This window comes from Streptomyces sp. MH60 (assembly GCF_002939385.1).
GTDB lineage: Bacteria > Actinomycetota > Actinomycetes > Streptomycetales > Streptomycetaceae > Streptomyces.
Genome location: NZ_MULI01000032.1, coordinates 1 through 55,438 on the forward strand (window position 1 = coordinate 1; position 55,438 = coordinate 55,438).

General features: G+C 71.1%; 56 protein-coding genes and 1 riboswitch (1 of these 57 cut by a window edge). Of the genes, 26 read left to right on the forward strand and 30 right to left on the reverse strand.

Annotated elements, in window-relative coordinates; genetic code table 11:
- Positions 1 to 628 (reverse strand): hypothetical protein (locus BZZ08_RS20380; protein ID WP_104633755.1); only part of this gene is annotated, 628 nt, incomplete at its 3' end.
- Between the two features lie 137 nt (positions 629 to 765).
- Here BZZ08_RS20380 and BZZ08_RS20385 point away from each other — a divergent pair.
- Complete coding sequence (locus tag BZZ08_RS20385; RefSeq protein WP_157953352.1) at positions 766 to 1,716, forward strand: DUF4097 family beta strand repeat-containing protein; 951 nt, start codon at positions 766 to 768, stop codon at positions 1,714 to 1,716.
- A 1-nt stretch (position 1,717) separates the two neighbouring features.
- On the forward strand, positions 1,718 to 2,782 hold the full coding sequence (locus BZZ08_RS20390) for a PadR family transcriptional regulator (RefSeq protein ID WP_104633697.1): 1,065 nt from the start codon (positions 1,718 to 1,720) through the stop codon (positions 2,780 to 2,782).
- A gap of 68 nt (positions 2,783 to 2,850) precedes the next feature.
- On the opposite strand, the gene BZZ08_RS20395 is transcribed toward BZZ08_RS20390, so the two are convergent.
- The 4 genes from BZZ08_RS20395 to BZZ08_RS20410 all read right to left on the reverse strand — a co-directional run bounded on the left by BZZ08_RS20395 (position 2,851) and on the right by BZZ08_RS20410 (position 6,287).
- Positions 2,851 to 3,417: a Clp protease N-terminal domain-containing protein gene (locus tag BZZ08_RS20395; RefSeq protein WP_104633698.1), complete on the reverse strand. Its 567-nt coding sequence runs from the start codon at positions 3,415 to 3,417 to the stop codon at positions 2,851 to 2,853.
- Positions 3,417 to 3,626 carry a helix-turn-helix domain-containing protein gene (locus tag BZZ08_RS20400; protein WP_059300758.1) on the reverse strand — a complete coding sequence of 70 codons (210 nt, stop codon included), beginning with the start codon at positions 3,624 to 3,626 and terminating at the stop codon, positions 3,417 to 3,419. The genes BZZ08_RS20395 and BZZ08_RS20400 overlap by 1 nt, the downstream gene beginning before the upstream one ends.
- A 116-nt stretch (positions 3,627 to 3,742) precedes the next feature.
- Entirely contained in the window at positions 3,743 to 4,708 is a 966-nt protein-coding gene (locus BZZ08_RS20405) for a zinc-binding dehydrogenase (RefSeq protein WP_104633756.1), read from the reverse strand.
- 349 nt (positions 4,709 to 5,057) lie between these two features.
- Positions 5,058 to 6,287, reverse strand: a complete 1,230-nt coding sequence (locus BZZ08_RS20410; RefSeq protein ID WP_104633699.1) for an NAD(P)-dependent malic enzyme — start codon at positions 6,285 to 6,287, stop codon at positions 5,058 to 5,060.
- 620 nt (positions 6,288 to 6,907) lie between these two features.
- Between BZZ08_RS20410 and BZZ08_RS20420 the strand changes: the two genes are divergently transcribed.
- The 3 genes from BZZ08_RS20420 to BZZ08_RS20430 are packed head-to-tail and all read left to right on the forward strand — an operon-like array spanning position 6,908 to position 9,606.
- On the forward strand, positions 6,908 to 7,867 hold the full coding sequence (locus tag BZZ08_RS20420) for an ABC transporter substrate-binding protein (RefSeq protein WP_104633701.1): 960 nt from the start codon (positions 6,908 to 6,910) through the stop codon (positions 7,865 to 7,867).
- A gap of 30 nt (positions 7,868 to 7,897) precedes the next feature.
- Positions 7,898 to 8,848: an amino acid ABC transporter permease gene (locus tag BZZ08_RS20425; RefSeq protein ID WP_104633702.1), complete on the forward strand. Its 951-nt coding sequence runs from the start codon at positions 7,898 to 7,900 to the stop codon at positions 8,846 to 8,848.
- On the forward strand, positions 8,845 to 9,606 hold the full coding sequence (locus BZZ08_RS20430) for an amino acid ABC transporter ATP-binding protein (RefSeq protein ID WP_104633703.1): 762 nt from the start codon (positions 8,845 to 8,847) through the stop codon (positions 9,604 to 9,606). Before BZZ08_RS20425 ends, BZZ08_RS20430 begins: the two co-directional genes overlap by 4 nt.
- A 63-nt stretch (positions 9,607 to 9,669) precedes the next feature.
- Here BZZ08_RS20430 and BZZ08_RS20435 read toward each other — a convergent pair whose 3' ends face one another.
- The gene (locus BZZ08_RS20435; RefSeq protein ID WP_104633704.1) at positions 9,670 to 10,467 is read right to left on the reverse strand and encodes a class I SAM-dependent methyltransferase; all 798 of its coding nucleotides are present in this window, start codon (positions 10,465 to 10,467) and stop codon (positions 9,670 to 9,672) included.
- 98 nt (positions 10,468 to 10,565) lie between these two features.
- On the opposite strand from BZZ08_RS20435, the gene BZZ08_RS20440 reads away from it, so the two are divergent.
- Entirely contained in the window at positions 10,566 to 11,195 is a 630-nt protein-coding gene (locus BZZ08_RS20440; RefSeq protein WP_052840746.1) for a CGNR zinc finger domain-containing protein, read from the forward strand.
- Here BZZ08_RS20440 and sodX read toward each other — a convergent pair.
- Entirely contained in the window at positions 11,099 to 11,536 is a 438-nt protein-coding gene (gene sodX, locus BZZ08_RS20445; RefSeq protein WP_052840747.1) for a nickel-type superoxide dismutase maturation protease, read from the reverse strand. The genes BZZ08_RS20440 and sodX overlap by 97 nt on opposite strands.
- A gap of 145 nt (positions 11,537 to 11,681) precedes the next feature.
- Between sodX and sodN the strand changes: the two genes are divergently transcribed.
- On the forward strand, positions 11,682 to 12,077 hold the full coding sequence (gene sodN / locus BZZ08_RS20450; protein WP_019326937.1) for a superoxide dismutase, Ni: 396 nt from the start codon (positions 11,682 to 11,684) through the stop codon (positions 12,075 to 12,077).
- A 120-nt stretch (positions 12,078 to 12,197) separates the two neighbouring features.
- Here the strand turns inward: sodN and BZZ08_RS20455 are convergent, their stop codons facing one another.
- The 4 genes from BZZ08_RS20455 to BZZ08_RS20470 all read right to left on the reverse strand — a co-directional run bounded on the left by BZZ08_RS20455 (position 12,198) and on the right by BZZ08_RS20470 (position 16,322).
- Positions 12,198 to 12,782 carry a dihydrofolate reductase family protein gene (locus BZZ08_RS20455; protein WP_104633706.1) on the reverse strand — a complete coding sequence of 195 codons (585 nt, stop codon included), beginning with the start codon at positions 12,780 to 12,782 and terminating at the stop codon, positions 12,198 to 12,200.
- A gap of 80 nt (positions 12,783 to 12,862) precedes the next feature.
- A complete protein-coding gene (locus BZZ08_RS20460) occupies positions 12,863 to 13,459 on the reverse strand; it encodes a GNAT family N-acetyltransferase (RefSeq protein ID WP_104633707.1) in 597 nt (198 codons plus the stop codon).
- Positions 13,460 to 13,669: 210 nt separating this feature from the next.
- Complete coding sequence (locus tag BZZ08_RS20465; protein ID WP_104633708.1) at positions 13,670 to 14,830, reverse strand: family 2 encapsulin nanocompartment cargo protein polyprenyl transferase; 1,161 nt, start codon at positions 14,828 to 14,830, stop codon at positions 13,670 to 13,672.
- Between the two features lie 85 nt (positions 14,831 to 14,915).
- Positions 14,916 to 16,322, reverse strand: a complete 1,407-nt coding sequence (locus BZZ08_RS20470; protein ID WP_104633709.1) for a family 2B encapsulin nanocompartment shell protein — start codon at positions 16,320 to 16,322, stop codon at positions 14,916 to 14,918.
- A gap of 339 nt (positions 16,323 to 16,661) precedes the next feature.
- Here BZZ08_RS20470 and BZZ08_RS20475 point away from each other — a divergent pair, with 339 nt between their 5' ends.
- Both BZZ08_RS20475 and BZZ08_RS20480 read left to right on the forward strand, forming a co-directional pair.
- Positions 16,662 to 17,240, forward strand: a complete 579-nt coding sequence (locus BZZ08_RS20475) for a peptidoglycan recognition protein family protein (RefSeq protein ID WP_104633710.1) — start codon at positions 16,662 to 16,664, stop codon at positions 17,238 to 17,240.
- Between the two features lie 94 nt (positions 17,241 to 17,334).
- Complete coding sequence (locus BZZ08_RS20480) at positions 17,335 to 18,243, forward strand: 1-aminocyclopropane-1-carboxylate deaminase/D-cysteine desulfhydrase (RefSeq protein ID WP_104633757.1); 909 nt, start codon at positions 17,335 to 17,337, stop codon at positions 18,241 to 18,243.
- A gap of 28 nt (positions 18,244 to 18,271) precedes the next feature.
- Here the strand turns inward: BZZ08_RS20480 and BZZ08_RS20485 are convergent, their stop codons facing one another.
- Complete coding sequence (locus BZZ08_RS20485; RefSeq protein ID WP_104633711.1) at positions 18,272 to 19,864, reverse strand: Na+/H+ antiporter; 1,593 nt, start codon at positions 19,862 to 19,864, stop codon at positions 18,272 to 18,274.
- Positions 19,865 to 19,925: 61 nt separating this feature from the next.
- On the opposite strand from BZZ08_RS20485, the gene BZZ08_RS20490 reads away from it, so the two are divergent.
- From BZZ08_RS20490 to BZZ08_RS20500, 3 genes are all read left to right on the forward strand, one after another.
- On the forward strand, positions 19,926 to 20,186 hold the full coding sequence (locus tag BZZ08_RS20490; RefSeq protein ID WP_104633712.1) for a UBP-type zinc finger domain-containing protein: 261 nt from the start codon (positions 19,926 to 19,928) through the stop codon (positions 20,184 to 20,186).
- Between the two features lie 250 nt (positions 20,187 to 20,436).
- Complete coding sequence (locus tag BZZ08_RS20495) at positions 20,437 to 20,850, forward strand: anti-sigma regulatory factor (RefSeq protein WP_003973726.1); 414 nt, start codon at positions 20,437 to 20,439, stop codon at positions 20,848 to 20,850.
- 17 nt (positions 20,851 to 20,867) lie between these two features.
- On the forward strand, positions 20,868 to 21,932 hold the full coding sequence (locus BZZ08_RS20500; RefSeq protein WP_198601594.1) for an RNA polymerase sigma factor SigF: 1,065 nt from the start codon (positions 20,868 to 20,870) through the stop codon (positions 21,930 to 21,932).
- A 45-nt stretch (positions 21,933 to 21,977) separates the two neighbouring features.
- Here BZZ08_RS20500 and BZZ08_RS20505 read toward each other — a convergent pair whose 3' ends face one another.
- The gene (locus tag BZZ08_RS20505; RefSeq protein ID WP_104633714.1) at positions 21,978 to 22,430 is read right to left on the reverse strand and encodes a hypothetical protein; all 453 of its coding nucleotides are present in this window, start codon (positions 22,428 to 22,430) and stop codon (positions 21,978 to 21,980) included.
- 127 nt (positions 22,431 to 22,557) lie between these two features.
- Between BZZ08_RS20505 and BZZ08_RS20510 the strand changes: the two genes are divergently transcribed.
- On the forward strand, positions 22,558 to 23,526 hold the full coding sequence (locus BZZ08_RS20510) for a diacylglycerol/lipid kinase family protein (protein ID WP_104633758.1): 969 nt from the start codon (positions 22,558 to 22,560) through the stop codon (positions 23,524 to 23,526).
- Positions 23,527 to 23,846: 320 nt separating this feature from the next.
- Entirely contained in the window at positions 23,847 to 24,104 is a 258-nt protein-coding gene (locus BZZ08_RS20515) for a WhiB family transcriptional regulator (protein ID WP_003973730.1), read from the forward strand.
- A 218-nt stretch (positions 24,105 to 24,322) separates the two neighbouring features.
- On the opposite strand, the gene BZZ08_RS20520 is transcribed toward BZZ08_RS20515, so the two are convergent.
- Both BZZ08_RS20520 and BZZ08_RS20525 read right to left on the reverse strand, forming a co-directional pair.
- Positions 24,323 to 25,798, reverse strand: a complete 1,476-nt coding sequence (locus BZZ08_RS20520; RefSeq protein WP_104633715.1) for a sensor histidine kinase — start codon at positions 25,796 to 25,798, stop codon at positions 24,323 to 24,325.
- Between the two features lie 429 nt (positions 25,799 to 26,227).
- A complete protein-coding gene (locus BZZ08_RS20525) occupies positions 26,228 to 26,872 on the reverse strand; it encodes a TetR/AcrR family transcriptional regulator (protein WP_104633759.1) in 645 nt (214 codons plus the stop codon).
- 96 nt (positions 26,873 to 26,968) lie between these two features.
- On the opposite strand from BZZ08_RS20525, the gene BZZ08_RS20530 reads away from it, so the two are divergent.
- Positions 26,969 to 27,721, forward strand: coding sequence for an SDR family oxidoreductase (locus tag BZZ08_RS20530; protein WP_104633716.1), 753 nt, complete (start codon positions 26,969 to 26,971; stop codon positions 27,719 to 27,721).
- Between the two features lie 147 nt (positions 27,722 to 27,868).
- Positions 27,869 to 28,654, forward strand: coding sequence for a glucosamine-6-phosphate deaminase (gene nagB, locus BZZ08_RS20535; protein WP_104633717.1), 786 nt, complete (start codon positions 27,869 to 27,871; stop codon positions 28,652 to 28,654).
- 214 nt (positions 28,655 to 28,868) lie between these two features.
- Here the strand turns inward: nagB and BZZ08_RS20540 are convergent, their stop codons facing one another.
- The 4 genes from BZZ08_RS20540 to dasA form a co-directional block, all read right to left on the reverse strand.
- Entirely contained in the window at positions 28,869 to 30,359 is a 1,491-nt protein-coding gene (locus tag BZZ08_RS20540) for a glycoside hydrolase family 3 protein (protein ID WP_104633718.1), read from the reverse strand.
- An 8-nt stretch (positions 30,360 to 30,367) separates the two neighbouring features.
- Entirely contained in the window at positions 30,368 to 31,198 is an 831-nt protein-coding gene (locus tag BZZ08_RS20545) for a carbohydrate ABC transporter permease (RefSeq protein ID WP_104633719.1), read from the reverse strand.
- Positions 31,195 to 32,181, reverse strand: coding sequence for a carbohydrate ABC transporter permease (locus tag BZZ08_RS20550; RefSeq protein WP_104633720.1), 987 nt, complete (start codon positions 32,179 to 32,181; stop codon positions 31,195 to 31,197). The genes BZZ08_RS20545 and BZZ08_RS20550 overlap by 4 nt, the downstream gene beginning before the upstream one ends.
- A gap of 88 nt (positions 32,182 to 32,269) precedes the next feature.
- A complete protein-coding gene (gene dasA / locus BZZ08_RS20555; RefSeq protein WP_104633721.1) occupies positions 32,270 to 33,547 on the reverse strand; it encodes a N,N'-diacetylchitobiose ABC transporter substrate-binding protein DasA in 1,278 nt (425 codons plus the stop codon).
- Between the two features lie 454 nt (positions 33,548 to 34,001).
- On the opposite strand from dasA, the gene BZZ08_RS20560 reads away from it, so the two are divergent.
- From BZZ08_RS20560 to BZZ08_RS20585, 6 genes are all read left to right on the forward strand, one after another.
- Positions 34,002 to 34,766 carry a GntR family transcriptional regulator gene (locus tag BZZ08_RS20560; protein WP_104633722.1) on the forward strand — a complete coding sequence of 255 codons (765 nt, stop codon included), beginning with the start codon at positions 34,002 to 34,004 and terminating at the stop codon, positions 34,764 to 34,766.
- Between the two features lie 145 nt (positions 34,767 to 34,911).
- Entirely contained in the window at positions 34,912 to 35,214 is a 303-nt protein-coding gene (locus BZZ08_RS20565; RefSeq protein ID WP_104633723.1) for a DUF3311 domain-containing protein, read from the forward strand.
- A complete protein-coding gene (gene mctP / locus BZZ08_RS20570; protein ID WP_104633724.1) occupies positions 35,211 to 36,821 on the forward strand; it encodes a monocarboxylate uptake permease MctP in 1,611 nt (536 codons plus the stop codon). Before BZZ08_RS20565 ends, mctP begins: the two co-directional genes overlap by 4 nt.
- Before the next feature lie 71 nt (positions 36,822 to 36,892).
- Positions 36,893 to 37,399, forward strand: coding sequence for a GNAT family N-acetyltransferase (locus tag BZZ08_RS20575; RefSeq protein WP_104633760.1), 507 nt, complete (start codon positions 36,893 to 36,895; stop codon positions 37,397 to 37,399).
- A gap of 77 nt (positions 37,400 to 37,476) precedes the next feature.
- Positions 37,477 to 37,620: riboswitch (cobalamin riboswitch) on the forward strand.
- A 122-nt stretch (positions 37,621 to 37,742) separates the two neighbouring features.
- A complete protein-coding gene (locus BZZ08_RS20580) occupies positions 37,743 to 40,118 on the forward strand; it encodes a ribonucleoside-diphosphate reductase subunit alpha (RefSeq protein WP_104633725.1) in 2,376 nt (791 codons plus the stop codon).
- A complete protein-coding gene (locus BZZ08_RS20585) occupies positions 40,118 to 41,131 on the forward strand; it encodes a ribonucleotide-diphosphate reductase subunit beta (RefSeq protein WP_104633726.1) in 1,014 nt (337 codons plus the stop codon). The genes BZZ08_RS20580 and BZZ08_RS20585 overlap by 1 nt, the downstream gene beginning before the upstream one ends.
- On the opposite strand, the gene BZZ08_RS20590 is transcribed toward BZZ08_RS20585, so the two are convergent.
- Entirely contained in the window at positions 41,044 to 41,334 is a 291-nt protein-coding gene (locus BZZ08_RS20590) for a hypothetical protein (RefSeq protein WP_104633727.1), read from the reverse strand. The genes BZZ08_RS20585 and BZZ08_RS20590 overlap by 88 nt on opposite strands.
- 92 nt (positions 41,335 to 41,426) lie before the next feature.
- Here BZZ08_RS20590 and BZZ08_RS20595 point away from each other — a divergent pair, with 92 nt between their 5' ends.
- The gene (locus tag BZZ08_RS20595; protein ID WP_104633728.1) at positions 41,427 to 42,395 is read left to right on the forward strand and encodes a GlxA family transcriptional regulator; all 969 of its coding nucleotides are present in this window, start codon (positions 41,427 to 41,429) and stop codon (positions 42,393 to 42,395) included.
- A gap of 15 nt (positions 42,396 to 42,410) precedes the next feature.
- Here the strand turns inward: BZZ08_RS20595 and BZZ08_RS20600 are convergent, their stop codons facing one another.
- The 10 genes from BZZ08_RS20600 to BZZ08_RS20645 form a co-directional block, all read right to left on the reverse strand.
- Positions 42,411 to 43,787, reverse strand: coding sequence for a bifunctional albaflavenone monooxygenase/terpene synthase (locus BZZ08_RS20600; RefSeq protein ID WP_104633729.1), 1,377 nt, complete (start codon positions 43,785 to 43,787; stop codon positions 42,411 to 42,413).
- Positions 43,784 to 44,869, reverse strand: a complete 1,086-nt coding sequence (cyc1, locus tag BZZ08_RS20605; RefSeq protein WP_104633761.1) for an epi-isozizaene synthase — start codon at positions 44,867 to 44,869, stop codon at positions 43,784 to 43,786. Before cyc1 ends, BZZ08_RS20600 begins: the two co-directional genes overlap by 4 nt.
- Positions 44,870 to 45,129: 260 nt before the next feature.
- Positions 45,130 to 45,780: a peptide deformylase gene (gene def, locus BZZ08_RS20610; RefSeq protein ID WP_104633730.1), complete on the reverse strand. Its 651-nt coding sequence runs from the start codon at positions 45,778 to 45,780 to the stop codon at positions 45,130 to 45,132.
- 82 nt (positions 45,781 to 45,862) lie between these two features.
- Positions 45,863 to 46,843 (reverse strand): tetratricopeptide repeat protein, encoded by a 981-nt coding sequence (locus BZZ08_RS20615; RefSeq protein WP_104633731.1) that lies wholly within the window; start codon positions 46,841 to 46,843, stop codon positions 45,863 to 45,865.
- Between the two features lie 113 nt (positions 46,844 to 46,956).
- Positions 46,957 to 48,222, reverse strand: coding sequence for an HD-GYP domain-containing protein (locus BZZ08_RS20620; RefSeq protein WP_198601595.1), 1,266 nt, complete (start codon positions 48,220 to 48,222; stop codon positions 46,957 to 46,959).
- Positions 48,219 to 49,544, reverse strand: a complete 1,326-nt coding sequence (locus tag BZZ08_RS20625; RefSeq protein ID WP_104633732.1) for an HD-GYP domain-containing protein — start codon at positions 49,542 to 49,544, stop codon at positions 48,219 to 48,221. Before BZZ08_RS20625 ends, BZZ08_RS20620 begins: the two co-directional genes overlap by 4 nt.
- Positions 49,545 to 49,651: 107 nt before the next feature.
- Positions 49,652 to 49,966 (reverse strand): mycothiol system anti-sigma-R factor, encoded by a 315-nt coding sequence (gene rsrA / locus BZZ08_RS20630; RefSeq protein ID WP_104633733.1) that lies wholly within the window; start codon positions 49,964 to 49,966, stop codon positions 49,652 to 49,654.
- The gene (gene sigR, locus BZZ08_RS20635; protein WP_104633734.1) at positions 49,963 to 50,646 is read right to left on the reverse strand and encodes an RNA polymerase sigma factor SigR; all 684 of its coding nucleotides are present in this window, start codon (positions 50,644 to 50,646) and stop codon (positions 49,963 to 49,965) included. Before sigR ends, rsrA begins: the two co-directional genes overlap by 4 nt.
- A gap of 278 nt (positions 50,647 to 50,924) precedes the next feature.
- On the reverse strand, positions 50,925 to 51,590 hold the full coding sequence (locus tag BZZ08_RS20640) for an alpha/beta hydrolase family protein (RefSeq protein WP_104633735.1): 666 nt from the start codon (positions 51,588 to 51,590) through the stop codon (positions 50,925 to 50,927).
- A 1-nt stretch (position 51,591) separates the two neighbouring features.
- Positions 51,592 to 52,407, reverse strand: a complete 816-nt coding sequence (locus tag BZZ08_RS20645; RefSeq protein ID WP_104633736.1) for an SOS response-associated peptidase — start codon at positions 52,405 to 52,407, stop codon at positions 51,592 to 51,594.
- Positions 52,408 to 52,511: 104 nt separating this feature from the next.
- On the opposite strand from BZZ08_RS20645, the gene BZZ08_RS20650 reads away from it, so the two are divergent.
- The 3 genes from BZZ08_RS20650 to rsgA form a co-directional block, all read left to right on the forward strand.
- Entirely contained in the window at positions 52,512 to 53,234 is a 723-nt protein-coding gene (locus BZZ08_RS20650; protein WP_104633737.1) for a M50 family metallopeptidase, read from the forward strand.
- A gap of 123 nt (positions 53,235 to 53,357) precedes the next feature.
- Positions 53,358 to 54,674, forward strand: a complete 1,317-nt coding sequence (gene aroA, locus BZZ08_RS20655; RefSeq protein WP_104633738.1) for a 3-phosphoshikimate 1-carboxyvinyltransferase — start codon at positions 53,358 to 53,360, stop codon at positions 54,672 to 54,674.
- Positions 54,675 to 54,686: 12 nt separating this feature from the next.
- Positions 54,687 to 55,438 carry the 5' portion of a ribosome small subunit-dependent GTPase A gene (rsgA, locus tag BZZ08_RS20660; protein WP_104633739.1) on the forward strand. The gene runs 262 nt beyond the window's last position, so 752 of the gene's 1,014 nt are visible here — the first part of the coding sequence; its start codon is at positions 54,687 to 54,689; its stop codon lies off the right edge, out of view.

Below are 55,438 nucleotides of genomic sequence, written 5' to 3' on the forward strand. Positions count from 1 at the left end.
GTCCGGCGGCCTCGGTCCAACGCACTCCGGGCACGGCGCGGGCGGCCGCGCCGAGGCGGTCGGCGCCTTCCCCGGGGTCGAGCCCGGCGGGGAGGGTGATCCCCGCGCGTGTGAGCACCGCGAGCAGTCCGCGCAGCCTGGCCCGGGCGCCGGCACCCGCCCGGGCCGCCCCGGGTTCGCGACCGGCGTCCGGATCGGTCCGGGTCAGCCGGTCCAGCGACTGCGCGTCCAGGACCGGGTCCAGGCCCAGCCGGGCGGCGAAGGTGCGCATCGCCTCGTCCTCGCCGGCCGGCGTGCCGTTCGCGAGCCACACGTATCCCACCGGGCGGCGGAATCCGGACGCGAGGGTGTATCCGGCCCGGTCGGCGTCCCACCACAGGGCGAGTACGGGCCAGGGGGCTCCGACGGCGAGCGCCGCGGCCCAGCCGGTGACGACGCGGTCGACCGGCTCTCCCCCGTCCCGCCAGGGCCCGCCCTCCGGCACCAGCACGCTCCACCCGTCACCGGCCCGGACCAGCGGCATCGGTTCGCCCAGCAGGGGTGCGACGGCGGCGACGGAGTCCGGCTCGGCGCGGCAGAGCAGCAGGGCGCCGGGAGCGGGAGCGGACATGGACTCTTCCGTCGACATAGTGACAAGTTAGGGCAGGTCGGCCCGCCCGGCCGATCGTTGATCACCAGAACGGGTGTCTTGACTTTCCGTGTCCGCGATATATCGTGAATTGCGAGGGACGCGATATGGCGCGTTCGGTCGAGGAGGTCTGCACCATGTCCGAGTGGTCCGTCGCGGAGCCCAGGAAGCTCACCTTCGACGAGTCCGTGAGCCGGCTCCACGTACGCATTGTCAGCGGAACGGTGAACGTGGTGGGCACGGACGAAGGTTCCGCCCGCTTGGAGGTCTCCGAGATCGAGGGACCACCCCTCATCGTGACCCACCGGGACGGCGTGCTCACGGTGGCCTACGAGGACCTGCCCTGGAAGGGCTTCCTCAAGTGGCTGGACCGCAAGGGCTGGCGCCGCAGCGCGGTGGTCTCCCTCGCGGTGCCGACCGGCACCCGGGTGGAGGTGGGCGCGGTCAGCGCCGCGGCCGTGGTCTCCGGTCTCGACGGACCCGCCGAGGTCAAGGGCGTCTCCGGGGACACCACCCTGGTGAGCCTCGCGGGCCCCGTCCGGGCGGACACCGTCTCGGGGAACGTGGAGGCCCAGGCCCTCACCGGCGACCTCCGCTTCCACTCCGTCTCCGGCGACCTGACGGTGGTCGAGGCGGGCTCCTCCGTGCGGGCCGACTCGGTGAGCGGGTCGATGATCGTCGACCTGCACCCGGCCGGTGGCCCCACCGACATCAGCCTGAACAGCGTCTCGGGCGAGATCGCCATCCGGCTTCCCCAGCCGGCCGACGCCCAGGTCGAGGCGAACACGGCCAGCGGCATGGTCAGCAGCGCTTTCGAGGACCTCCGGGTGGGCGGCCAGTGGGGGGCCAAGCGCATCACCGGCCGGCTCGGCGCGGGCAACGGGCGGCTGAAGGCCACCACGGTCTCCGGCTCGATCGCCCTGCTCCGCCGTCCGGCGGCCGACGACACACCGTGGGAGCGGGAGCCGGAGGACTCCGACCCGGCGGGCCGGACGCAGGGCGACTCGGGGGACAATTCCGCTTCCGTCCGGGACCAGGGCGCCACCGACGCCCCTTCCGACGGCACGACCGACAAGAAGGTGCTCTGACATGCCCCCCGTCTTCGCCCACGGCCGCCTCCGCCTCTACCTCCTCAAGCTCCTGGACGAGGCCCCGCGCCACGGGTACGAGGTGATCCGGCTCCTCGAAGAACGCTTCCAGGGCCTGTACGCCCCGTCCGCGGGCACGGTGTATCCGCGCCTGGCCAAGCTGGAGGCGGAGGGCCTGGTCACCCACACCACCGAGGGCGGCCGCAAGGTGTACGCCATCACCGACGCCGGGCGTGCCGAGCTGGCCGACCGCAGCGGTGAGCTGGCCGATCTGGAGCTGGAGATCCGCGAGTCGGTCGCCGAGCTGGCCGCCGAGATCCGGGCCGACGTGCGGGGCGCGGCCGGCGATCTGCGGCGTGAGATGCGGGCCGCCGCCACCGCGGCCCGTCGGGGCACCTCCGGAGCGCACGACGAGGGCAGCGGCTCCGCCGACGGTGCCGGAGACGCCGAGGAGAAGGAGGCCTGGCGGGCCGCCAAGGAGGAGATGCGGCGGGTCAAGCAGGAGTGGAAGGAGCAGGCCCGCCGCGCCAAGGACGAGAGCCGCCGCGCCCGCGACGAGGCACAGCGGGCCCGGCGCCAGGCCAAGGAGGCCCAGGAGCGGGCCCGTGCCCAGGCGCAGGAGGAGGTCCAGCGCATCGCCCAGCGCGTGCAGGAACAGGTGCAGGACCACTTCTCGCGGGGTGACTGGCCGACGGGACTGCGCGAGGGGCTGAGCGAACTGGCCAAGGAGGTCGGCGACTTCGGCAAGGACTTCGGGAAGGAGTTCGGCAAGGACTGGGGCTTCGGCCGCACCGACACCGGGAGCACCTCCCCCCGGCCCGAGTACTCCGTCACGCCCGAGGACTTCCCCGCCGGATACGCCCCGAGCTGGGCGCACGAGGACGCCGCGGAGTCGACCGGCGACCCGGCCCGTGACCTGGACCGGCTGCTCGACCGCTTCCGGGACGACATTCGCGACGCGGCCCGGGACCACGGGGTGACGGCCGACCAGTTGCGCGACACTCGCCGCCGCCTGTCGGAGGCAGCGGCCCACATCGGGGCGATCCTGCGCACGCCGAAGGCCTGAGCCCGGCCGGACACGACACGGCGCCCCGCCATCCCCTCAGGGGCGCCGCGCGACCGGGGAGGCGCCGGTCAGGCGCAGGCCTCCCCGGCGCCGTCGCCCAGCACCCTGGTCAGCGAGGCGTGGGTCACCCCGTGGTCGGCGAGCACCTCGGCGGGCACACCGGGGCGCAGGGCCAGGGCGAGGAGGAGATGCTCGTCCCCGATGTGCCGGTCGCGGCGGGCGACGGCGACCCGCAGCGCCTTCTCCAGGACCTCCTTGGCGCCCCGGCTGAAGCTCCGGTGTCCGGACCACCGGCGCCCGGCCTTCCGGTCGTCGGCGGACATCGCCCCCACGCCGTGGGCCTCCTCCACCCTGGCGACGATCTCCGTGACGTCGATCCCCAGTCCGGCGAGGGCCTCCGTCTCGGACTGCGACAGACCGGCACGGCGCCGCGCGTCCCGCAGCGCCTGACGTACCGCCTCCCGGTGCCCGCCGACGCCGAGTGCCGCCAGCGCGAAGGAGGCGCGACTGCCCTCCCGGTCCAGCAGGGCGAGCAGCAGGTGCTCGGGCTCTACGGTCCCCGCCCGCGCCTCCTCGGCGTGTCCTGCCGCCCCCTGCACGACCGCGCGGGCGTCCTTGGTGAATCGCTCGAACATCAATGCCTCCCGTACTTCTTGTGCACGGCCTGCCTGCTGACCCCGAGTTCCGTGGCGATCTCCTGCCACGACCATCCCTGCTGCCGCGCGCTGCGCACCTGTACGGCCTCCAGCTGCTCCACCAGCTTCCGCAGGGCGGCGACGGCTCGCAGCCCGATCCGGGGATCGCGGTCACCCGCACGCGTGGCGAGATCCGTTGCTTCGCTCATACTGTCAACGTAAGTTGACATCCCACGAATGTCAACCCTGGTTGACACATGAAGGCCGCGCGCGAACGCGAACGGCGGGCCCGGGGAACCGGACCCGCCGTACGTGGGGAAACGCGTCAGGAGTTGCTGAGCACGATCTTGCCGAACTGACCGCCGGAGGCCATCCGCTCGAACCCCTCGCGGGCCCGGTCCATCGGAAGCACCTCGTCGATGACGGGCCGCACACCGGTGGCGGCGCAGAAGGACAGCAGGTCCTCCAGTTCGTCCTTGGAGCCCATCGTGGAGCCGACGACCTTGAGCTCCAGGAAGAAGATCCGGGTCAGCTCGGCGTGGGAGGGCCGGTCACCGCTGGTGGCACCGGAGATAACCAGCGTGCCGCCCGGCCGGAGCGACTTGATCGAGTGCGACCAGGTGGCGGCGCCCACGGTCTCGATCACGGCGTCCACCCGTTGCGGCAGCCGCGCACCGGTCTCGACGGCCTCCACCGCACCGAGCTCCAGGGCCCGCTTGCGCTTGGCCTCGTCCCGGCTGGTCGCGAAGACCCGCAGCCCCGCCGCCTTGCCGAGCACGATCGCGGCCGTGGCGACCCCGCCGCCGGCGCCCTGCACCAGCACCGAGTCACCGGGACGCACCCCGGCGTTGGTGAACAGCATCCGGTACGCCGTCAGCCAGGCGGTGGGCAGACAGGCGGCCTCCTCGAAGGAGAGCTCCTTGGGCTTGGGCAGGACGTTCCAGGTCGGCACGGCGACCTGCTCGGCGAACGTCCCCGGATAGCGCTCGGTGAGGATGGAGCGGGGCTCCTTGGGGCCGACCCCGTGGCCGGTCTGGCCGATCACGGAGTGCAGGACGACCTCGTTGCCGTCGGCGTCGATCCCGGCCGCGTCGCAGCCGAGGATCATCGGCAGCCGGTCCTCGGGGAGGCCGACGCCGCGCAGGGACCACAGGTCGTGGTGGTTAAGGGAAGCGGCCCTGACATCGACGACACTCCAGCCGGGCCGGGCCTCGGGAGCCGGAAGCTCTCCCAACTCCAGGCCGGCCAGCGGCTGGTCGCGGTCGATTCGGGCGGCGTAGACAGCGAACATGACCTTGACGATAGGTTCCACACCGCCCATCCGGAACCACAGCACCGTGTGACACACCCCCTCTTGCACACAGCCGCACCACAACCGCGGACGTCCCCCCACCCCCGCCCCCGCCCCCGTAGCTGCGGGCAGTCGCGCCCCCCGCCCCCCGTAGCTGCGGGCAGTCGTGCCGCTGGGGCGGCACGGGTGGGCGCAGCGGCACCCGGCCAGCGCCGGCCCGCGCCCCCACCCCCGCCGAGCACGAGCGCACCGCACCCGCCATCCGCCACCCGCCACCCAAAGACGAGCGGCCCCGTCCACCAAGGACGAGGCCGCTCACCACACGCCACACACAGGGCGGCTCACACCGTCACCGGCGCGCAACCCCCTCCGCCCGGGCCGCCGCCGCCACCGCCGCCGTGACGGCCGGCGCGACCCGCTCGTCGAACGGCGACGGAATGACGTAGTCCGCGGCGAGGTCGTCCCCCACCACGGAGGCCAGCGCCTCGGCCGCCGCGAGCTTCATGCCCTCGGTGATCCGCGAAGCCCGCACCTGCAGCGCGCCCGCGAAGATGCCCGGGAACGCCAGCACGTTGTTGATCTGGTTCGGGAAGTCCGAGCGCCCCGTCGCGACGACCGCCGCGTACTTGTGGGCGACCTCCGGATGCACCTCGGGGTTCGGGTTGGCCATCGCGAAGACGAAGGCACCCTCGGCCATCGAGGCGACCGCCGGCTCCGGCACCGTACCGCCGGAGACGCCGATGAAGACGTCGGCACCCGCGAGGGCCGCCTCCAGCGGGCCGGACAGCCCGGCCTTGTTGGTGAAGGAAGCCAGCTCCTGCTTGACCGGGGTCAGGTCGTCCCGGTCGGCGGAGACGACACCCTTGCGGTCGGCGACCGCGACATCCCCGATACCGGCCTCCACCAGCATCTTGGCGATGGCGACCCCGGCCGCGCCCGCTCCCGAGATCACCGCCCGCAGCTCACCCAGCGTCCGCTTGCTCAGCCGCGCCGCGTTCCGCAGGGCGGCCAGCGTCACGACGGCCGTGCCGTGCTGGTCGTCGTGGAAGACCGGGATGTCCAGGCGCTCCTGGAGCTTGCGCTCGATCTCGAAGCACCGCGGCGCCGAGATGTCCTCCAGGTTGACGCCGCCGAACGAGGGCGCGAGCCGGACCACGGTCTCGACGATCTCGTCGGCGTCCGTGCAGTCCAGGGCGATCGGGACCGCGTCCACTCCGCCGAACTGCTTGAAGAGGATGGCCTTCCCCTCCATCACGGGAAGGGACGCCTCGGGCCCGATGTCACCGAGTCCCAGCACCGCCGTGCCGTCCGTCACGACCGCGACGACCGACGACTTCCAGGTGTAGTCGTGGACGAGGTCGGGCTGCTCGGCGATCGCGCTGCACACTTTCGCGACGCCGGGCGTGTACGCCAGGGACAGGTCGTCCTTGTCGCGGACCGGCACGGTGGCCTGCACGGCCATCTTGCCGCCGCGGTGCAGCGCGAACGCGGGGTCGAAGGAGTCGAGCGGCTCGGCGCCCTCCCCCTGCTCCGCACCGGCTTCGCTGTCGCTGCGAGGATTGACGATCTCCGCTGCCACTTTGTCTTACCCCTTAAGAGTTCATGGTTTGAGGGTTTGTCCACTCCTGGTGAGGAATGGGCGGGCACCGCACAGGGAGATGGCTGTCTGGGCCACGCGGGCCCCTGCGCGACGGGCGCGCCGCACACGCGCCCTGAGCCCCTGATGAGGGGTGTAAAGAACCTTCTTACCCGACGGACGCCTCCCGCGACGAGTCCGATAAGCGCAAGCTCACATCCCGGACCCCGAACGCCGCATGTCGGTGACATGGCTCATAGCCGCGGTTCCGGACAACCTCCCGGCCCCTCTTGACAGAGCCGCGGACGCCACCTTCGACGGCCCCGTCCGCCCGCGATCCATGCTCGGATAACGAGAAATTCCGCAGATCTTCCGGCCGGAGGGGCAGATTCCCGTAAAGGTTCGGTCGTGATGTACCGACCTGGTGCGGTTCGGGGGCTGACCCGTTATCCGATTTTGACATGACGGCCCCCCTGAACGGCCGAGTCCGAATGGCAAGATGCCGTAATCGCACGAGGTCGCGGCACTCGAAGGTGTGTGCTCTCGTCGACCCACGGCACCGGCCGGTCCCCGGCCGGCGTCCCGTCCCATCGGCAACTCCCTCATCCGCCGGAGGAACCACCATGACCGCACGCTCCACCCGTCGTACGACCGCCGCGCACTCCCGGCTAGCAGCGGTCGGTGCGATCGCGGTCGCAGGCGCTCTGCTGCTCACCGGATGCGGCGACCAGACCGAGAACAGCGACTCCGGCGGCGACAACCAGTCCGCGAGCGGTGCTCCGCTGGCCGACAAGCTGCCGCAGTCGATCCGCGACAAGGGCACCATCAAGGTCGGCTCCGACATCGCGTACGCCCCGGTCGAGTTCAAGGACGACTCCGGCAAGACCACCGGTATCGACCCGGACCTCGCGGACGCCCTGGGCAAGCAGCTCGGGGTGAAGTTCGAGTTCGAGAACGGCACCTTCGACACCCTGATCACCGGTCTGCGCTCCAAGCGGTACGACATCGCGATGTCCGCGATGACCGACACCAAGGACCGCCAGGAGGGCATCGACTCCGACACCGGCAAGAAGGTCGGCCAGGGCGTCGACTTCGTCGACTACTTCACCGCCGGTGTCTCGATCTACACCAAGAAGGGCGACGACCAGGGCATCAAGACCTGGTCCGACCTGTGCGGCAAGAAGCTCGTGCTCCAGCGCGGCACGGTCTCCGAGGACCTCGCCAAGGCCGAGAACGAGAAGTGCCCGGCCGGCAAGAAGATCTCCATGGAGGCCTTCGACAACGACCAGCAGGCCCAGACCCGCCTGCGCGCGGGCGGCGCGGCCGCCGGCTCCTCCGACTTCCCGGTGGCGGCGTACGCGGTGAAGACCTCCGGCGGCGGCAAGGACTTCCAGATCGTCGGCGAGCAGGTCGAGGCCGCCCCGTACGGCATCGCGGTCGCCAAGGACAACGCGCAGCTGCGGGACGCCCTGAAGGCGGCGCTGGACGCGGTGATCGCGAACGGCGAGTACAAGAAGATCATGGAGAAGTGGGGCGTGGCGGAAGGCGCCGTCACCCAGGCCACCATCAACGGCGGCAAGTGACCGCGCGGCGGGCACTGAAAGGCAACATCCATGACTGTTGACATAGACAAGACGGCGGGCGGCCCCGCCGACACCCCGCCGGCCGGCCCGGAGGCCATCAAGGCCATCCCGGTCCGGCACTACGGGCGGTACGTCTCCGCGGTCGTCGCGATCGCGCTGCTGGCAGCGGTCGTCTACGCGTTCTCCCAGGGCAAGATCAACTGGGGGGCGATCCCGGACTACTTCTTCGACGACCGCGTCCTGACCGGCATGGGCAAGACGCTGCTGATCACCGTCCTCGCGATGCTGATCGGCGTCGTCGGCGGCATCCTGCTCGCCGTGATGCGGCTCTCGAAGAACCCGGTGACCTCGTCCATCTCGTGGTTCTACATCTGGTTCTTCCGCGGCACGCCGGTCCTGGTGCAGCTCGTCGTCTGGTTCAACCTGGGCCTGGTCTTCGAGTACATCAACCTCGGCCCGTTCTACCGCGACGAGTGGTCGGACTTCATGACGCCGTTCCTGACGGCGCTGCTCGGTCTCGGACTCAACGAGGCCGCGTACATGGCGGAGATCTGCCGCGCCGGTCTGCTCGCGGTCGACGAGGGCCAGACCGAGGCGGCGCACGCCCTCGGCATGAGCCACGCCAAGACGCTGCGCCGGATCGTGGTCCCGCAGGCGATGCGCGTGATCGTGCCGCCGACGGGCAACGAGGTCATCAACATGCTGAAGACGACCTCCCTGGTGTCGGTCGTCCAGTACGCCGAGTTGTTCCGGGTCGCCCAGGACATCGGCCAGACCTCGGGCGCCCCGGCCGAGATGCTCTTCCTGGCGGCGGCCTGGTACCTGCTGCTGACCTCGGTCTTCAGCGTCGGCCAGTACTACCTGGAGCGCTACTACGCCCGCGGCTCCAGCCGCAGTCTGCCGCCCACCCCGCTGCAGAAGATCAGGGCGAACCTGTTCTCCCTGTCGAACCGCTCCAGCACGCCGGGAGGTGCGGCATGACCGCCATGGTCAAGGCCGAGGGAGTGCACAAGTCCTTCGGTGCCGTCGAGGTCCTCAAGGGCATCGACCTGGAGGTGAAGCAGGGCGAGGTGTTCTGCCTCATCGGCCCCTCCGGCTCCGGCAAGTCCACCTTCCTCAGGTGTATCAACCACCTCGAGAAGATCAACGCCGGGCGTCTGTACGTCGACGGCGAGCTGGTCGGCTACCGCCAGAAGGGCGACAAGCTCTACGAGCTGAAGGACAGCGAGGTCGCCCTCAAGCGCCGGGACATCGGCATGGTCTTCCAGCGCTTCAACCTGTTCCCGCACATGACGGCCGTGGAGAACGTCATGGAGGCGCCGGTCCAGGTCAAGGGCATGAGCCGGGGCCAGGCCAGGGACCGCGCACGGGCCCTCCTGGAGCGCGTGGGCCTGGCCGACAAGGCCGGCAACTACCCCTCGCAGCTCTCCGGCGGCCAGCAGCAGCGCGTCGCCATCGCACGGGCCCTGGCGATGGACCCGAAGCTGATGCTGTTCGACGAGCCGACCTCGGCGCTCGACCCCGAGCTGGTCGGCGACGTCCTCGACGTCATGCGCGACCTCGCGGAGTCCGGCATGACGATGGTCGTCGTCACCCATGAGATGGGCTTCGCCCGCGGGGTCGGCGACAGCCTGGTCTTCATGGACAACGGCGTGGTGGTCGAGTCGGGCAACCCGCGCGACGTCCTGACCGACCCGCAGCACGAGAGGACGAAGGCGTTCCTGTCCAAGGTCCTCTGAGACCGGGCGAGCAGAGGCCAGGGGGCGGTACGGATCTCCGTACCGCCCCTTCGGCGTGTGGTCCTACTTGACCGCCAGCAGCAGGGTGTCCGACGGCGAGCACCACACCGGCCGCGCCTCGCCGAAGCCCTTCTCGCGCAGCACGCGCGCGTGCCAGGCCGCCGAGGGCATCTCGCCGTCGGCGTGCTCGCCGTAGATCTCGAAGCGGCGGGCGGTGGGCCCGGCGAGCGCCGGGTCCTTGGCGGCGAGCTGCCACCACTCGGACCAGTCCAGCGCGCCCTCGCCCTTGGCGGCGTCCATCCGCGCGTGCCGCTGGGCGCGCTCGGCCGCGTTGATCCTGGGCGTCGTGTCGTCGATCATGTGGTCCGCGTTCATGAAGACACCACCGTCGCGGACCAGCTCCGCGACCCGCCCGTAGAGATCCGCGAGGGGTTCGGCGTGCAACCAGTGCAGGGCCGTCGCGGTCAGCACGGCGTCGTACGCGTCGTACGGCAGCTTCGACGGCCAGTCGGGGTCCTTGAGGTCGGCGGTGACGAAGGAGACCCGCTCGTCGCCCGCGAAGGTGCCCTCGGCGATGGCGAGGAGCGCGGGGTCGAGGTCCACGCCGGTGCTCGTGGCCTCCGGGAACCTGGCGAGCAGCCGGGCCGTGATGGTGCCGGTGCCGCAGGCCAGGTCGAGCACGCGGGGCGCGGGGCCGACGAGCGCCTCGACCATGTCGAGCATGATCCGGAACCGATCCTCGCGGTCCGGCATGTACCACTCCTGCTGCCGGTCCCAGCTGTGCTGCCAGGCCTGCCAGTCGGCACCCGCCGCGGCGGTCGTGGTGGTCGTGGTGGCCGTGGTGGTGTCCGCGTTCGTCATCGAGCCCCTCCGATTTGCCTCGCGTAATACCCTGGAAGCACGATCAGCTGTTACCTGACCGCAGGCACGACCCTAGAGCCCCTTCGTAAGGACTACAAGTGGAACTGGCCTATTACTCGGATTACGCCGTACGTCTCGTCAACACCGAGGAACCGTCGCGCGGCCAGGACTCCCTGACCTCGGTGGAGGCCGTCCGTGAGCTCTTCGGCGCCAATCAGTCGGCGGCCCGGCGCGCGTCCGACGCCGACGTGACCCGGTTCCGCTCGGTCCGGGGACGGCTGCGCGCGGTCTTCGAGGCGGCCGACGGCGGCGACGAGACCCTCGCCGTGGACCTGCTGAACTCACTGCTCCTGGAGTTCCCGGTGAGCCCGCAGATCTCCGGGCACGACCACCGCGCGGAGGACGGCAGCCCGCTGTGGCACATGCACCTGGCGGACCACCCCTCCAACGCGACCGCCGGTTTCGCCGCCATCGCGGCGATGGGCCTGGCCTTCCACCTCACCGAGTACGGGGTGGACCGGCTGGGCCTGTGCGAGGCGGCCCCCTGCCGCAACGCCTACCTGGACACCTCCACCAACCGCTCCCGGCGCTACTGCTCCGACCGCTGCGCCACCCGCGCCAACGTGGCGGCCTACCGCGCCCGCAAGCGCCTGGAGGCGGACCGGTCGGCCAGCACCGGCCTGACCGCCGACAGTGCCCAGCGGACCACGGCGAGCGGCGAACGCTGACCCGGCCGCGGCGGCCGGTAGCGGAACCGGACCCTGCCCAGCACCAAGTCCTGCGGGACCACCCCGTAGTCGGTGCTGTCCCCGCCCGCGAACGCGTTGTCCCCGAGTACCCACCAGCCGGCCCCGCGCCGTTCGGCCGCCCGCTTGACCACGAGCAGGTCCTGCTGGAAGGGGTGCCGCAGTACGACCACGTCACCCGGCCGGACCCGCGCTCCCCAGTGCACGAGCAGCACGTCACCGTGGTGCAGCGTGGGCACCATCGACGGCCCGGTCACCTCGGCCGGCCCGAAGGGCAACGCCCCTCTGGCACGCTCGGTCTCCTGCGACAGTTGCTCCGGCATCACCCGGCACCTCCCCGGTCTTTCCTCCACCAGTCTCAGTCTCACCCCGGACTTTTGTCCTAAGCCCACGGGGGCACTCGCGAAATCGGGCCTCCCAGGGAGTAATGTCCCCCCTGAGAAGACGATCACGAGGAAGGAACGCTTCATGCTTTCCCGCCTGTTTGCCCCCAAGGTCACGGTCAGCGCCCACTGCGACCTGCCCTGCGGCGTGTACGACCCGGCCCAGGCCCGCATCGAGGCGGAGTCGGTGAAGGCCGTCCAGGAGAAGATGGCCGGCAACGACGACCCGCACTTCCAGACGCGCGCCACGGTCATCAAGGAGCAGCGCGCCGAGCTGGCGAAGCACCACGTCTCCGTGCTGTGGAGCGACTACTTCAAGCCCCCGCACTTCGAGAAGTACCCGGAGCTGCACCAGCTGGTCAACGACACCCTGAAGGCCCTGTCTGCCGCCAAGGCCTCGAAGGACCCGGCGACCGGTCAGAAGGCCCTGGACTACATCGCCCAGATCGACAAGATCTTCTGGGAGACCAAGAAGGCCTGACGAACGTCAGCATCCCGGGGCCGGCGATCGGTGCACCATCGCAGGCCGCAGGACAGCCCGAAGGGGCCCGGCCGCCACCATGGCCGGGCCCCTTCGGCGTGGGTCGGGGAGGGCGGCGGCTCAGCGCTTCCGGTGGTACGTCCGCACCACGGCGCCGTTGCCGAAGGTCCGCACCGAGTCCGGCACGAACTCGGTGACCTCGAAGCCGGAGGCGAACATGGGCATGCCGGTGCCGAGCACCACCGGGTAGGTCTTGACGACCAGTTCGTCGACCTCGTCGGCCAGCTCGCCGGCGACGGCCGAGCCGCCGCACAGGTAGATGTCGAAGGCGCTGTCCTCCGCCTTCAACTCCCTGACCCTGCCGACCAGGTCCGCCGAGATGATCTCGACGTTCGGGTCGGGCGACTCGGTGAGCGTGCGCGAGGCGACGTACTCGCGCAGATGCGCGTACGGGCTGGTGATGCCCTCCTTGAGGGCCAGGTCGTAGCTGACCCTCCCCTGGACGACCGTGTCGAACCGCTTGTTCGGCAGGTCGTCGATGCCGAGCGGCCGACGGCCGTGGGTCGGCAGTGTCTCCGGGTACTCCGACTTCAGGAACTCGAAGAACTCCTCGTCGACGAACGGGACCATGAACGACGCGTCGCCGTCCGGGCCGCCGATGAAGCCGTCGATCGAGCAGGCGATGAAGTATGTGAGTTTGCGCAAACCGGTCTCCCCTTCGCGTTGACCACTACAGTCACAGTACTCTAGCCGTAGTGGCTTGGGGAGCGGATTGAATGAGGGGACTACAGGGTCTGCGGCTCTCGCCACATCGGCCACATACGGGGACCGTCCGGCAGGTCCAGGGCCCGGCCGGTGAACTCGAAGCCGAGACGCTCGTACAGCACCTTGCCGCGGGCACTGCTCGCCTCGAGGTAGGCGGGCAGCCCTTCGCGGTCGCAGCGGTCGAGGACGCTCTCGATCAGCGCGGCGCCCAGCCCCTCGCCCTGCCGCCCGGGGACGACGCCGATCATCCACAGGTACTCGTGGGCCCGGCCGGTGGGGTGGATGCCGCCCGTGAGCCGGGCTATCAGCTCCACGCGCTCGTTCTCCGGGTCGACGGCCCGGCGGAGCTGTGCGGGAGCGCTCTCGGCGTCCTCGGGCTCGTCCGCCGGGACCGGCAGCCACAGCGCGCAGGCGGCACCGTCCTCGGTGAGGTCGATGTGCCCGTCGGCGAAGACGGCGTCGGCGAACGCGGCCATGAGCCGGTGGTGCGTCCGGCGCCGGTACTCCTCGCCGGGGAAGACCCAACTGCTCACCGGATCGTCCTGGAAAGCCTCGTCCAGCAACCGGACGACCAGATCCCGGTCGTCCTCCCCCGCCGTCCGGATCACCACACCCATGCCTCGCCCCTCCGACTCAACACCGCTTGCGCATACGGCGGTTGAGCCTAGCCGCTGGGCCCGCACCCCAGTGGGAGAGACAGAGAGGCGGGCCCCGCACACCGTGGGGAAGTGCGGGACCCGCCGGACCGGAGCCGTCGGCGGTGCGGCCGTACGTCGGTCAGGTGCCGTACGGCCCTGCACGGGCTCCGGGGTCTTGCGTGGCGGCGCTCAGGTGCTGCGCCGGGTCACGAACTCGGCCAGCGCGAGCAGGCCGCCGGCCGCCTCCGGCTCGGGCACGGCACGGGCCAGCTCCTGCATGGCCCTCGCCATCCGGTCGGCCGCCTGGGCCTGCGCCCAGTCCCGGCCGCCGGCCCGCTCCACGGCCAGGGCGGTGTGCTCCAGGTCCTCCTTGCCCTCGTCGTACGGTGCCGCGTACAGCTCGGCCAGTTCGGCGGCGGCCGGGGTGCCGGAGGTCAGGGCGGCGACGACCGGCAGTGACTTCTTGCGGGCGGCCAGATCCGCGCCGGCCGGCTTGCCGGTGTGGCTCGGGTCGCCCCATATGCCGATGACGTCGTCGATGAGCTGGAAGGCCAGCCCGGCCTCCCGGCCGAAGGCGTCCAGCGCCTCGACGTCCTCCGGGGCCGCCCCCGCGTACAGCGCGCCGAGGGCGCAGGCGCAGCCCAGCAGGGCGCCCGTCTTGGCCTCGGCCATGGCGAGCGTCTCGTCGAGCGTGACCTCGCCCGGCGGGCGCCGTTCCATGGCCGTGTCCGCGTGCTGGCCCTCGCACAGCTCCATGACGCAGTCGGCGAGCCGGGTGGCCGCCGCCGCGGACGCCGGGTGCGGGTCCGCGGCGAGCAGCCGCAGGGCGAGCGCCTGGAGGGCGTCCCCGGCGAGGATCGCGTCGGCGTCGCCGAACACCGTCCACGCGGTCGGCCGGTGCCGCCGGGTGGCGTCCCGGTCCATCACGTCGTCGTGCAGCAGGGTGAAGTTGTGGACCAGTTCCACCGCCGCGGCGGCCCGGCCGGCCGCCGCGCGGGCCGCCGACCCCCCGAGCGCGGTCGCCGCGGTGAGGACGAGCGCGGGGCGGATCGCCTTGCCCGCGTTGCCCGCCGCCGGTGTGCCGTCCGCGTGCTGCCAGCCGAAGTGGTAGAGCGCGATCCGGCGCATCGACTCGGGCAGCGAGGCGATGGCGGACCGCAGTTCGGGGTCGACCGACGCCCGTGACTCGCTCAGCAGTACGGCTGCCTCGTGCCCTTCGGCCACCGCCTGTCCCTGTCCGTCGGACGGCTCCCCCGGCTCCTTCTCGCGCTGCGTGCCGATGGGCGTGTGCCTTTCCGGCGTTCCGGTGGGACGGCGCGTCGCGGTGGCGCCGCGCGAGGTCTCCGTCATGGACTCACCTTCCCCCTGGGCCCGTCCGTACCCCGGGGGTGTACCCGCCCGGGAGGGCGGGGACACGGTGTTCGGGACAGTGGCGTCACCGCCAGCGGCCGATCTCGACGTTCTCCAGGACGCCGAGCGCGTCCGGTACCAGGACGGCGGCCGAGTAGTAGGCCGTGACCAGGTACTTGATGACGGCCTGCTCGTTGATGCCCATGAAGCGGACCGACAGACTCGGCTCGATCTCGTCCGGGATGCCGGTGGCCCGCAGACCGATGACACCCTGGTCCTGCTCGCCGGTACGCATCGCGATGATCGACGACGTACGGGCACCGGTGACCGGAATCTTGTTGCACGGGTAGATGGGCACACCGCGCCAGGTCGGGATGCGGTTCCCGGCGACGTCGATCGTCTCGGGGACGAGACCGCGCTTGTTGAGCTCGCGGCCGATGGCGGCGATGGCGCGCGGGTGGGCGAGGAGCAGCTTGGTGCCGCGCCGGCGGCTCAGCAGTTCGTCGAGGTCGTCCGGACCGGGGACGCCGTCGTGCGGCTGGATGCGCTGGTCGTACTCGCAGTTGTGCAGCAGGCCGAACTCACGGTTGTTGATGAGTTCGTGCTCCTGACGCTCCTTCAGCGCCTCGACCGTCAGCCGGATCTGCTGCTCGGTCTGGTTCATCGGCTGGTTGTACAGGTCAGCCACGCGCGAGTGGATGCGCAGCACGGTCTGGGCGACACTCAGCTCGTACTCACGGGGCCGGGCCTCGTAGTCGACGAAGGTGTGCGGGATGTCCGGCTCGCCGGTGTGGCCGGCCGCGAGGTCGATCTCCTTCTCGCCGTGCTTGTTGGTGCGCTGCTCCGGGATCGAGCGCCGCTGCTCCAGGTGCTCGCGCAGCGAGTCCGACCGCTCCGCGACCTGCTCCACCTCCTGGCGGGGCAGCACCAGCACCGTGCAGGCGGTGACCGTGCGGGCGGTGAACTCCCAGATGGCGTCCCCGTCGAGGAGCGCCTGGTCGCCGAAGTAGGCGCCGTCGGCGAGGACGCCGAGCACCGCGTCGTCGCCGTAGGGACCGGTGCCGACCTTCTCGATCTTGCCGTGCGCCAGCAGGTAGACCTCGTCGGCCCGGCCGCCGAACGAGGCGATGACCTCGCCGGGGCCGAACTCCCGCTGCTCACAGCGCTGCGCGAGTTCCGACAGGACCTCGTCGTCCGCGTACGCACGCAGGGCCGGCAGCTCGCCCAGCTCCGCGGGGATGACCTCGACGCGGTCGCCGGTCTTCACGAACGTCACGCGACCGTCGCCGACGGCGAAGGTCAGACGCCGGTTGACCCGGTACGTGCCGCCCTGGATGTCCACCCAGGGGAGCGAGCGCAGCAGCCAGCGCGAGCTGATCTCCTGCATCTGGGGAACGGACTTGGTGGTGGTGGCCAGGTTCCGCGCGGCCGCCGTGCCGAGGCTCTGCTGCGGCCTGGTCTGCTCGGTGCGGACCTCTTCGCCTACCGACATAAGGAATTGCCCTCCCGGTCATGCCGGACGGCTACGCCCGGCATCGATGTGCATGGACCAGCCTTCCTCACGGAGCGTGCCGGTGCTATTACACGAAAGAGCGGGAATGGATCACGTGCGGCCGGGGCAGATATGGGGGCTTGTCCGGCGTCTCGGCGACTTGCCCGGCTCCGTCCGGCCACGGTTGGGCACCCCTGGCCGGGATGAGATTGGCCGAAACGATTCGCACACGGACCGAGCAAGTAATAGGTGGTGCTCCGTGTCGGTACAAGCTCCGTACGAGGCGGTGGCACCGGGCGGCCGTCACGCAGCGTGAAGGAGCCGAGCGTGGCCTCACCCATGTCCGCGAGCAGTTTCCTCAAGGCACTGAAGGCGGAGGGCCTCACCGTCGTCGAGGTCGGCGACTGGCGGGACCACAACCGCAACCACAAGGGCCCTTGGGGCCCCGTGCACGGTGTGATGATCCACCACACGGTCACCAGGGGCAGCGCGCGGACGGTGGACATCTGCCGCACGGGCCACGAGAGCCTGCCCGGCCCCCTGTGCCACGGCGTCGTCACCAAGGACGGCAAGGTCCACCTGGTCGGGTACGGCAGGGCCAATCACGCCGGTCTCGGCGACGACGACGTCCTGCGCGCGGTGATCGCGGAGAAGGCGCTGCCGCGGGACAACGAGGCGAACACCGACGGCAACCGGCACTTCTACGGCTTCGAGTGCGAGAACCTGGGCGACGGCGACGACCCCTGGCCGGCGGCGCAGCTGGAGGCCGTCGAGCGGGCCGCCGCGGCGGTGTGCCGCCACCACGGCTGGAACGAGCGGTCCGTCATCGGTCACCTGGAGTGGCAGCCGGGGAAGGTGGACCCGCGCGGCTTCACGATGGCGTCGATGCGGGAGCGGATCCGGGACCGGCTGAAGTGATCCGGGACCGGCCCGAGTGACCGGAGGCCGGCCCGAGTGACCGGGGCGCGAAGGACGTGAGGTGTCCGCCGCGCGGCGGCGCGACAATGACGGGGTGACCGGCACCGACACCCCCGACCTCGCCGCCCTGCGGCCCCGTCTGCCCTCGCCCCTGCACGAGGTGGCCGACGGACGGTTCGAGCGGCACGGTGTCCGGTTGCTGCTCAAGCGGGACGATCTGATCCACCCCGAGCTGGTCGGCAACAAATGGCGCAAACTGGCGCCGACTCTCGCCACGGCCGGCGGCCGAGCCGTCGTCACGTTCGGCGGTGCCTACTCCAACCACCTGCGGGCCGCGGCCGCCGCGGGCCGGCTGCTCGGGCTGCCCACGGTGGGCGTGGTCCGCGGTCACGAGCTGGCCGGCCGCCCGCTCAACCCCTCGCTGGCCCGGTGCGCCGCCGACGGGATGCGGCTGCACTTCGTCGACCGCGCGACGTACCGGCGCAAGTCCGAACCGGAGACCCTCGCGGCCCTCCTGCGCGCGGTGGACGCCGAGGACGCCGTGGTCGTCCCCGAGGGCGGCAGCAACGCGCAGGCCGTGCGCGGCTGCCGCGCCCTGGGCGAGGAACTGGGCGAACACGCCGACGTGGCCGCCGTCGCCTGCGGCACCGGCGGCACCCTCGCCGGGCTGGCCGCCGGACTTCCCCGGGGGCGGCGGGCCCTCGGCATACCCGTGCTCAGGGGCGGTTTCCTGGCGGGCGACATACGGCGGCTGCAGGAACACGCTTTCGGCGGGCCGCGCGGCGCCTGGAGCCTGGACGACCGCTTCCACCACGGCGGCTACGCCCGCACGACGCCCGGGCTGGACGCCTTCGCCGAGGACTTCGAACGCCGCCACGGCCTGCCCGTGGAGCGCGTCTACGTGGCGAAGCTGCTGTACGCCCTGCTCGCCCTCACCGAGGAGGGCGCCTTCCCGCGCGGGACGACCCTGGCCGCCGTCGTCACCGGCCGCCCGTTCCCCTGAGCGGCGGCCGCCGCGCCGGTGCGCGCGCTCAGGTGGTCTCCCGGTAGGCCGCCGCCTCCTCCAGGTCCAGCCGGCGCAGCAGTGTCCGGAGCATCTCGTCGTCGATGTAGCGGCCGTCCCGCAGCCGGACGAAGACCTCGCGCTCGGCGCTGATCATCTCCCTGGAGAGCCGCCGGTAGGTGTCGTCGACGGTCTCGCCGGTGACGGGATTGACCTGGCCGAGCCGTTCCCAGACGGCGTTGCGGCGGCGCTCCAGGACCGTGCGCAGGCGGTCGGCGAGCGGGGTCGGCAGGGCGTTGCGATCGTCGGCCAGGAGCTCGTCCAGGCGCCGCTCCGCGGCCCGCGAGGCCTGCGCCTGCGCGTTGGCCTCCGCCAGCGTCTCGGCCTGCACGTCGTGCGCCGGGAACTTCAGCAGCCGGATCAGCGGCGGCAGGCTGACGCCCTGGACGACCAGCGTGCCGATGACGGTCGTAAAGGTGAGGAACAGGACGAGGTTGCGCTCGGGGAAGGGCTCGCCGCCGTGCACGGTGAGCGGGATGGAGAAGGCGATGGCCAGGGAGACCACGCCCCGCATCCCGGCCCAGCCGATCACGAACGGCCCCTTCCAGGAGAGGTCGCCCTCGCGCGCGCGGACCCGTGCCGACAGCCGGGGCAGGTAGGTCGCCGGGTACACCCACACGAACCTCGCCACGGCGACCACCAGGAACACGGCGAGGGCGTACCAGGCGGCGTCGATCCCCTCGTAGTCCCCCAAGCCCTTGAGGACGACGGGCAGCTGGAGTCCGATGAGGGCGAACACGGCCGACTCCAGGACGAACGCCACCATCTTCCACACCGCCTCCTCCTGGAGCCGGGTGGCGAAATCGACCTCCCACGCGCGGTGCCCGAGGTAGAGCGCGACGACGACCACCGCGAGCACCCCCGAGGCGTGCACCTGCTCGGCCACCGCGTAGGCGACGAACGGGATCAGCAGGGAGAGCGCGTTCTGCAGCAGCGCCTCCTTCAGGTGGGTGCGCAGCCAGTGCAGCGGCACCATCAGGACCAGTCCGACGCCGACGCCGCCCACCGCCGCGATCAGGAACTCGCCGATCCCGCCGGCCCAGGTCGCGCCCTCGCCGACGGCCGCCGCGAGCGCCACCTTGAAGGCGGTGATGGCGGTGGCGTCGTTCACCAGGGACTCGCCCTGGAGGATCGTGGTGATCCGGGAGGGCAGCCCCACGCGACGGGCGACCGCCGTGGCCGCGACGGCGTCCGGGGGCGCCACCACCGCGCCGAGCACCAGGGCCGCGGTCAGCGGCAGGCCCGGCACGATGACGTAGGCGGCGCAGCCGACGACGAAGGTGGCGAACAGCACGTAGCCGACGGACAGCAGCGCCACGGGCCGCGCCTGCGCCCGCAGGTCCAGGTACGAGCTGTCGGTGGCCGCCGTGTGGAGCAGCGGAGGCAGCAGCAGGGGCAGGACGATGTGCGGGTCGAGGGTGTAGTCGGGCACGCCGGGCAGGTAGCTCACCGCCAGGCCCGCCGCGACCAGCAGCAGCGGCGCCGGCACCGGCACGCGCCGCCCCGCCGCGGCGATCGCCGCGCTGCCCGCCACCAGCAACAGCAGCGGCATCACGTCCATGGTCCTCGCCCGCCCTCGTATTCCGCGCGGTCATCCGCACGCCCGTCGTAACCTGGCAATCATGAAACAGTGCACGCACGCCGACGCGCTGCCGCACCCGGAACCGGAGCCGTGCGGCGAGACCTGTCCGGAGTGCCTGGCCGAGGGCACGGACCCGGTACAGCTGAGGCTGTGTCTCATCTGCGGCCATGTCGGCTGCTGCGACTCCTCGCCCAGGCAGCACGCGACGGCGCATTACAAGGAGACCGGTCACCCGGTGATGCGGACCTTCGAGCCCGGGGAGAGCTGGCGCTGGTGCTTCGTCGATCACGTCCTCGTGTGACCTCTGCCCGGGACGGTTCGACCGTCTGACGTCTGGGTACGTCAACCCGGCGCGCGCTCTTCCGATTTGAGCCCGCCCACCCCCTAGCCACTGTGCGTGTTCGCGTGTTTACTATGAGTGACAGCATGGGGTTGGGGTCTCGGGGACAGGAAACTTCGGAGCGCGATAACGTCACCGCTGAACCACGTATCGCGTTATCCCGAGGGGCGTCCCTCGGCCCTGTAACGCTTGTACCACCTTGGAGGTGAGGGTGTCCCAGATCGCAGGCGAGCCCGCGACCCAGGACTTCGTCGAAGTCCGGCTGCCGGCCGCGGGTGCCTACCTGTCGGTGCTGCGTACGGCGACGGCCGGCCTCGCAGCCCGTTTGGACTTCACCCTCGACGAGATCGAGGACCTGCGCATCGCAGTCGACGAGGCCTGCGCGATCCTGCTTCAGCAGGCCGTGCCCGGCTCGGTGCTCAGTTGTGTCTTCCGCCTCGTCGACGACTCACTCGAAGTCACCGTCTCGGCGCCGACCACGGACGGCCACGCCCCCTCGCGGGACACCTTCGCCTGGACGGTGCTCTCCGCCCTCGCGGGCAAGGTCTCCTCCGCCGTGGACGAGGACAAAACCGTTTCGATCAGCCTCTACAAACAGCGCGGCGCGGGACCCGGGCCGACGTGAGGGACGGGGACGGGCCGGTGCGGGACGAAGAGCGCGGTTCACGGGAGCTGCCGGCCGAGGGCACACGTTCTCCGAACGAGGCGCGACGCACGGCGGACGGCATCGACGGCATCCCCGAGCAGGCCCGGCCGCATCCGGAGGACGAGACCTCGCCCGAGGCCGTCGTTCCGGGCGACGGGCAGCGGACCGGGGAGACCCCGGTCCGGCCCGTCCGAGCGGAGGCGAGGGCTCGGGAAAGGGCGACGGGCGGGACGATGAGCGAGCACGAGCGACACTCCGAGGGCCACGCGCCAGGGGCACGGGGCGCGCAGGTCACCCGGCACGACCCGCAGGACCGCAGCGGTGCGCGCCTCCTGTTCGCCGAGCTGCGCACGCTGACGAAGGACAGTGCGGAGTACGCGGAGCTGCGCAATCGGCTGGTCCGCATGCATCTGCCGCTGGTCGAGCACCTCGCGCGCCGCTTCCGCAACCGCGGTGAGCCCCTGGACGACCTCACCCAGGTCGCCACCATCGGACTGATCAAGTCGGTGGACCGCTTCGACCCGGAGCGCGGGGTGGAGTTCTCCACCTACGCGACCCCGACGGTCGTCGGCGAGATCAAGCGGCACTTCCGGGACAAGGGCTGGGCGGTGCGCGTCCCGCGCCGGCTCCAGGAGCTGCGGCTGGCCCTGACGACGGCCACCGCGGAGCTCTCCCAGCTGCACGGCCGCTCCCCCACGGTCCACGAGCTGGCCGAGAAGCTGTCGATCTCGGAGGAGGAGGTCCTGGAGGGCCTGGAGTCGGCCAACGCGTACTCCACGCTGTCCCTGGACGTCCCGGACACCGACGACGAGTCCCCGGCGGTCGCCGACACCCTCGGCGCCGAGGACGAGGCCCTCGAAGGGGTCGAGTACCGGGAGTCGCTCAAGCCGCTCCTCGAAGACCTGCCCCCGCGTGAGAAGCGCATCCTGCTCCTGCGCTTCTTCGGCAACATGACCCAGTCCCAGATCGCGCAAGAGGTCGGGATCTCGCAGATGCACGTCTCCCGGCTGCTGGCCCGCACGCTGGCACAGCTGCGGGAGAAGCTGCTGGTCGAGGAGTAGCCGCCGGGCCGGGGGCCCCTGGGTGCCGTCGTCGGGCGCCCGGAGCTACTTCCCGGCGCCGCCCGGTCCCCGGATGCCCAGGGCCTGGGTGGTGGTGGGGTTGACGAGCAGCACCAGCCCGGCGACGGCCACCACTCCGAGCACGATGCCCGCCGGGACGGCCAGGCTGTCGGCCCGCACCATGTTGTAGGCGACGGGCAGCGCCATGATCTGCGTGATCACGGCGGGCCCCCGGCTCCAGCCCTTCCGGCCGATCAGTCCACGGGCGGCGAGCAGCGGCAGCAGGGCGAGGACGATCAGGGTGACGCCGCCGGTGACGGCCGAGGTCCGGTCGTCGGGGTGCCCGGTGAGGCCCTCCACGAGCATCCAGGCGCCGCCGACGACGAGCGCCAGCCCCTCCAGCGCGGCGACGGCGGCCGCGGCGGTCAGCCGGCCGGGGCGGGGGCCGACGTCTTCGGCGGCCGCGGAGGTGGGGGCGGGGGTCTGCTCACTGCTCACCCCTGAAGGGTAGCCCTCGGCCTGCGCGCGTCCGCCCGGGTGTCGGGCGTATCACGCGCACGGGGTGCCGGTGGGGATCTTCACCTCGGTCTGGGCCGAGTACCACCCAGTAGGTACCCTGCACACCATGCGTGCACTTCTCGTGGTCAATCCGGCGGCAACCACCACGAGTGCGCGCACGCGCGACGTGCTGATCCACGCGCTGGCGAGCGAGATGAAGCTGGAAGCGGTCACCACCGAGTACCGCGGCCACGCGCGCGACCTCGGCCGGCAGGCGGCACAGAGCGACGACGTCGACCTGGTGGTGGCCCTCGGCGGCGACGGCACGGTGAACGAGGTCGTCAACGGTCTGCTGCACGCGGGACCCGACCCCGAGCACCTGCCCGGCCTCGCGGTGGTCCCCGGCGGTTCCACCAACGTCTTCGCCCGCGCCCTCGGCCTGCCCAACCACGCGGTGGAGGCCACCGGAGCCCTGCTGGACGCCCTGCGCCAAGGCAGCGAGCGCACCGTCGGCCTGGGCCTGGCGTCGGGTACGCCGGGCTCGGAGGACGAGGCGGTCCCGGCCCGCTGGTTCACCTTCAACGCCGGTCTGGGTTTCGACGCCGGTGTGGTCGGCCGCGTCGAGCAGCACCGCGAGCGCGGCAAGAAGTCGACGCACGCCCTCTACGTCCGCCAGGTGGTGCGCCAGCTCATCGGCGAGCCGCACCGCCGCAGCGGGACGATCACCCTGGAGCGGGCGGGCGAGGACCCGGTCACCGATCTGGTGCTCTCCATAGTTTCGAACACCTGCCCGTGGACGTTCCTCGGCAACCGCCCGATCTACGCCTCCCCCGAGGCGTCGTTCGACACCGCGCTCGACGTCTTCGGCCTCAGCCGGCTGTCGACGGCCTCGGTTGCCCGGTATGGCACCCAGTTGCTCACTTCGTCCCCCGAGCGCGGGCCGCGCGGTCGGCACGCGGTCACCCTGCACGATCTGACCGACTTCACCTTGCATTCGAAGGTGCCGCTGCCCCTCCAGATGGACGGTGACCACCTGGGGTTGCGGACCAGCGTGACGTTCACAGGCGTACGCCGTGCACTGCGTGTGATTGTGTGAGCAGAAGGGGCGAAAGTCCTTTCACTCGAACGTTTAGACCAGGATCCACCCCATGGAAGTACGGCTGTGACCTAGTCGACACCGAAGAATCAAAAAAAACTTTCCGGAAGGGGTTGTATCCGCCGCCGAGGTTTGCGAGTCTCTTCTTGGCGATCGGGACAGCCCGCAGGACCGGCATCCACAGATCACCGGAACCCCTCTTCAAACCACAGGACCACGCCAGGGAACCTGGCGCTAGGCCCTTCCCTTGTTGAGGGATTCGTGAAAGCGTTCACATTCACAAGCATCCCAGCATGTAATACCAAGGAGAGGTAGCAGCCATGGACTGGCGTCACCGCGCCGTTTGCCGCGAGGAAGACCCCGAGCTCTTCTTCCCCATCGGCAACACCGGTCCCGCGCTGCTGCAGATCGAGGAAGCCAAGGCCGTCTGCCGTCGCTGCCCCGTCATGGAGCAGTGCCTGCAGTGGGCGCTCGAGTCCGGCCAGGACTCCGGCGTCTGGGGTGGTCTCAGCGAGGACGAGCGCCGCGCAATGAAGCGCCGTGCCGCCCGCAACCGGGCTCGTCAGGCCTCCGCCTGACAACCCACCCCTACTGATAGCCTCAGCTTGGCGGCGCGTACAGCGAGTACGCATCCCCCGCTCCCGAGCCGCAGCGCGCAGTACCCCCCGATGCGCATCGGACGATGTATCGCACGAGCACTGGCCTCGGACCTTCACCGGTCCGGGGCTTTTTGCTGTGCCCGCGCCCCTGCACCCCCGTGCCCCTGCGCCCCCACGGCCCGTACTGCTCGTGCGCCCTACTTCTCCGCGGGCACCGGGATGTCGAGGATCACCCGGGTGCCGCGCTCCGAGGCGGGGACCATGTCGAAGGTGCCGCCCAACTCGCCCTCCACCAGGGTGCGGACGATCTGCAGGCCCAGATTGCCGGAGCGGTGCGGGTCGAAGTCCTCGGGCAGGCCGACGCCGTCGTCCTGGACGGTGACCAGCAGCCGGGCCTCCTTCGTCGTACCGCCGCGCACCGCGGAGACCTCGACCGTGCCGGTGTCGCCGTCCCGGAAGCCGTGTTCCAGGGCGTTCTGCAGCACCTCGGTCAGGACCATGGACAGCGGGGTGGCGACCTCGGCGTCGAGGATGCCGAAGCGCCCGGTGCGCCGGCCGGTGACCTTGCCCGGTGAGATCTCCGCCACCATCGCGAGCACCCGGTCGGCGATCTCGTCGAACTCCACGCGCTCGTCCAGGTTCTGGGAGAGCGTCTCGTGCACGATCGCGATCGAGCCCACCCGGCGGACGGCCTCCTCCAGCGCCTCCCGGCCCCGGTCGGACTCGATGCGCCGGGCCTGGAGGCGCAACAGGGCCGCCACGGTCTGGAGGTTGTTCTTCACCCGGTGGTGGATCTCCCGGATGGTGGCGTCCTTGGTGATCAACTCGCGTTCACGTCGGCGCAGTTCCGTCACGTCCCGCAGAAGCACCAGCGAACCGATGCGGGTGCCCTTGGGCTTGAGCGGGATGGCACGGAACTGGATCACTCCGTCGTGCGCCTCGATCTCGAACTCGCGCGGCGCCCAGCCGCTGGCGACCTTGGCGAGCGCCTCGTCCACCGGGCCGCGGGAGGGGGCGAGTTCGGCGGTGGTGCGGCCCAGGTGCTGGCCCACCAGGTCGGCGGCCAGGCCCATGCGGTGGTAGGCCGACAGGGCGTTCGGCGAGGCGTACTGGACGATGCCGTCGCCGTCGACCCGGACCAGGCCGTCGCCGACGCGGGGCGAGGCGTCCATGTCGACCTGCTGGTTCTCGAACGGGAAGGCGCCGGCCGCGATCATCTGGGCGAGGTCCGAGGCGCTCTGCAGGTAGGTCAGCTCCAGGCGGCTCGGGGTGCGCACGGTGAGCAGGTTGGTGTTGCGGGCGATGACCCCGAGGACGCGGCCCTGGCGGCGTACCGGAATGGACTCGACGCGGACCGGGACCTCCTCGCGCCACTCGGGGTCGCCCTCGCGCACGATGCGGCCCTCGTCCAGGGCGGCGTCCAGCATGGGGCGCCGGCCGCGCGGGACGAGGTGGCCGACCATGTCGTCCTGGTAGGAGGTGGGTCCCGTGTTGGGCCGCATCTGGGCGACGGAGACGTAGCGCGTGCCGTCCCGGGTGGGGACCCACAGGACCAGGTCGGCGAAGGAGAGGTCGGACAGAAGCTGCCACTCCGAGACCAGCAGATGGAGCCACTCGAGGTCGCTGTCGTCGAGCGCGGTGTGCTGGCGTACGAGTTCGTTCATGGAGGGCACGGGGCTGAGCGTACCTGGCGGTACGGACAGTGATCGAAACCAGCCACTCCGCACGGCTCCCCGCCCCTCGGACGCGGCTCGGAAGACCCCTGGAAACACCCGCGGGCCGCGGCGCCTGAGAGGGACCCTCAACCCTCCCGGCACCGCAGCCCGGAGCAACATCGGCCGTGGGGTGTGCGGTCCCGGTCGGCCGAAGGATGAGGAGCCGGGGCAGTCAGGGCAGAGAGCTCCGGTTCCTCGGTCCGTCCTCCTGTGCGGGGAGGACGGAAGCCTGACGATCACCTTGCGCGAGTGACACGGTCGGTGCCTCGCCGACCATTGTGGACTAGACCACTAACCGTGTCCATGCGGTGGACGTTGTTTGTCGTTGGTGACTTCTGCCGACCGCACCACCGTCCGGTCAGCCGCCAGAAGCCTAACCCTGATGGCTCAACCTCGGGGCCAGACCGCCAGGGCAATTTCCGCGAGTGCCTCCAGCTCCGCCCGGCTCGCGCCGTCGCGCGCCTGCTGGGACATGCCCTGGATCATCGCGCCGGTGTACCGGGCGAGGGCTGCGGCGTCGGTGTCCGGCGGCAGTACGCCCTCGACCACGTCGGCGTCGATCCGGCGCTCGATGGCGGCGATGTTGGCGTTGCGCCGCCGCCGCAGGGACTCCTCGACCTCGGCGGTCGAGCAGTTGGCGGCCGCGTGGATGACGAGGCAGCCGTGCGGCCGGCCGGGGGCCGTGTACTCGGCGGCGGCCTCGCGCAGCATCCTCTCTATACCCGCGCGCGCGGTCGGCTCCTCGGCGAGGGCGCGGTCGCCGAAGGAGCCGTACCGCACGCCGTACTCCTGGACGACCTCCTCGAAGAGCGAGCGCTTGTCGCCGAAGGCGGCGTAGAGGCTCGGGGCGCCGATGTCCATGACCCGTGTCAGGTCGGAGACGGACGTGGCCTCGTAGCCGTGCTCCCAGAACGCCAGCAGCGCGGCCTCCAGCGCCGTCGCCCGGTCGAAGGAGCGCGGACGGCCGCGGGTCCTGGCCGCACCGCTCCGAGCAGGTGCCCCGGACCGTTCGCTCTTCTCACCGCTCACCATGGAGTGCATTTTATAGCGACCACTAGAAAAAGTCCGCCCGGCTCCTGTACGGTCATTTCTGTAGCGACCACTAGTAAATACGAAGGGGGCGCCGGCATGGGCGTGCTGACGGGCAGGACGGCACTCGTCACAGGGGCGAGCAGGGGCATCGGGCGGGGCATCGCGGAGCGGCTGGGCCGCGACGGCGCGCGGGTCGGGGTGCACTACGGGCGGAGCGAGACGGCGGCGAGGGAGACGGTCGCCGCGATCGAGGCCGCGGGCGGCTCGGCGTTCACGGTCAGGGCCGACCTGGCCGCTCCGGGTGCCGCCGAGGCACTGTGGGAGCAGTTCGACAGACACGCCGACGGCTTGGACGTCCTGGTGAACAACGCGGGGATCGGCAACACGCGCCCCATCGGGGAGATAGGGGAGGCGGAGTACGACGCGGTCTTCACGGTCAACGTGAAGGCGCCGTTCTTCATCCTCAAGCACGGCATGCACCGGCTGCGCGACGGCGGCCGGGTCGTCAACATCTCGTCGGGCCTGGCACGTACGGCCGTGATGCCCGACAACATGGCGTACGCGATGACCAAGGGCGCGCTGGACGTGTTCTCCCGCGACCTCTCCAAGGTGCTGGGCGCCCGCGGCATCACGGTGAACTCGGTGGCGCCCGGCATCATCGACACGGACAACACGGCCGAACTCCTGCACGGGAGCGCGGACGGCTGGGGGCGGGCCGCCGCGCTCTCCGCACTGGGCGGGGTGGGGTCGACCGCCGAGGTGGCCGACGTCGTCGCGTTCCTCGCCTCGCACGGGGGCCGGTGGGTCACGGGAAGCTGGGTGGACGCCACGGGAGGTTCACTGACCTGACACCACCGCCGGCACACCCGGCCCGCACACCGCCACTCGCCTGACCGTTTCAGCGAGACCGCGGGGGCCTGCTCTGTTAGATTGGTCTAAACCACATAGCCAGTCCCGGGCCCCGGGTGAGTCCTCTCTTCGAAACGGCAGGCCAGCGTGGAAGTTGTCATCGTTCCCGATGCCAAGGCGGGCGGCGAACTCATAGCCGAAGCCATGGCACAGCTGCTCCGGCGCAAGCCCGACGCCCTGCTCGGGGTGGCCACCGGCTCGACGCCGCTGCCCGTGTACGAGGCACTGGCGGCCAAGGTGCGCTCGGGTGCCGTGGACACCGCGCGGGCGCGGATCGCCCAGCTCGACGAGTACGTGGGGCTGCCCGCGGAGCACCCGGAGTCGTACCGCTCGGTGCTGCGGCGCGAGGTGCTCGAACCGCTGGGCATCGGCATGGACGCGTTCATGGGCCCCGACGGGACGGCCGCGGACGTGCAGGCGGCGTGCGAGGCCTACGACCGGGCGCTCGGCGGCGCCGGCGGGGTCGACCTCCAGCTGCTGGGCATCGGCACCGACGGGCACATCGGTTTCAACGAGCCGTGCTCCTCGCTCGCCTCGCGGACGCGGATCAAGACCCTGACCGAGCAGACCCGGGTCGACAACGCGCGCTTCTTCGACGGCGACATCGAGCAGGTGCCGCACCACGTGATCACCCAGGGCATCGGCACCATCCTGGAGGCCCGGCACGTGGTGCTGCTCGCCACCGGCGAGGGCAAGGCCGACGCGGTCGCCGCGAGCGTCGAGGGCCCGGTCGCGGCCGTGTGCCCGGCCTCCGCGCTGCAGTTGCACCCGCACGCCACGGTCGTCGTCGACGAGGCCGCCGCGTCCAAGCTGAAGCTCGCCGACTACTTCCGGCACACCTACGCCCACAAGCCGGACTGGCAGGGCATCTGACGCTCCCCCGGCTCTGCCCCGTCCCACGCGCGAAGCCTCGCGGGACGGTCACTCACGTGCGAAGGCGCCGGTTCCCCAGGGGACCCGGCGCCTTCGTGTGTCAGGACCGCGCCCGCCACGCCCATGCCCGTGCCGCGCCACCGCACCGCCCCGCACGCCGAAGGCGCCGGCCCCGTGACGGGACCGGCGCCTTCGGTGTGACGGCGGGGATCGGTCAGACGCCCGCGAGGGCCTCCGCCGCCGCTCGGCCGCAGACGCGGGCCGCGCCGTGGGTGGCGAGGTGGACGGCGCCGCGGGGCTCCGCACGCGGGACGCCCATCTCGACGACGACCGTGTCGGGGCGGGCCGCCAGCAGGACGTCGAGGGCCGCCGCCATCCAGGGGTGGCGGTGCTCGTCGCGGACGACGGCGACGATGCGCCGGGAGCCCGCCGCGGCCAGCGCCTCGCGGCCCGCTTCGGCCCCATTGAAGCTGCCGGTCTCCGTGCCCGGGAGCAGACGGCCCAGCTCGGCCGCCACGCCCCACGGGGTCTCGTCGCCGACCGCGATGTTCGCCACCGGGGTGAGCGCGGCGACGTACGGCGCCTCGGTGAGCGGCGCGGGCTCCCCCGCGACGGTGACGCGCAGCGCGCGGCGGGCCGCGCGCAGGCCCACGTCGCCGTCGGCGGCGTCCGAAGCCCCGTCGGCGGGACGGTTCGCCGCGGCCCAGCGGGACAGGGACCGGACGCGTTCCGCCGCGTCGGCCAGCCGCTCCTCGGGCAGTTCACCCGCGCGGACGGCCTCGGTCAGCGCGTCGCTCAGCCGCCGTACGGTGCCCTCGTCGTGCAGGCCGCCGCCCACGCAGATCGCGTCGGCACCGGCGGCGACGGCCAGGACGGTGCCGCGCTCGATGCCGTACGTGCCCGCGATGGCCTTCATCTCGATGCCGTCGGTGACGACCAGCCCGTCGTAGCCCAGTTCGCCCCGGAGCAGGTCGGTCAGGATGCGGCGGGACAACGTTGCCGGACGGTCCGGGTCCAGGGCCGGGACCAGGATGTGGGCGCTCATCACCGCGCGGCTGCCGGCCGCGACGGCCGCGCGGAACGGGACGAGGTCGCGCTCGGCGAGCACGTCGGCGTCCACGTCGATGCGCGGCATGGCGTGGTGGGAGTCGATGCCCGTGTCGCCGTGGCCCGGGAAGTGCTTGGCGCAGGTGGCCACGCCCGCCGACTGCATCCCGGTGATGTAGGCCGCGGTGTGCCGGGCGACCAGGTCGGTGTCGGCGCCGAAGGCGCGCACGCCGATCACCGGGTTGTCCGGGTTGGAGTTCACGTCGGCGGACGGCGCCCAGTTGAAGTTGACGCCGGAGGCGGCGAGCCGGCGGCCCAGTTCCGCGGCCACCGCCCGGGTGAGCCCGACGTCGTCCACCGCGCCGAGGGCGTGGTTGCCGGGGAAGGAGGAGCCGGTGCGCACCTCCAGCCGGGTGACGTCACCGCCCTCCTCGTCGATCGCGACCAGCAGGTCCTCGCGCTCGGCGCGCAGCTGCGCGGTCAGGGCCGCCACCTGCTCGGGCGAGGTGACGTTGCGCCCGAACAGGGCGACGGAGGCCAGCCCTTCGCCGATGCGGCGCAGCAGCCAGTCGGGGGCGGTGGTGCCGGCGAAGCCGGGCTGGAGGACGGTGAGCGCGTCGCGCGTGAGGGTGTCGGTGGCCCTCGCGAGGGTCGTCATCGGTGGTGCTATCCCTTCACGGCGCCGGCGGTCAGGCCGCTGACGGCCTTGCGCTGGAGGTAGACGAAGAGGATCAGGATCGGGATGGCGAACAGGGAGGAGGCGGCCATGGTCGCACCCCAGTTGTCGCCGAAGACGGTCTGGAAGCTGGTCAGCCACAGCGGCAGGGTCTGGGACTCCGCCTCCTTGTTGACGACCAGGACGAGGGGGAGCTCGTTCCAGGCGGTGATGAAACCGAACATCGAGGTGGACATCAGGCCCGGGGCGAGCAGCGGCAGGATGACGCGGCGGAAGGCCTGGACCCGGGTGCAGCCGTCGACCATCGCGGACTCCTCCAGCTCCCTCGGCACGGCGGCGACGAAGCCGCGCAGCGTCAGGATGGTGAAGGGCAGGATCATCATCATGTAGAAGAGCGTGAGCGGCACCAGGCTGTTCAGCATCGAGGCGTCGCGCACGATCATGTAGATCGCGATGACCATGACTTCCCAGGGCGCCATCTGGGCGAGCATGAAGCCGACGATGAAGCCGCGCCGCCCCTTGAACCGCATCCGTGCCAGGGCGAAGGACCCGGCCAGGGCGATGATCAGCGAGAAGACGACCGCGCAGACGGTGACGATGAGCGAGTTGCTGACGTACGTCCAGAAGTGGTCGGCCTCGGTCGCAGTCTTGAAGTGCTCGAAGGTGACGTCGGTCGGGAACCAGACCGGGTCCTCCGAGATGATGTCCGCGGTCGGCTTGAAGGCCGTGGCGAACATCCAGTAGACGGGGAAGACGAGGCCGATGAACAGGACGACGGCCGTGACGTTGGGCCACACGCGGCCGAAGAGCGAGCGCTTCACAGCTCGTCCTCCTCTTGCTTGAGCACGATCCTGAGGTAGTACGCGGTCAGGCCGAGCAGGATCAGGATGGTCAGCACCGCGATCGCCGCACCCATGCCGTAGTGCTGGTTGCCGACGCCCTCGATGTAGGCGTAGACGGGCAGGATCTCGGTGAGACGGTCCGGTCCGCCGCCGTTGAACGTGTAGACCTGCACGAACGCCTTGAAGATCCAGATGACCTCCAGGAACGTCGTCGCGTAGAGGAACGGGCGCAGGAACGGCAGGGTGACCGAGGTGAAGCTGCGCCATGCGCCGGCCCCGTCGAGGGCGGCCGCCTCGTACAGCTCGTCGGAGATGGTGGTGGTCGCCGCGTACAGGTTGATCGCGACGAACGGGACGGACATCCACACGATCAGCACGGTGACGACGAAGAAGGTCGAGAACTGGCTGCCGGTCCAGCTGAAGTCGGCCATGGAGTGCCAGCCGAGCTTGTCGAGCACCCAGTTGACGACGCCGAAGCGCTGGGCGAAGAGCCACTGGTAGACGGTGGTCGCGGCGACCACCGGCATGGCCCACGCCAGGACCAGGCCGATCATCAGCACGAGCCGCATCGCCCTGCCGAGGCGGGCGAGCAGCAGGCCGATCAGACCGCCCACCACCATGGTGAGGACGACGTTGACCGCGGTGAAGATGATGGAGCGGAGGGTGACGCGCCAGAAGTCCTCGCCGGTGAGGACCTCCTTGTAGTTGTCGAAGCCGGTCCACTCGGTGACGTGCTGGATCAGCTGCGCCATGTTGAGGTTCTGGAAGGACAGCAGGCCGTCCTTCAGCAGCGGCCAGCCGAGCAGCAGCACGGTGGCCGCGGCGGCGGGCAGCAGCAGCAGATACGGGGCCAGCGCGCCGGCCCGCGACGCGGCTCTCGCTCTCGGCCCGCCGGTTCCCCCACCGTCCGCCTTGCGGACGTCCGACGGGCCTGAGGGCGGCCGTTCGGTCTGCACGGTCATGCTCGGGGTCTCTCTCTTCTCGACCTGTTCACCTCGACGCCGGGGCGGGGGCCGTCGTGTGTCAGCCCCCGCCCCGGCTCACCCGGTGCTACTGCTGCTGCGCCAGGCGCTTGTTGAACTCGCCCTCGACCTGCTTGGCGGCCTCGGCGGGGGACTTCCCCTTCATGACGGCCGTCAGGTACGTCTTGATCGGGTTCGGGTCGTTCTCGACCGCGGCCCACTCCGGGATCAGCGGGGTGGTGTCACCGGTCCCGGCGGCCGGCGCGGCGGCCTCGGCGGCGGCGTTGCCCTTCAGGTTGCTCTGCAGCGCCTCCTTGTTCGGGATGACGCCGTTGGCCTTGGCCAGCCCGCCCTCGAACTTGTCGGAGAGCGCGAGCTTCAGGAACTCCTTGGCGAGGTCCTGCTTCTTGCTGCCCGCGGCGACGGCCAGGTTGGAGCCGCCGAGGAAGACGCCCTCGGGCTTGTCCGCAGTGGCGCCCGGGATGGTGAAGTAGCCGAGGTCCTTCTCGATCGCCGGGTTGGTGGCGATCGCCGTGGCGCCCTCCCAGCCCATGCCGATGAAGGAGCCGGTCTTGCCCTTGGCGAAGATCTCACCCTGCTGCGGGGTGGCCTCGTCCTTGTCCTTGGGCGCCTTGGACAGGGCCTGGAACTTCTTGTAGGTCTCGGTGGCTGCGGCGACCTTCGGGTCGGAGAGGTTGGAGACGTACTTGTCGCCGTCCTTCTTGACCAGCTCGCCGCCCTCGCCGATGACCAGGCCCACGAAGTGGTACCAGTTCTGGCCGGGCAGGTAGATCGGCTCGGCGTCGGTCTTCTCGCCGATGGTCTTGAGGTCGTTGTAGAAGTCGTCGCGGGTCTTGGGCAGTTCCTTGATGCCCGCGTCCGCCCAGATCTTCTTGTTGTAGACGACGACGCGGTTGACCACGAACCACGGGGCCGCGTACTGCTTGCCGTCGAAGACGGCGGACTTGTTGAGGGACTCGGACCAGTCGGTGCCGATCTCGCCCTTGAGGTCGCTCAGGTCCGCGAGGCCGCCGGTCTTGGCGTAGGCGGGGGTCTGGGTGTTGCCGATCTCGAAGACGTCGGGGGGGTTCTCCTCGGAGAGGGCAGTGGTCAGCTTCTGCTGGATGCCGTTCCACTTCTGGATCTCGAACTTGACCTTGGCCTTGGTCTTCGCCTCGAACTCCTTGGCGAGGTCCGCCTGCCAGTCGTCCGGGGAGGAGCCGTCCATCACCCAGACGGTGAGCGTCTCGCCGGCGTAACCGTCGGCCCCGGCCTTCTTGCCGTCGTCGTCGCTGTCGCCCCCGCATGCGGCGATGGAGACCATCATGCCCGCGATACCGATCGCGGCTATAAGCTTGCGCTTCACGCCAACCCTCCTCAGGGATGCCACACAACCCCCCTGCCTCCCCGCGGTTGCTCGTCGACGCGGACCGCCCATGGGGCCGGGACCTGGACCAATGGTGTAGACCAGTACGGGGAGCTTGGCCCAGACCAATAGGACTGTCAAGGGTGTTCAAACTCAGTCCCGGCGTCCGTGATGGGACCGAGATATGCAGGGACCTTTCATTGCGCAAGCGACAGATCGGGCGGACCGGGACCTGGTGTACCACCCCCCACCGAATGAGGTGCGGGGACGACTGCGAACGCGCGTACCAGCGACGTCCGACTCGCCTGTGGACTAGACCAAGGGTGTTCCCGCGGGTATACAGAAGGGATCACGGAGCGTGCGGGGCCATCCCGGCACGAAGCCGTGCCACGATGTGAGCCGTGGCCGACAGGGATAGCGGTCGCTTCGGCACCCGGAGCCGGGAAGGCAGAGCATGAGCACCGACGTCAGCAGTGCGGAGAACGAGGGTGGGGCGACCGTCCGTACCGCGCGCGTGCCCAAGTACTACCGTCTGAAGAAGCATCTGCTCGACATGACCCGGACCCAGACACCGGGCACACCGGTCCCGCCGGAGCGCACCCTCGCCGCCGAGTTCGACACCTCGCGCACGACCGTCCGCCAGGCCCTGCAGGAGCTGGTGGTCGAGGGCCGCCTGGAGCGCATCCAGGGCAAGGGCACCTTCGTGGCCAAGCCCAAGGTGTCGCAGGCGCTGCAACTCACCTCGTACACCGAGGACATGCGGGCCCAGGGGCTCGAACCCACCTCGCAGCTGCTGGACATCGGCTACATCACCGCCGACGACCGGCTCGCCGGACTGCTGGACATCACGGCCGGCGGCCGGGTGCTGCGCATCGAGCGGCTGCGCATGGCCAACGGCGAGCCGATGGCGATCGAGACCACCCACCTCAGCGCCAAGCGCTTCCCCGCCCTGCGCCGCTCCCTGGTGAAGTACACGTCCCTCTACACCGCGCTCGCCGAGGTGTACGACGTCCATCTCGCCGAGGCCGAGGAGACCATCGAGACCTCCCTGGCCACCCCGCGCGAGGCCGGCCTGCTCGGCACCGACGTGGGTCTGCCCATGCTGATGCTCTCCCGGCACTCGCTGGACCGCACCGGTCAGCCGGTGGAGTGGGTGCGTTCGGTGTACCGGGGCGACCGCTACAAGTTCGTGGCCCGCCTCAAGCGGCCCCAGGACTAGGACATACCCGGTATACCTCCTCGCGCGCGGGCGCGAAGTTGCGGTTGAGGACCGATATACGGACGAGGTCTTCCGCTGTCTTGACACCGTCACCTACATTTCGTGCGCACTGCACGAGGTGATCAGCGAGGGGACGGAGCCACGCATGCCAGAAGACACAGAGGCGAGCAGAGAGCCGGTGGTGACGCCGGTGCGCGTCGTCATCGGGCTCTGTCTCGTCGCACCGTTCGTCGCCATGCTGTGGGTCGGTTCGTACGCGAAGACGGACCCGGCCTTCATCGGCATCCCGTTCTTCTACTGGTACCAGATGGCCTGGGTGTTGATCTCCACCCTGCTGACGGTGACCGCGTACAAGCTGTGGCAGCGCGACCAGCGCGGACGCGCCGCCGCCTCCGCCCCCTCCGCCCCCTCCGCCCCCTCCGCCCCGAAGGGTGGTGAGTCGCGATGAACGACGGCGTGAACGGCGTCGCACTCGCCGTCTTCATCCTCTTCTTCGTCCTCGTCACCGCCATGGGCTTCCTGGCCGCCCGCTGGCGCCGGGCCGAGAACGAGCACAGCCTCGACGAGTGGGGCCTCGGCGGCCGCTCGTTCGGCACCTGGGTCACCTGGTTCCTGCTGGGCGGCGACCTGTACACGGCGTACACCTTCGTGGCCGTCCCGGCGGCGATCTACGCGGCGGGCGCGTCCGGCTTCTTCGCGGTGCCGTACACGATCCTGGTCTACCCGCTGATCTTCACCTTCCTGCCCCGCCTGTGGTCGGTCTCGCACAAGCACGGCTACGTGACGACCTCGGACTTCGTGCGCGGCCGGTTCGGCTCCAAGGGCCTGTCGCTGGCGGTGGCCGTCACCGGCATCCTGGCGACCATGCCGTACATCGCGCTCCAGCTGGTCGGCATCCAGGCCGTGCTCGACGTGATGGGCGTCGGCGGCGGCGAGGACACCAACTGGTTCGTCAAGGACCTGCCGCTGCTGATCGCCTTCGGCGTGCTGGCGGCGTACACCTACTCGTCGGGGCTGCGCGCGCCCGCGCTGATCGCGTTCGTGAAGGACACCCTGATCTACATCGTCATCGCGGTGGCGATCATCTACATCCCGATCAAGCTGGGCGGGTTCGACGACATCTTCGCGTCGGCGAGCGACAAGTTCAGCGAGACGGGGGCGGGCGGGGTGGTGCCGAACGCGGGGGGCCAGTGGACGTACGCGACCCTGGCGCTCGGTTCGGCGCTCGCGCTGTTCATGTACCCGCACTCGATCACCGCCACGCTGTCCTCGCGCAGCCGTGAGGTGATCCGCCGCAACACCACGATCCTGCCGCTGTACTCGCTGATGCTGGGCCTGCTCGCGCTCCTCGGCTTCATGGCGATCGCGGCCGGGGTCAAGGTGAAGAACGGCCAGCTGGCGATCCCGCAGCTGTTCGAGGACATGTTCCCGGACTGGTTCGCGGGCGTGGCCTTCGCGGCGATCGGCATCGGCGCCCTGGTCCCGGCGGCGATCATGTCGATCGCGGCCGCGAACCTGTTCACCCGCAACATCTACAAGGACTTCATCAAGCCCGACGCCACCCCGGCACAGGAGACGAAGGTCTCCAAGCTGGTGTCGCTGCTGGTGAAGGTGGGCGCGCTGATCTTCGTCCTGGGCATGGACAAGACCGTCGCGATCAACTTCCAGCTGCTGGGCGGCATCTGGATCCTGCAGACCTTCCCGGCCCTGGTCGGCGGCCTGTTCACCCGCTGGTTCCACCGCTGGGCACTGCTCGGCGGCTGGGCGGTCGGCATGGTCTACGGCACGGTCGCCGCCTACGGTGTGGCCTCGCCGACGCAGAAGCACTTCGGCGGCTCCTCCGACGAGATCCCCGGCATCGGCGAGATCGGCTACATCGGTCTCACCGCCTTCGTGCTGAACGTCCTGGTCACCGTGGTCCTGACCTTCGTCCTGAGGGCGGTCAAGGCGCCCGACGGCGTCGACGAGACCAAGCCGAGCGACTACACGGCGGACGCCGGCGACCCCGGCGTCCAGGTGGAACTGCCGCCGGCCACGGCGGGCAGCTCGCACTAGCGGCGCACTTCGGCGGGCCGTCGGAGAAATCCGGCGGCCCGTTGTCGTATCCGTCGGGCACACTCGGCGTCATGGACTTCGTGATCCGACGGGCGACGGCCGAGGAGTACGACACCCTCGGCGACATCACCGCGCAGGCCTATCTGCGCGACGGCCTCCTCGACTTCGGGGAGAGCGACTCCTACCTGGGCGAGCTGCGCGACGTGGCCAAGCGGGCGGCGGCCGCCGAGGTGCTGGTCGCCGCGGCGGAGGGGCGGGTGCTCGGCGGCGTGACCTTCGTGCCGTCCGGCGGCCCCATGGCGGACATCGCGCGCCCCGGCGAGGCCGAGATACGCATGCTCGCCGTCGCCCGCGAGGCACGCGGCCGCGGGGCCGGCGAGGCCCTCGTGCGGGCCTGCGTCGACCGCGCCCGGTCCGTGGCGGGCTGCGCGGGCGTCGTGCTGTCGACCCAGCGCGCCATGCACACCGCCCACCGCCTCTACGAACGGCTGGGCTTCGTCCGCACCCCCGCCCGCGACTGGAACCCCGTGCCGGAGCTGGACGGCATCATGCTGCTCACCTACGAACTGACGCTCTGACGCCGACCCGAGAGGCCCCCTGACGCTCCATCCGGACACAACATCTGGGGGTGCTGGCGGAACCCGGCACAAGATGTATGCTCGTGCTCGCTGTCGCCGCAGGGGAATCCGGTGCGAATCCGGAACTGTCCCGCAACGGTGTACTTGCGTGCATCCGTACGTCTTCGCACGTGCCCGCACGCCTGTCCAGTCCGAGCACCTGCCGACAGTGCGCCCGGCCGTCCCGGTCCGGGTGCCATGACGTCCGGGCCTCGTGGAGTGGGCCGGTGGACGCGACGCCGTGCGCGCTCGTGAGCCCCCCTGCCCTCCGCCAGGCCCCGTGCCGAGCGAGGGAGTGCTCCACGTGACCATCGCGCCAGCCGATCCGGCTTCAGCGACCCCGGTGACGGCGACCGGGGAACCCGACGGACCCGGTGCCGCCCTGCTGCGGACCCTGACCGGGCTGACCGCCGACCTCCCCGATGCCGACCCCGGCCGGGTGGCCGCCGCCGCGCTGCGGGGCCGGTCCGCCCATGCCGACGAGGCCGAACTGCGCGAGCTGGCCACGGAGGCGGCCGCCGGTCTGATCTCCGAGGACCCGGTCTACTCCCGGCTGGCCGCCCGGCTGCTGACCATCGGCATCCGCGCCGAGGCCGCCTCCCAGGGCGTCGTCACCTTCACCGACTCGGTCGCCACCGGCCACCGCGAGGGCCTGATCGCCGACCGCACCGCCGCGTTCGTCCGGCTGCACGCGGCCCGCCTCGACGCGCTGGTCGATCCGGACGCCGACGACCGCTTCGGCTACTTCGGACTGCGCACCCTGTACAGCCGCTACCTGCTCCGCCACCCGATCACCCGCAAGGCCGTCGAGACGCCCCAGCACTTCCTGCTGCGGGTCGCCTCCGGACTCGCCGAGGACGACACCCCGCGGGCCGTGGACGAGGTCGCCGCCCTGTACGGCCTGATGAGCCGCCTGGACTACCTGCCCTCCTCCCCCACCCTCTTCAACTCCGGCACCCGGCACGCCCAGATGTCGTCCTGCTACCTCCTGGACTCCCCCAGGGACGAGCTGGACTCCCTCTACGACCGCCTCCACCAGGTCGCCCGCCTCTCCAAGCACGCCGGGGGCATCGGCATCGCCTACTCCCGCGTCCGCGCCCGGGGTTCGCTGATCCGCGGCACCAACGGGCACTCCAACGGCATCGTCCCGTTCCTGAAGACGCTGGACGCCTCGGTCGCCGCCGTGAACCAGGGCGGCCGCCGCAAGGGTGCCGCGGCGGTCTACCTGGAGACCTGGCACGCGGACGTCGAGGAGTTCCTGGAGCTGCGGGACAACACCGGTGAGGACGCCCGCCGCACGCACAACCTGAACCTCGCCCACTGGATCCCGGACGAGTTCATGCGCCGGGTGGACGCCGACGGGACCTGGTCGCTGTTCTCCCCCGCCGACGTGCCGGAGCTGACCGACCTGTGGGGCGAGGAGTTCGACGCGGCCTACCGCAGGGCGGAGCAGGCGGGGCTCGCCCGCAAGTCGCTGCCCGCCCGTGAGCTGTACGGCCGCATGATGCGCACCCTCGCGCAGACCGGCAACGGCTGGATGACCTTCAAGGACACCGCCAACCGCACCGCGAACCAGACCGCGACCCCCGGCCACGTCGTCCACTCCTCGAACCTGTGCACGGAGATCCTGGAGGTCACCGACGACGGGGAGACGGCGGTCTGCAACCTGGGCTCGGTCAACCTCGGCGCCTTCGCCGACCCCGCGAGCGGCGAGATGGACTGGGAGCGCCTGGACGCCACCGTCCGCACCGCCGTCACCTTCCTGGACCGGGTCGTCGACATCAACTTCTACCCGACCGAGCAGGCGGCCCGCTCCAACGCCCGCTGGCGCCCGGTCGGTCTCGGCGCGATGGGCCTCCAGGACGTCTTCTTCCAGCTCCGCCTGCCCTTCGACTCCCCCGAGGCGAAGGCCCTGTCCACCCGCATCGCCGAGCGCATCATGCTCGCCGCGTACGAGACCTCCGCCGACCTCGCCGAGCGGAGCGGTCCCGCCCCGGCCTGGGAGAAGACCCGTACGGCCCAGGGGGTGCTGCACCCGGACCACTACGACGTGGCGCCCGCCTGGCCGGAGCGCTGGGCCGCGCTGCGGGAGCGCATGGCGACCACCGGTCTGCGCAACTCCCTGCTCCTGGCCATCGCGCCGACCGCGACCATCGCCTCCATCGCCGGTGTCTACGAGTGCATCGAGCCGCAGGTGTCCAACCTCTTCAAGCGCGAGACGCTGTCCGGTGAGTTCCTCCAGGTCAACTCCTACCTGGTGGACGACCTCAAGCGGCTCGGCGTGTGGGACGCCCGCACCCGTGAGGCGCTGCGCGAGGCGAACGGGTCGGTGCAGGGCTTCTCCTGGGTCCCCGAGGACGTGCGCGCGCTGTACCGCACCGCCTGGGAGATCCCGCAGCGCGGCCTGATCGACATGGCCGCCGCCCGCACCCCGTACCTCGACCAGGCCCAGTCGCTGAACCTGTTCCTGGAGACGCCGACCATCGGGAAGCTCTCCTCGATGTACGCGTACGCCTGGAAGCAGGGCCTGAAGACCACGTACTACCTGCGCTCGCGCCCGGCGACCCGGATCGCCCGCGCCGCGGCCCGAGCCACCACCGTCCCCGTGCAGGCGGCCCCGGACCCCGAAGCGGTCGCCTGCTCCCTGGAGAACCCCGAGTCCTGCGAGGCCTGCCAGTAATGAACGAGAACACCAAGAACCTGCTCGACCCGGGTTTCGAGCTGACCCTGCGCCCCATGCGGTACCCGGACTTCTACGAGCGCTACCGGGACGCCATCAAGAACACCTGGCACGTCGAGGAGGTCGACCTCCACTCGGACGTCGCCGACCTCGCGAAGCTCAGCCCCATGGAGCAGCACCTGATCGGCCGGCTGGTGGCCTTCTTCGCCACCGGTGACTCGATCGTCGCGAACAACCTGGTGCTGACCCTCTACAAGCACATCAACTCCCCCGAGGCGCGGCTGTACCTGTCCCGCCAGCTCTTCGAGGAGGCCGTCCACGTCCAGTTCTATCTGACGCTCCTCGACACCTACCTGCCCGACCCGGAGGACCGCGCCGCCGCCTTCGCGGCCGTGGAGAACATCCCGTCCATCCGGGAGAAGGCCGAGTTCTGCTTCCGGTGGATGGACTCGGTCGAGTCGATCGACCGCCTGGAGACCAAGGCCGACCGCCGCCGTTTCCTGCTCAACCTGATCTGCTTCGCGGCGTGCATCGAGGGCCTGTTCTTCTACGGCGCCTTCGCCTACGTCTACTGGTTCCGCAGCCGGGGCCTGCTGCACGGCCTCGCCACCGGCACCAACTGGGTGTTCCGGGACGAGACCATGCACATGTCCTTCGCGTTCGACGTCGTCGACACCGTGCGCAAGGAGGAGCCGGAGCTGTTCGACGACGAGCTCCGGCAGCAGGTCACCGACATGCTGCGGGAGGCCGTCGAGGCCGAGCTGCAGTTCGCGCGCGACCTGTGCGGTGAAGGCCTCCCGGGCATGAACACCGACTCGATGCGGCAGTACCTGGAGTGCGTGGCCGACCAGCGCCTGACGCGCCTCGGCTTCGCCCCGGTGTACGGCTCCGAGAACCCCTTCTCCTTCATGGAGCTGCAGGGTGTTCAGGAGTTGACCAACTTCTTCGAGCGGCGCCCCTCGGCGTACCAGGTGGCGGTGGAGGGCACCGTCGACCTGTCCGAGGACTTCTGAGGCGGCTGGGTCGTCGAGGTCTTCTGAGGCGGCTGGGTCTGCTGAGTCTCCTCTTCCCGGGCCCGGCCCTCCTGGGCCTCCCTGATCTGGCGGTCGATGCGCCTGTCGCGCACGATGCCGATCACCGAGGGGAGGATCATGAGGACGAGGAGTCCGAAGGTCGCGAGCATTCCGACGAGGCCTTCTATCTGATTTCCGGTCATGACACTACTGTCGCGCCGGAGACTCCTTACCGTCAGTGGCAGGACTGCCGTAAGGCCTCGATTTCCTGCCACCGACGAGGCACACTGGCGGCATGTTGCGGAACGTGGCCGCCGTCCTGCTGGACGGTGCGCATCCCTTCGAACTCGGCGTGATCTGCGAGGTCTTCGGCATCGACCGGAGCGACGAGGGTCTGCCGGGATACGACTTCGCGGTGGTCTCGGCGGAGGGCCCCACGCTGGGCACCCACGTCGGCGGGCTGACCGTCTCGACGCCGTACGGTCTGGAGCGGCTGGAGGAGGCCGACCTGATCGCGGTGCCGGCGGGCAGCGACTTCGTCCGCCGGGAGTACCCGCCCGAGCTGCTGGACGCCCTGCGCAGGGCGACGGACCGGGGCACACGCGTACTGAGCGTGTGCTCCGGCGCCTTCGTCCTGGGCGCCGCCGGCCTGCTGGACGGTCGGCGGTGCGCGGTGCACTGGCACCACGCGGCCGAGCTGTCCCGGCAGTACCCGCGGGCCGAGGTCGCGCCGGACGTGCTCTACGTCGACGAGGACCCGGTGATCACCTCCGCCGGGACCGCCGCCGGCATCGACGCCTGCCTGCACATCGTGCGCAAGGAGCAGGGGCCGGAGGTCGCCAACCGGATTGCCCGGCGCATGGTGGTGCCGCCGCACCGGGACGGCGGGCAGGCCCAGTACATCGAACGGCCGCTGCCGCGCTCCTCCTGCGACACCGTCGGCGAGGTGCTGGCCTGGATGGAACAGCACCTCGACGAGGAGGTCACCGTCGAGCAGCTGGCGGCCCGGGCGCACATGTCCCCGCGCACCTTCGCCCGCCGCTTCCAGCAGGAGACGGGGACGACCCCCTACCGCTGGATCCTGCGCCAGCGCGTGCTGCTGGCGCAGCGTCTCCTCGAGGTGACGGACGAGACGATGGACGCGATCGCCTGGCGCGCCGGTTTCGGCACGGCGGCGGCCCTGAGGCACCAGTTCACCAGGGCCCTGGGCACCACCCCGCACGCCTACCGGCGCACGTTCCGGGGCCCGGAGGCCGCCGCCTGATCCGTCCCGGTCGCGTCACCGGGCCACCGGCCTGACCAGCAGGTCGTGCGGGCGCAGCGTGATGCCGACCCGGACCGCGTCGTTGGAGCCCGCCACCTGTTCGAAGCGGTACTTGGTGGCGAGCGCGGCCGTGATCAGCGTGAGCTGCGCCATCGAGAAGTGGTCACTGGGGCACTTACGCTTGCCCGCACTGAACGGCTTCATGGCGTATTTCGGCACATTCTTCGCGCGTTCCGGGAGCCACCGGTCGGGGTCGAACTCCAGGTTGTCCTCGTACGACTTCGGATCGCGTTGGATTGCGTACGGACTGTAGATGATGTCCGCACCGGCCGGAATGCGATAGCCACCGAGTTCGCTCTCGGCCACCGCACGCCGCGTCAATACCCATACGGCGGGACGCAAACGCATGGCCTCCACGATGACATTGCCGGTGTGCGTGAGACTGCGGACGTCCTCGAATGCCACGGGCCGCCCGCCGGTGACCGCTTCGACTTCGTCGCGTATGCGGTCGGCATGTTCCGGATGGTCGGCAAGTGCCTGGAGCAACCACATGATCGTGGACGCGATGGTTTCACTGCCGGGGGTGAGTATCGCGACCACCTGGTCGTGGATCTCCTGTTCCCCGATCGGGTCGCCATTGTCGTCCTTCGCCTCCAGCAATGCCGTGAGCAAATCGTCCGGCTTTTGACCGGATGCGCGGCGCTCGGCGATGATCTCGTCGACCAGGAGGTGCAGATCGGCCAACGCGGAGTTGAATTGACGGTTGGCCGGAAGCGGCAGCCGGTACAGCGGTCCGAGCGGGACCACCATGCGCCGGTACATCCCCCGGAAGACGGTGGCGAGCGCGACGCACAGCCGCTCGGCCCGCTCGTCCATGTACTGCCCGCGCAGCAGGCAGCGGGCCGCGACGCGCACGGCGACCCGGAAGGACTCGGAGGTGGCGTCCACGGTCCGGCCCGGCTGCCAGCGCTCGGCGAGCGCGTGCGCCTCCTCCTCCATGATCGGCCCGTAGGCGGGGATGGCGTCCAGCCGGAACGCCGGCTGGATGGTGCGCCGCTGGCGCCGGTGGAGCGGGCCGTTGGCGGTCGCCACGCCCTCCTTGCCGAGCAGGCCCTCCAGCGACTCCCACAGCGGACCGGCTATGTGGTAGTCGGGATTCAGGGCGAGGGCGCCGGTCAGCTCCGGGTTCGTGACCGCGTAGACGGTCTTCGGGCCGAGCTTGATGCGCACGATGTCGCCGTGGTCGCGCAGCTGGGACATGAAGGCCAGCGGGTCGCGGGCCAGCCGCCAGCCGTGGCCGAGCAGCGGTACGCCGCCGCCCGCGACGGGCGGTTCGCGCAGCTCCGGTGCCCCTGGTGCGCGCGTTTCGGGGTGGACGGACTCGACGGTCATTTCTCACCTGCCGCTTCGTTGTTGACGTACGGGGGCGTGGACCGGTCGTCCCAGCTGTCGACCATGTACCGGCCGGACTCGTGGTGGAACCAGTAGACGGAACTGAACCAGTTCCGCATATTGCCGACGTTGGCCCGTACGGCGTCGCTCAGTTCCTTTCCGCGTACGGTTCCGTCGGCGAGTTCGTCGGCGAACCGTAAGACGTCCTGCTCCACGGCGAGAAATTCGGTGATGCATTCCTCGACGCGTCGCCGGACTTCTCCGATGGCTTCTTCCAGCGTGAGTGCATGGTGGGTGATGAGACTGATTCCGAGATTGTGGACCTCGTCGCCCGCTATTTCCTTGGGCAGCGAGCAGAGGTCGTTGTACCAGGCGGCGAATTCCTGACTCAGCAGTGCCGCCCGGCGATACGCCGGGTGTTTCCGTACCGCGTCGGGGAGTTCGCAGCCCGAACTCGGCTCCAGCAGGTCGGTCCAGATCCAGTGCGCGAAGGTGAGCCGGCGCAGTTCGAGGTACTCCTGTACGCCGGGCACGATTCCGCGCGTGCGGTTGTGGAATTCCCGGTCGTACGCCTCGATCACCGCGTGGAAGTGCCGGGCGAACCGGGCGTTCCAGGTGGCCGGCAGGAAGGCGTAGAGCCGCAGCACGCTGTCGGCGAACCCGGCCACCAGCGTGTCCTCGTGGTGCAGGTGGTCCCCGGGTGAGTCGAGTGCCGTGTGCAGCCGGCCGCGCAGTCGCCGCCAGGCGCCGGGACGGCCGTGGACGATGTCACGGTCGTGCCGGTCGTCCCAGACGAAGAACCACGCGCTGTAGTCCGCTATCGCCTGCATGACCTCGTCGGGGGCGCCCAGGTAGTAGCCCGCCATGAGGTCCGTGTAGCACAGGCCGTCGGCATATTCCTCGACCTTGTCCGCGGGCATGAGCCGCTTTTCGAGCAGCCAGGTGCGGGTGGTCTCCTGGAGCCTGGGCCAATACGGGTGCAGTTGCCGGGGAAATGCCGCCTCGATCACCGGGAGACGGAGCGATGGCGGTACTGCGATCGCGGTCGGTGTCGCTGTGGTGCCGTGTGGGAAAGCATGCACGAACAAACCCCTCTCAGCCGCCGGTGGCGCACCCCTCTCGCTGAGCGGGGCGTGCGCCGTTGCGTATCCCCGCGGTTCCCATTCAGCACCACAACTGACCGTTCTGGGAACGGATTTGCTTCATTCACTACCCCCCGATGCCGGAATTCTCCTGTTGTGTGGCGGCTTTCCACTGACGCACACAGACGAACGGCGCCCGCTCGGGGGAAGACCCGAACAGGCGCCGTGCGCAAGGGAGATGTGTGACCCGTGAGGCGGTGTCAGTCGTTCGCGACCACGGGGTAGCGCGGCTCGTTCTCGGCCATCTGCCGCAGCGCGTCCTTGCGCTCGCGCTTGGAGAGCCGGTCGATGTACAGGTACCCGTACAGGTGGTCCGTCTCGTGCTGCAAACACCGGGCGAAGTACCCGGTGCCGCGCACCTTGACGGGGTTGCCCTTCTCGTCCTGCCCGGTCACCTCGGCGTAGTCGGGGCGGGCGAGCGGCGCGTAGGCGGTCGGCACGGACAGGCAGCCCTCGTTGCTGTCGTCCAGGCGGCGGCGGTCGGCCGGCAGCTCGACCAGCTCGGGGTTGCAGACCACGCCGACGTGGCGGACGCCCTCGTCGTCGGGGCAGTCGTAGACGAAGACCTTCTTGGAGACGCCGATCTGGTTGGCGGCCAGGCCCACGCCCTCGGCGGTGCGCTGGCTGGCGAACATGTCGGCCACCAGCTGCTGGAACTCCTCGCCGAAGTCGGTGACGTCCTCGCACTCCTTGTGCAGCACCGGGTTGCCGACCACCGTGATCGGGCGCGAGGTGCCACGCCCGCGCCAGTCCGCCTCACGCTCCTCGCAGTCCTGGGTGTCGACGACGAAACCCTCGTCGTCCACGGGAAGCACGCCCGGGTGCTGCTGATCGGTGTCCTGCTGGGCCATGACCGACGTATGCCTTCCTCGTACAACCAAAGGTGATGCTGACGCTGCTGGAGTGTCCTCCTGGCAAAGACTACGGGGCCACTCAGCAGACCTCTTCCAGGTCCCGCCAGTCACGGGAGTCCGGGCTGTCCGCGACCCACCCGTCCAGCAAGCCCTTCACCAGCCCCGCCGGCGCAGCCACCCCGCACTCCCGCTCCGGCACCCACAGCTGGCCGTCGGTGCGGTGCCCCAGCGGACCGGGATGTCCGGGTTCGCTGTGGTCGTGCGGGTCGAGGTGCTCGCCCTCGCCCTCGTCGGACGGCATCCGGGACTCCGAGCACATCCGGCACAGCAGCCGCACGGAGGACGACCAGTCCTCGGCGGCGAACCCGGCGTCGGCGGCCAGCTGCTCCAGGGCGTCGCGGTCGGCCTCGGTGGCGGCCTCCAGGAGGACCACCCAGGTGGGCACGGGCGAGGGCGCCCACAGCTCGATCTCGTCGAAGACGGGGTAGGAGTGCCCGGCGCTGGTCGTCCGCTCCCCGTGCGGCACACCGTCGTGCAGGACGACCTCGCCCCAGCGCCGCCCCGAGGACGGCAGCGGGATGGACAGCACCTCGACGCGGGCGGGGTCGAGCCGCCGCCCCCACACCACCTCGGCCTCGCCCTCCGGGGAGAGCCGTACGGCCGCGCTGCCGAGGTCCATGCCGAGCGGCTCACCGGCGTCCGTGGCGTCCCCCGGGGTGCGCAGGCCGTAGGCCTGCCAGGCCCGGCGGGCCAGCGGCCAGTCCTGCAGGGCGGTCGCGGCGATGCCGACGTTCCACCAGTCGGGGGCGCCGGAGTCCCGGTCGAGCAGCGCTACGGCGCGCAGGCCGGCCGCCCTGGCCTGCTCCCAGTCGTGCCGGAACTTGTGCAGCAGCGCCAGGTTGAACCAGGACTCCGACAGCCAGGGCTCCAGGTCGGCCGCCCGGGTCAGCAGCGCACCCGCGTCCTCGTAGCGACCGTCGCCGATCAGCGTGAACGCGCGGTCGGTGGCCTGCCGCCAAGAGGCGGAGGGCCGGTGCCGTGCCTTGCCGAAGATCCTCACGATTCCCGCCTGCCAGTTCCGTTCTGTGGGCTGGCTGTGCCTTTCGCGCCCCCGGACACCCTCTCCCGGGCATCAAACCACGTACGGCTGTAGAGGCGCTCATTACCCATGGGTTACCCAGCCGCGGGCTCGGTAAGGCTGCTCCGGGAAAGGACCCGGGCCAGTGCTTCCACCACCTCGGGAGCGTAGTCGCCGGCGGTGGCCAGGCGCAGCTCCTCCAGCACCGTCAGGACGCCGCCCGGGCCCGCGTCCCGCGCCTTCTCCTCGTACGCGTTCACGACCCGCACGATCCGCGCGGCGACCGGCTGCTCGTGGCAGGGGTCGGCCTGCCGCTCCACCACCACGGCGACCGCCGCGTCGACGCCGGTCTGGCGGACGACGGCCCCGCCGAGCAGCGCGATCCGCCGCTGTTCGGCGGCGGGCAGGTCGGCGGTGGCTCCGGCCGGGACCGGGTCGACCAGGCTCAGCTGGCCGATGTCGTGCATCAGGGCCGCGTACTCCAGCACGGTCAGCTCGGCCCCGGACAGGCCCAGGTCCCGCCCGACGGCCACGCCCAGTCCGGCGACGCGGCGGGCGTGCCCGGCCGGGGTGTACCCGGCGATCTCGGTGGCGCGGGCCAGGGACGCGATGGTCTGCCGGTAGGTGGCCCGGACGGCCGCGTACCGGCGGTAGGAGAGCTGGGCGAGCAGCAGGGGCACGCAGAAGACGGGGAGCGCCCACAGTCCCGCGACGCTCACCGCGAGCGCCATCACCGCGCCGGTCGCGCACACCGCGGACGTGATCCCGACCATGCCGCGCAGTTCCTCGCGCAGCAGTGGTCCGAAGGGCCACCCGGTGCGCGCGTGCGCGGGTGCCGCGGCGAGCACGGCGTCGCACAGCGTGGTCAGGGCGAGCAGCGCGAGCAGCAGCAGCGCGTCGGCGGGACCGCTCCAGTCGTCGAAGGCGCCCTGGTGGGACAGCGGACGGAAGCACACGGCGGCGAAGCCGACGGTGAGCACCCGCCGCGCCAGGTGGTCGAGGACGGGCCCGCGGCCGCGGGCGACGTAGGGGACGCTGCCGAGCAGTGAGGCGGCGAGCACGACGGTGACGGTCTGGGCCACACCGTGCTGCGCGGGCTGCCCGGCGACGTCTCCCAGCAGCGCGTACGCCAGCGCGCCCGCGGCCCCGAGCGGGGCGGCCTCCCGGGCCTCGGTACCGGTCCGCCGGGTCAGCTCACCGAGGACGACCAGCCCGCCGAAGGCCAGCGCCACGGGCCGCTGCACGGGTCCCGACCCCAGCACGGAGGCGAGACAGCCGAGCGCGAGGAGCCCGGCACAGCCGGGTACGAGGAGAACGGCTGCCGGCGGCGGGGACTGGACCGGCGGCGGCAAGGGCGTCACGGTGCTCCCCTGCCGACGCTGTTCCGCGCACCCTCGCCCCGGCCCGGTGCCGGTTCGGCGGGGGGGCCGGGCGGGCCGTCCGCCGTCACCGACGGGCGCCAGCCGTGGCGGCCGAGGGCGTGGACCAGCGCCCGCACCATCCGCGGGTCGAACTGCCCGCCGGCACACCGCTGGAGCTCCGCCAGGGCCGCCGCGACCGGGCGGGCCCTGCTGTAGGAGCGCGTGGAGGTCATCGCGTCGAAGGCGTCGGCGACGGCCACCACGCGGGCCGACTCGGGGATCCGGTCGCCGGCCAGTCCGTAGGGGTAGCCGCTGCCGTCCAGCCGTTCGTGGTGGTGGAGGACCGCGGCGCGGGCCTCTCCCAGGAAACGGATGCCGCGCACCATCTCGTGCCCGTACTCGGGGTGCAGTTCGATCACCCGGCGCTCCTCGGGCGTCAGCGGCCCGTCCTTGCGCAGCAGCCGGGTGGGCACGCCGAGCTTGCCCACGTCGTGCAGGATCCCGGCGAAGCGCAGGGTCTCGACGCGCTCGTCGTCCATGCCCAGCTCGCGGGCGATCATCATGGAGGCCTGGCCGACGCGTTCACTGTGGCCGCGTGTGTAGCCGTCCTTGATGTCGACGGCCTGCACCAGGGCGCGGATGGTCGCCTGGTGCGCGGCCCGCTCGCGGTGGTACTGGGCGAAGGCCCACCACGCCACGCACATCGGCAGCAGGACGAGCAGCGCGGCCACCGGACCGTACGGGCTGCGCCACAGGACGGCCATCATCAGCCCGGCGAGCCCGTGCACGGCGATCGGCGCGAGCGACCGGGAGAGCAGCCCCCGCCACGCCCGGCTCGGCGGCACGTGGTCGGCGAGGGCGAGGATGCCGCCGTCCAGCACCGCGAGCACCAGGCAGAAGGCGAGTACGGCGGCCCCGGCCGGCACCAGGGCGTACGGGAAGGCGGGCTCGACGACCGCGTCCCGGCCGCCGAGCCGCCAGTGGACGCAGGCGGCGGCCCACACGGCGAGGGTCAGCTGGGCGGCCCGCCAGACGCGCCGCAGGCCGAACGGCCGCCGGGGCACCGGGGACAGCAGGGCCCCGGGCAGTGCCACGAGTGCCGCGGCGGGCGGCGGCAGCAGGAAGGCACCGGCGAGCAGGACGGGATAGCAGGTCCCGACGAAGCGGGACCGCGCGACGAGTTCGGATCCCGCGTACAGTCCGGCGAGCAGCAGCACCGCCCACCAGGGCGCGTGCACCGACGGCAGCGGGCGCAGGCACAGCGGGACGGCGAGGGCGACGACGGTCACGTAGACACGTGCCCGCGCCGGTACCGCGTCCATGAGCCCCTCCCCCGGCCACGTCTGTCAGGCTCCGGAGCCTAGGGCGGTGGCGGGGGGCCGCGGGCAGATAACCCGCGGATTAGCACGTACGAGTGACTCGGGCCGGCTCAGGACTCCTGGGGGGCCGACGACGGCGCGGCCGTGACGTCGTGCTCGGGCACGGACTGCCCGGACCGGATCAGGTCCAGTCGGCCCATGACCTTGGCGCGCAGGTCACCCGGCACGTCGTCCTGTCCGCAGCACCGCTTGACCAGCTTCTTCACCGCCTGCTCCAGCCCGTACTTCTCCAGGCAGGGCGAGCACTCCTCGAAGTGGTGCTCGAACTTCACGCAGTCCGAGTCCGGCATCTCCTTGTCGAGAAACTCGTAGAGATGATCGAGGATTTCGCTGCACTCCGTCTCGTGCGGCTCTCCGCAGCTCATGACCCCGAGCCTTTCGCTTCGTTCGACTCTCCGGCGCCGGCGGGGACCAGGCCGCGGTCGCGGGCGTAGTCCTCCAGCATGCCGCGCAGCTGACGGCGTCCACGGTGCAGCCGGGACATCACCGTACCGATGGGTGTCCCCATGATGTCTGCGATCTCCTTGTAGGCAAAGCCCTCGACGTCCGCCAGATACACGGCGATACGGAATTCCTCGGGGATCGCCTGGAGCGCCCGCTTCACGTCCGAGTCGGGCAGGTGGTCGAGCGCCTGCGACTCCGCGGAGCGGAGCCCCGTCGACATGTGCGACTCGGCACGCGCGAGCTGCCAGTCCTCGATCTCCTCGGCCGCGCTGCGCTGGGGTTCGCGCTGCTTCTTGCGGTACGAGTTGATGAAGGTGTTGGTGAGGATGCGGTACAGCCACGCCTTGAGGTTGGTGCCCTCGCGGAACTGGTGGAAGGACGCGTACGCCTTGGCGTAGGTCTCCTGCACCAGGTCCTCGGCGTCGGCCGGATTACGTGTCATGCGCAGCGCGGCCGAGTACATCTGGTCGAGGAACTCCAGCGCGTCCCGCTCGAAGCGCGCGCTGCGCTCCGCGGTCGACTCCGCGCTCGTACCCCGGCCCTCGGGCTGCTCCGCCTGGCCGTGTTCGGTCCCTGCGTCGGTCCCAGTGACCGGACCCACCTCCTCCAGTGATGTCGTGAAACCGAGACCGGTCTCACTCGAATCGGAGGATAGACGACCTACGGTCGGGGACGCTTGCCGATCCGGTCCGCCCGCCGCCCGAAGAGGGGCGGTCTTGGCAGCGTGCAGCACGGTCCAGTCCAGGTCGGCGCGGCTGCTGCGACTCGGGCAGAAGGCTGAACCCATGCGGCGGACTTCCTCTCCTACGGCGTCGGTGCTGATTCTCAGCAACGTACGCACCGCACAACAGTGGCCGCCCGCCGGTCATTCCCGGGCGTTCAGCCGAGTGAGCCGGTCCACTTCAGGACGCCGTCGGTGATCAGCTCCAGCGCCTCCTCCTGTCCGATCTCCGCCCGCTTGGGCACGGCGAAGCCGTGGTCGCCGTACGGCACCTCGATCAGGTCGTAGGTCCCCGCGGGCGCCTCGGGGAACTCCCGCGGCCTGCCGAAGGGGTCGTTGCCGCCCTGGACGACCAGGGTGGGCACCCCGGCCCCGAGCAGCTCGTCGGCGCGGGACTTCTCCGGCTTGCCCGGTGGGTGCAGCGGGAAGCTGAGGGCGAGGACGGCGTGGGCGCCCAGTTCGCCGGCGGTGCGGCAGGCGACGCGGGCGCCGGCGCTGCGGCCGCCGGAGATCACCGGCAGGCCCGGCGCGGCGAGTGCGGGCCACACGCCCCGCCAGCCGGTGTCCAGGGTCTTCGGCGCGGGCGCCAGCTTCTTGCCGGCCACCCGCCAGGGCTGCTCGACGAGGGCGACGCTCACCCCGTGGGCGGGCAGGGCGGCCGCCAGCGCCTTCAGGTCGCGCGCCTCGATGCCGCCGCCGGCGCCGTGGCTCACGGCGAGGACGAGCCGGGGCCGCTTCGCCCGGTGCCAGGTGATGCGGGCGAGGCCCGCCTCGGTGTCTACGGTCTCGGTGGGTTCGCTGGTTCCACTGGTGTCGCTGGTCACGTCAGAAGAGTGTGCCCTCTTCCGGTGCCTCCAGCTCCTTGAGCAGCTCCGGCCCGTTGTTGCGGACGTTGCTCACGGCCGTGGAGACGGGGAAGGCCCGCATCAGCCCGGCGGGCGGGGGCGCCAGCAGGGAGGTCAGCTCGTCGGGGTCGGTGCGCGCCGGGTCCAGCCAGTCGTCCCAGCGGTCCGGCGTCAGCATCAGCGGCATCCGGGGGTGGATGTCGGCCAGGGCGTGCGGGCCGTCGGCCGGGGCGACCGCGAGCGGCGTGGTCTCGGCCTCGGTGGTGATCACCGAGCACGTCACCCACCAGGCCCGCGGGTGGTCGTCGGGGAGCGTCTTGTCCCGCCAGAACTCGTAGAGCCCGGCCATGGCGAACACGGAGCCGTCGGCGGGGGTCACGAAGTACGGCTGCTTGCGGGGCCGCTTCCTGCGCCCCTCGACCTCCAGGTCGCGCTCCTGCGTGCCGGTGACCCACTCGTAGTAGCCGTCGGCGGGCAGGATGCAGCGCCGGGTGCTGAAGGCGCGGCGGTAGGAGGGCTTCTCGTGGACGGTCTCCGCGCGGGCGTTGATCATCCGGGCGCCGCCCTCGGGCGTCTTGGACCAGGAGGGGACGAGGCCCCACTTCAGCTTCCGCAGCTGGCGAACCGGCTTCGGGTCCTCGACGTCTTTCAGGGGACGGTCCAGGACGGCGTAGACCTCCTTGGTGGGGGCCACGTTGTAGTCGGGTTCCAAGCCCTCCTCGGGCTCCCACTTCTCGATCTCGAAGATTCCCGCGAGATCCTCGGGTCGACGACTCGCCGCATACCGTCCGCACATACGTGCCACACTGCCAGGCCCGCCCGTCTCCCGGCCACCACCCCTCAACGAGGCGCTTCGCGCCGCACCCGCTCGACCGTCACTACGAGGAGCCCTCACCGAACATGGACCACCTCGCGACGGCCTCGCTCACCTCCCTGTGGGACGAGGTCTCCGGCACCCAGCCCGATCCCGACCTGTGGGTGGTGATCGCGACCCTGGTGGCCGCGCTCGCCGTCGTCGTGACGCACGGGTCGTGGCGGATAGCGCGCAACGCGATCACCATCGCCCACGAGGGCGGCCACGGCCTGGTGGCCCTGCTGACCGGGCGCACCCTGACCGGCATCACCCTGCACTCGGACACCAGCGGCCTGACGGTGAGCCGGGGCAAGCCGCACGGCGTCGGCATGATCCTCACCGCGGTCGCCGGTTACACCGCTCCCCCGCTGCTCGGCCTCGGCGGCGCCGCGCTGCTGGCGACGGGACGCATCACCCTGCTGCTGTGGCTGGCGACGGCGCTGCTCGTCGCCCTGCTGGTGATGGTCCGCAACGCCTACGGGGTACTGACGGTGGTGGTCACCGGCGGCACGTTCGTCCTGGTGTCCTGGCTGGCCGGACCGCAGGTGCAGGCCGCGTTCGCGTACGCGGTGGTGTGGTTCCTGCTGCTCGGCGGGGTGCGCCCGGCCTTCGAGCTGCAGGCCAAGCGGTCGCGGGGCGGCGCCGGGGACTCGGACGCGGACCAGCTGGCGCGGCTGACGCACGCGCCGGCGGGGGTGTGGTTCTTCCTGTTCCACGCGGTGTCGCTGTGCTCGCTGATCGGTGGCGGGCGCTGGCTGCTGGAGCTGTGAGGCCCCGGGCGCCCTCCGTACGCTCCGCATATATGCACGGCAAGTGCACTGTTGCTCTTTCGGTCAGGTTTCGCCGCTTTTGATCAAGATCTCCGATCGTCCTCAGCCATTAAAGTGGGGCCCATGACCGTGAACCCCGCGCACACCGCCCTCTGGCCCGCCCCGCACGCGAGCGGGGCCGTCGACGCGACCGTCCACGTGCCCGGGTCCAAGTCGGTCACCAACCGTGCCCTGGTGCTGGCCGCCCTCGCCTCCGAGCCCGGCTGGCTGCGGCGCCCGCTGCGCTCGCGCGACACCCTGCTGATGGCCGAGGCCCTGCGCACGATGGGCGTCGAGATCGAGGAGGGCGTCGGCGCCGAGGGCACCGGCGAGTTCTGGCGGGTCATCCCGGCCGGTCTGCGCGGCCCGGCCACGGTCGACGTCGGCAACGCCGGCACGGTCATGCGCTTCCTCCCGCCGGTCGCCGCGCTGGCCGACGGCGCCGTCCGCTTCGACGGCGACCCGCGGTCCTACGAGCGTCCGCTGCACGGCGTGATCGACGCGCTGCGCGTCCTGGGCGCCCGGGTCGACGACGACGGGCGCGGCGCGCTGCCGCTGACCGTGCACGGCGGCGGGGCCCTGGAGGGGGGTCCGGTCGAGATCGACGCGTCGTCCTCCTCGCAGTTCGTGAGCGCCCTGCTGCTGTCCGGACCGCGCTTCAACCAGGGCGTCGAGGTGCGCCACACCGGTTCCGCGCTGCCGTCCATGCCGCACATCCGCATGACGGTCGACATGCTGCGCGCGGTCGGCGCCCAGGTCGACACCCCCGAGTCCGGCGGCGAGCCGAACGTCTGGCGGGTCACGCCGGGCGCGCTGCTCGGCCGGGACCTGACGATCGAGCCGGACCTGTCCAACGCCCAGCCCTTCCTCGCGGCGGCGCTGGTGACCGGCGGCAAGGTGGTGATCCCCGACTGGCCGTCCCGCACCACCCAGCCCGGCGACCGGCTGCGCGAGATCTTCACCGACATGGGCGGTTCCTGCGAACTGACCGACTACGGACTGGTCTTCACCGGATCGGGTGCGATCCACGGCATCGACGTCGACCTCGGCGAGGTCGGCGAGCTGACCCCGGGCATCGCGGCCGTCGCCGCCCTCGCGGACTCCCCCTCGACGCTGCGCGGCGTGGCGCACCTGCGGCTGCACGAGACGGACCGGCTGGCCGCGCTCACCAAGGAGATCAACGAACTCGGCGGCGACGTCACCGAGACCGCCGACGGCCTGCACATCCGCCCGCGCCGGCTGCACGGCGGCGTCTTCCACACCTACGAGGACCACCGCATGGCCACCGCCGGCGCCGTCCTCGGCCTCGCGGTCGAGGGCGTCCAGATCGAGAACGTGGCGACGACCGCGAAGACCCTGCCCGACTTCCCCGATCTGTGGACCGGGATGCTCGGGGCGTAGGGACGGTTCGCCATGCGCCGCTACGGCAAGCACACCGACGAGGACGACATCCGCTCCCGCCCGAACCGCAAGGGCAACCGGCCGCGCACCCACATCCGGCCCAAGCACGAGGACGCCGCCGAGGGCCTGGTCCTCACGGTGGACCGCGGCCGGCTGACCTGCCTGGTCGAGGACCGGATCGTCATGGCGATGAAGGCCCGTGAGCTGGGCCGCAAGGCGGCGGTCGTCGGCGACCGGGTGGCCCTGGTCGGCGACCTGTCCGGCAAGAAGGACACGCTCGCGCGGATCGTCCGCATCGAGGAGCGCGTCTCCGTGCTGCGCCGCACGGCCGACGACGACGACCCCTACGAGCGGGTGGTCGTCGCCAACGCCGACCAGCTCGCCATCGTCACCGCCCTCGCCGACCCCGAGCCGCGCCCCCGCCTCATCGACCGCTGCCTGGTCGCGGCGTTCGACGGCGGCCTCTCCCCGCTGCTGGTGATGACCAAGTCGGACCTGGCGCCGCCGGACGAATTCCTGGAGCTGTACGGCGCGTTGGACATCCCCTACGTCGTCACCAGCCGCCAGGAGCTGGAGAACGGCGCCGCCGCGGACCTCGTGCGCGAGCACCTCGACGGGAAGATCACCGCCTTCGTCGGCCACTCCGGCGTCGGCAAGACGACCCTGGTCAACACCCTGGTGCCCGAGGACCGCCGCCGGGTGACAGGGCATGTGAACGCGGTCACGGGCCGCGGCCGGCACACCACCACCTCCGCCCTCGCCCT

Bases quoted from the DNA above. Each gene is read 5' to 3' on its own strand.
- BZZ08_RS20625 (WP_104633732.1), bottom strand. From the start codon at position 49,544: ATGGACGCGGTACCGGCGCGGGCACGTGTCTACGTGACCGTCGTCGCC.
- BZZ08_RS20575 (WP_104633760.1), top strand. From the start codon at position 36,893: ATGGACTTCGTGATCCGACGGGCGACGGCCGAGGAGTACGACACCCTC.
- BZZ08_RS20595 (WP_104633728.1), top strand. From the start codon at position 41,427: ATGTTGCGGAACGTGGCCGCCGTCCTGCTGGACGGTGCGCATCCCTTC.
- mctP (WP_104633724.1), top strand. From the start codon at position 35,211: ATGAACGACGGCGTGAACGGCGTCGCACTCGCCGTCTTCATCCTCTTC.
- BZZ08_RS20540 (WP_104633718.1), bottom strand. From the start codon at position 30,359: ATGACGACCCTCGCGAGGGCCACCGACACCCTCACGCGCGACGCGCTC.
- BZZ08_RS20515 (WP_003973730.1), top strand. From the start codon at position 23,847: ATGGACTGGCGTCACCGCGCCGTTTGCCGCGAGGAAGACCCCGAGCTC.
- sodN (WP_019326937.1), top strand. From the start codon at position 11,682: ATGCTTTCCCGCCTGTTTGCCCCCAAGGTCACGGTCAGCGCCCACTGC.
- sodX (WP_052840747.1), bottom strand. From the start codon at position 11,536: ATGCCGGAGCAACTGTCGCAGGAGACCGAGCGTGCCAGAGGGGCGTTG.
- BZZ08_RS20645 (WP_104633736.1), bottom strand. From the start codon at position 52,407: ATGTGCGGACGGTATGCGGCGAGTCGTCGACCCGAGGATCTCGCGGGA.
- BZZ08_RS20485 (WP_104633711.1), bottom strand. From the start codon at position 19,864: ATGGACGTGATGCCGCTGCTGTTGCTGGTGGCGGGCAGCGCGGCGATC.
- BZZ08_RS20590 (WP_104633727.1), bottom strand. From the start codon at position 41,334: ATGACCGGAAATCAGATAGAAGGCCTCGTCGGAATGCTCGCGACCTTC.
- BZZ08_RS20400 (WP_059300758.1), bottom strand. From the start codon at position 3,626: ATGAGCGAAGCAACGGATCTCGCCACGCGTGCGGGTGACCGCGATCCC.
- BZZ08_RS20420 (WP_104633701.1), top strand. From the start codon at position 6,908: ATGACCGCACGCTCCACCCGTCGTACGACCGCCGCGCACTCCCGGCTA.
- BZZ08_RS20435 (WP_104633704.1), bottom strand. From the start codon at position 10,467: ATGACGAACGCGGACACCACCACGGCCACCACGACCACCACGACCGCC.
- aroA (WP_104633738.1), top strand. From the start codon at position 53,358: ATGACCGTGAACCCCGCGCACACCGCCCTCTGGCCCGCCCCGCACGCG.
- BZZ08_RS20565 (WP_104633723.1), top strand. From the start codon at position 34,912: ATGCCAGAAGACACAGAGGCGAGCAGAGAGCCGGTGGTGACGCCGGTG.
- BZZ08_RS20465 (WP_104633708.1), bottom strand. From the start codon at position 14,830: ATGACGGAGACCTCGCGCGGCGCCACCGCGACGCGCCGTCCCACCGGA.
- BZZ08_RS20525 (WP_104633759.1), bottom strand. From the start codon at position 26,872: ATGGTGAGCGGTGAGAAGAGCGAACGGTCCGGGGCACCTGCTCGGAGC.
- BZZ08_RS20395 (WP_104633698.1), bottom strand. From the start codon at position 3,417: ATGTTCGAGCGATTCACCAAGGACGCCCGCGCGGTCGTGCAGGGGGCG.
- BZZ08_RS20475 (WP_104633710.1), top strand. From the start codon at position 16,662: ATGTCCGCGAGCAGTTTCCTCAAGGCACTGAAGGCGGAGGGCCTCACC.
- BZZ08_RS20510 (WP_104633758.1), top strand. From the start codon at position 22,558: ATGCGTGCACTTCTCGTGGTCAATCCGGCGGCAACCACCACGAGTGCG.
- def (WP_104633730.1), bottom strand. From the start codon at position 45,780: ATGGCCCAGCAGGACACCGATCAGCAGCACCCGGGCGTGCTTCCCGTG.
- BZZ08_RS20490 (WP_104633712.1), top strand. From the start codon at position 19,926: ATGAAACAGTGCACGCACGCCGACGCGCTGCCGCACCCGGAACCGGAG.
- BZZ08_RS20470 (WP_104633709.1), bottom strand. From the start codon at position 16,322: ATGTCGGTAGGCGAAGAGGTCCGCACCGAGCAGACCAGGCCGCAGCAG.
- BZZ08_RS20650 (WP_104633737.1), top strand. From the start codon at position 52,512: ATGGACCACCTCGCGACGGCCTCGCTCACCTCCCTGTGGGACGAGGTC.
- BZZ08_RS20385 (WP_157953352.1), top strand. From the start codon at position 766: ATGTCCGAGTGGTCCGTCGCGGAGCCCAGGAAGCTCACCTTCGACGAG.
- BZZ08_RS20600 (WP_104633729.1), bottom strand. From the start codon at position 43,787: ATGACCGTCGAGTCCGTCCACCCCGAAACGCGCGCACCAGGGGCACCG.
- BZZ08_RS20425 (WP_104633702.1), top strand. From the start codon at position 7,898: ATGACTGTTGACATAGACAAGACGGCGGGCGGCCCCGCCGACACCCCG.
- BZZ08_RS20460 (WP_104633707.1), bottom strand. From the start codon at position 13,459: ATGGGTGTGGTGATCCGGACGGCGGGGGAGGACGACCGGGATCTGGTC.
- BZZ08_RS20560 (WP_104633722.1), top strand. From the start codon at position 34,002: ATGAGCACCGACGTCAGCAGTGCGGAGAACGAGGGTGGGGCGACCGTC.
- rsrA (WP_104633733.1), bottom strand. From the start codon at position 49,966: ATGAGCTGCGGAGAGCCGCACGAGACGGAGTGCAGCGAAATCCTCGAT.
- BZZ08_RS20405 (WP_104633756.1), bottom strand. From the start codon at position 4,708: ATGTTCGCTGTCTACGCCGCCCGAATCGACCGCGACCAGCCGCTGGCC.
- BZZ08_RS20430 (WP_104633703.1), top strand. From the start codon at position 8,845: ATGACCGCCATGGTCAAGGCCGAGGGAGTGCACAAGTCCTTCGGTGCC.
- BZZ08_RS20585 (WP_104633726.1), top strand. From the start codon at position 40,118: ATGAACGAGAACACCAAGAACCTGCTCGACCCGGGTTTCGAGCTGACC.
- BZZ08_RS20530 (WP_104633716.1), top strand. From the start codon at position 26,969: ATGGGCGTGCTGACGGGCAGGACGGCACTCGTCACAGGGGCGAGCAGG.
- BZZ08_RS20550 (WP_104633720.1), bottom strand. From the start codon at position 32,181: ATGACCGTGCAGACCGAACGGCCGCCCTCAGGCCCGTCGGACGTCCGC.
- BZZ08_RS20390 (WP_104633697.1), top strand. From the start codon at position 1,718: ATGCCCCCCGTCTTCGCCCACGGCCGCCTCCGCCTCTACCTCCTCAAG.